Below are 56,152 nucleotides of genomic sequence, written 5' to 3' on the forward strand. Positions count from 1 at the left end.
CCAACCTCGGCGGTTCCGGCGGATACAGCCGGGTGATGTACGAGGCGCTGAAGAACACCGACTGCGAACAGATTCTGTTCATGGACGACGACATCCGCATCGAGCCCGACTCGATCCTGCGGGCGCTCGCCTTCAACCGCTTCTCGAAGGTCCCGACGCTCGTTGGCGGTCAGATGCTCAACCTGCAGGAGCCGGCGCACCTGCACGTCATGGGCGAGATGGTGGACCGGTCGAAGTTCATGTGGTCGGCCGCCCCCAACGCCGAATACGACCACAACTTCGCCAAGCACGCGCTCGACGACACCGAATCCGACCGCAGCAAGCTGCTGCACCGCCGGATCGACGTGGACTTCAACGGCTGGTGGATGTGCATGATCCCGCGCCAGGTGGCCGAGGAGCTCGGGCAACCGCTGCCGCTGTTCATCAAGTGGGACGACACCGAATACGGTATCCGCGCCCGCGAGCACGGCTACCGCACCGTCACGCTGCCGGGTGCGGCGATCTGGCATATGGCGTGGAGCGACAAGGACGACGCCATCGACTGGCAGGCGTACTTCCACCTTCGCAACCGCCTTGTGGTCGCCGCGCTGCACTGGGACGGCGATATCAAGGGTCTGTTGGCTAGTCATCTGAGGGCGACATTGAAACATCTTCTGTGCCTTGAGTATTCGACCGTCGCCATCCAGAACAAGGCGATGGATGATTTTCTAGCCGGGCCTGAGCACATCTTCTCAATCCTCGAGTCCGCGCTACCGGACGTGCGGGCCATGCGCCAGGAATTTCCGGACGCGGTGGTGCTGCCCAGCGCTACCACGCTCCCGACCCCGTCGGACAGGCGGTGGCGCCGCAAGGTCAAGATCCCCACCAGCTTGCTTGCGATCTCCTACCGCCTGGCCCGCGGCGTCAACCACCAGCTCAAAGCGCATGATCCTGAGCATCACGTGCGCCCACAAATCAACGTGGCCACCCAGGACGCCCGCTGGTTCTCGCTGTGTCAGGTCGATGGGGTCACGGTCACCACCGCAGACGGCCGCGGCGTCGTCTATCGCCAGCGGGACCGCGAGAGAATGTTCGAACTGCTGCGAGAATCGGTGAAGCGCCAGGTGCTACTGGCCCGCAAGTTCAACCGGTTGCGCAAGGTGTACCGCGCCGCGCTAACCGAGATCACCAGCGTGGCAAGGTGGGAAATGTTGTTTGACAAGGTGGACGACGGGCTACTAGTAGAGCCTTGAATGGCGTGCGCGCATACACGGCAATGCGAGTGCCCCGAGGGCGGGCGGCGGCGTGTTATAGCAGCGCACCGCAGGGTCTCGTTCAAGCAAAAGCTGATGTACGTAGGGAGCTAGTGACGGACTGCCCTCAGAGGCTCGGCCGCGAAGAATTTCGTCGCACCCGAACAACGACGTTGGCTCCGGGGTTTTCGTGAGTGAGTTCGGTGATCACCGCTGAGAGCGTTCTGATCTTGCTTTGCAGGTGGGCGTTTTCGGTCGCCAGTTCTTGGTTGTGATCGCGGGGGCTTCGACCCCGGATGGTGGACACGGGATTTGTGGTTGTGCGGCTTCGCGCAGCGTAGCGGGGGCGCGGGCCCTTTCGTAGGCGGCGGGGCTGAGATAACGGCAGTAGGAGTGTCGTCGTTTCGTGTTGTAGCGGACCAGCCACCGGAACACTTCGCGGCGACACGTGGCGGCGTCATCCCAGCAGCTGTGGTCCTGGTGACTGGAGGACATCGTGTTTGAGGGCGGCGTTGAACGATTCGGCAAGCGCATTGTCCGCACTCGTTCCCACCGCCCCTAATCGACTGGGTGATGCCAAGATCACGGCACAGTGTGGCGAAACACGTTGAGGCGCATCGACTTCCGTGATCCGAATGACAAAATGGAGCCGATCGCACCACCCCGCAGACTGTCAGGGCCTTCAACGCCTCGGTGACCAGTTCAGTGCGCATGGGATCGGCGGTGGCCCACCGCGCCACCCGGCGCGAACAGCAATCGATCACCGTCGCCAAGTACGAGTTCCCGCCGGTGGCCAGCGGCAAATAGGTGATGCCCCCTCGGCGTACTTGGTGTTTGGCGCTGCGGCAGTGAAGTCACGGACCAACAGGTCGGGCACCTTCTGATTCGCCGGGTCGACCACGGTGGTCCTCACCCGCCGCCGCCGGCGGTAGCCCGCGATCCCCGCGGTGCGCATCACCCGGGCCACCCGCTTGTGGTTGACCCGCTGCACGTCGGGAACGCCGTCGTGAGCTCAGCGGTGATCCGCGGAGCACCGTAGGTGGTTCGGTGGCGTGAACCGCCCGAATGCGCTGCGCCAGTGCCTCATCGGACGCAGTTCGTCCTGTGCGGGTTGCGGCGGCGTTGCCCCCCCAGCCGTAGAACGACGGCCCTCCCTCACCGGTCAGCGCCAGTAGGTCCTCGCGGGCCTGGCTGGTCTGCCGGTCGAGCAACTGCTCGTCGACTGCGTCGAGCAGCTACGAACCGCTCGGTGGCGCCGGCACAACCGGCGCCACTTCCTCGGCCAGCGTGTCGAGATCCACCAGTCGCTCGGGCATCACGTCAGTCATGGGTGCCCAGTCTCCTTGATTGGAGTTACGCCCTTATGTTTACGGGGCCCCTTGCAAGATCAGGCTGCTGGCATAGCCTCCGGGCGTGGGCTTCGACGTCGTAATCTTGCACGCCGGGGTGAAACAGGTTGTCCAGCTGCCCAGAGTCCGCAAGTTGGCCGTTGACCCGGGATTGGTGTTGAACCCTTGCGGTGTGATCGTGTCGAAGTTGTTGGTAGCGGATCAACGCGTCGGGGATGTCTGCAATGGCGACGTCTCGGATCAGGGTGGCCAACGCCATACCGTCCTCGATGGCTTGGTTGGCACCTTGCCCCATGTGGGGCAGCATCGCGTGCGCCGCATCACCGAGGAGTGCGAGGCGGCCGTGGGTCCAGCGTGGCAGTGGGTCCCGATCATAGAGTCCCAGCCGGGATGTTGTGTCGACCTGCGAGATCAAACGACTCACCCACGGATCCCAGCCGGCGAACTCGGCCGCTAACATCGCAGGGTCACCCGGTGCCGACCGTGATAGTCGTAGCTGTTCATCGGCGGGCATAAACCCCACATAGGTGAGCCACTCGCCCGAGTGCAGTGGGAGCACCATGAAGTGCTTGCCCTGCCCGCCCCAGTTCGCCAGTGCGTGGGGCCACGGCCAGCCGGATACGCGGGCGGTGGGCAGCACCCCTCGGTAGACCATCACGCCAGAGAAGACCGGCGGCTGCGGCGCCACAACGTGGCTCCGCAGCGTGGAGTGAATACCGTCGGCTGCGATGACAACATCGGCGGCGACAGTGACGCCGTTGTCGAAGGCAACCAGCGCCGAGGAATCATCTTGGCTGAAACTGACGCACCGATGCCCGGTGTGTAAAGTCCCGGTGGGCAGGGCGGCGGCTAACGTTGAGATTAGATCCGGTCGGTACACGCCCCACACGGGGAAGAAAACGTCATCGCCGACAGCCTGACGCGCCAGAACGGACCCATCGGTGCGCATCCAGCGGAATTCGGTGCCCACAAACGCATTGCGTCGCACCTGCTCGCCGACGCCGAGCCGCTCCAAAACTCGCATGCTGTTGAGGAACAACCCGACCCCTGCGCCCACCTCACCCAGTTCAGGGGCCTGCTCGTAGACGCTGACCTCGAACCGGGGGGACTGCAAAGCCAACGCCGCTGCGAGACCGCCGATCCCACCCCCAACGATCACCACACGCACTGGTCCCGACGGAGTCTTCTTCCTACTTAGCGTGCCAGCCATAGCCCACTCCTTTCTCTCGCCTTGAGACCTTCAGATCGCGAATGGTCCCGCATGCTGGTCAACGACGCCGCAAGAGCTCTGGGGTCAGACCCAATCTGTGATGGTCGCCTCTGCGCGGAACCGCAGCGCCGGGTCGGCGTAGCGGACCTCCGCCAGGCCTGCCAGGGTGTCCACCGCAGCGCGCAGGGCCGGATAGGAGGTGGCCAGAGCGCGCACCTCGGCATCGGAAGCGGGTAGCTCGGCGACCCGCAACAGCGCGCGAACGTCGTCCTGGGTGGAGGGTCTTTCGGGCATACCGATGACCTCCGGTTTCAGCTGAGCCGCTGGGTCAGTGTCGATTTGACGGGGGTGCAGTGGAGTAGGGGTGCGCCGATGCCAGTCGGTGCGGGACTGCAGGGCGCGGCCGGCCCGCAGCAGGGTGGCCTCGTCGAACGGGCGGCCGGCCAGCTGTACCGACAGCGGCAACCCGGCAGCGGTGAAGCCCATGGGCAGGGCCAGCACCGGGTTGCCCACGCTGTTCCAGTAGCCGGTATGGGTGTGGGTGAACAGTGCGGCGAAAATGTCCTGCTCGTTGTCGGCGTAGTCGGTCAGGGCCGGAGCGCCGATGGAGATGGTCGGGCAGACGAGCACGTCGACCTCTGTGAACAGCTGGCGTAGCGCGTCCTGGGAGACCCGGCGCATCCGCTGGGCCTGCACATAGTCGGCGCCCGTCAGCAACGCGCCCCGAGCTAGCAGCGCGCGGGTGCCGAGGGAGTAATCAGTCCAGCGGCTGCCGGTGTCGGCGCGGTGGTAGGCCAGCGCTTCGCAGATCATGGTGACTACAGCGGCGGTGATCGTCTCGATGCGGTACGGGAGGGTGGCGGGGCGCGGGTGAGCGCCGGCGGCGGCCAGCGCGTCCACAACGGCGTCGAAGGCGCCGCTTAGCGCCGCGTCAGCGTCATCCGGGAAATGCCCCTCGCGCACTACGCCGACCCGAAGCCCGGCGAGCTTGACCGGTCCATCCATGCCCTCGGCGCGGAAGGGAGCTTCCACGCAATCGGGGTCCGACGGGTGTGGACCGGCGATCACCTCCAGCACCGCCGCGCAGTCGGCTGCCGAGCGGGCCAGCGGGCCGATGCGGTCCAGGCTGTAACCCCGCAGAACACAGCCGGATTTGGGCACCCGGCCGAAGGTTGGCATTAGGCCGCTTACTCCGCAGAACGCGGCCGGGATGCGGATGCTGCCGGCGGTGTCGGTGCCCAGTCCGGCCAGGAACAGCCCGGCCGCCACTCCGGCCCCGGTTCCCGAGCTAGAACCGCCTGGAGTGGTCGTCGGATCCCACGGGTTGCGGGGGATCGAGAAGCTGTTCGAGCCGTCTGGCAGACCGCAGGCGGACTCCGTGGTCGAGGTCTTGCCGGTGATGACGGCGCCGGCGGCCTTCAGGCGGGTCACGACTGGGGCGTCCCGGCCGGTGCCCCAGGCGCGGTCGAGCACCAGGCTCTGCTCGGCGATGGGTGCCTCGGCCGTGGCCAGGTGGTCCTTAACGCCGAAAGGGATGCCGTGCAGCGGGCCGCGGTCGCGTCCGGCGGTCAGCTCGGCGTCGGCGGTGTCGGCTGCGGCCAGCGCGTCCTCGTCTAGTCGGTGCACGTAGACGCCCAGGTGTGGGTCGGCCCGATCTGCGGCGGCCAGTGCGGCCTCGGTGAGGGCGCGGCTGGTGGTTGTCCCGGCGCGCAGAGCGGCGGCGGCCTCGGTCAGGGTGAGCGGCTGGTCGGTGGTCATGTCGGGTGCCTCTCCGCGCTGGCGGGCTAGGTAGTGGACTGAGCGGTGACGCGGGTGACGAAGCGGTACCGGTCGGTGCGCATCCAGATGACGGCCAAATGCGGCCACGTCGCCCTCCAGCAGACAGTCATCTCAAACTCTGCGACAGACCTAGTAGAGCCGGATCCGGAGCGCGGTTAGTGTGCGGAACAGGACGCTGGCTGGGTAGTCGAGCTCTTGGTCGGGCAACGTCGCGTCCGGGAACCTGTCGACCATCTCCTCGAGCACGACCCGGCCCTCCAGCCGGGCGAGGGGTGCACCCAGGCAGATGTGCTCCCCAAACCCGAACGTCAGGTGGGCGCGCGCGTTGGACCGCTCTGGCTGGAACGACTCTGCCTCGTCAAACGTCGCTTCGTCGTGGTTGGCCGAGCCCAGCGATAGCAGGATCTTCGCGCCAGCCGGGAGAGACACCCCACCCACCTCTACGTCGACCTTGGCCCGCCGTCGCCAGTTGATCACCGGCGCCTCCACGCGGAGCGCCTCCTCGACTGTGTTCGGAATGAGGCCGGGCTGTTCGTGCAACCGTCGCCACAATCCGGGGACCAGGAGCACACGATGAACCAGGTGAGTCAGGTGCGAGCTTGTCGTCTCGTCTCCGGCGAAGAGGATCGAGTACATAACCTGAACGAGCTCACGCTCGGTCAAGGGTTCATCGGTCTCCTGCCCTGCCCGGATAAGGTCGCTAGGGAAGTCTTCCCTCGGGTCCGCGATCCGGTCGGCGATGAGATCGCGGCACAGCGTGTAGAACCGGGCCAATCCCTGCCCGGCCACCCGGGACGCGGCCTCCTCCGGTCGTCCGGTCATCAGATAGACACGATCTGCGGAGCCTTTCTTGACCACGTCCAGGTAGTCATCGGGCAGCCCGAAGAGGCGGAATAGAACCAGGGCTGGCAACGGTTGCGCCAGCGCCGACACGAAGTCCACCTCGACTTGGTCAGCGATGCGGTCGATTTGTCGTCTCGCCAATTCGCGCACAGGCTGTTCCATTAGCTTGATGCGGCGCGGGTTGAACGCTTTGTTGACCTGCCTACGCGCTCTGGCGTGACCGGGCGGGTCGTTGTCGGCGAGCACGCGGACTGGCTGGAAGCCGACCTTGGATAACTCCTCCATAACTACGGGTCCAAAAGGTTCCAGCGGGGTGGTCACGAGATCGCTCGAGAAGTTAACGGTGTCGCGGATGACTTGCTTGACGTCGTCATAACGGGTCAGGATCCAGTAATCAAGTTCTTCGCTGTAGAAGGCGCGTGCTTCCGCCCGGGCAGCCTCGAAGACCGGGTAGGGGTCTGCCAGGTAGTCCGGGCTGAAAGGGTTGAGCCGGGCCGTCATCGAGATCGAACCTTGTCCGGATGCCGGACATGCGAATTTATCGGGCGGCTGGCTCATGCGTGCCTACCTTGGTGGTAAAAGCTAGAGCTACGTAGCATTTTCGACCTCCACATCGGTGCCGAGAACAAGGACTTGCGATCACGCCGGTCGCTACTCATCCTGCTGAAATCCGCAGAACCATAAGGATTTCCGCGAAGCGAACATGTTGCGGCTTTTCTAGGTGTGCGCCACGTCCGATTCGTCCGCTACTTTATGGCCAGATCCGCGCATTCGGCCAATACCGATCATGACTGGGTCATGTCGCTCCGGGATAAGCGGAGATAAGGAGCCCGGTGGTGCTGTGCTGGCGTGCCGGGTCGCCGACGAGGACCACCGCTGGTGCCGACGCTGCGCGGCAAGGCATCCCGCGCGATAGCATCACCCGGCGATTGGCCTGTAAGCCGTTCGGGTGGCGGCCCACCACGCTGGTGATCACGGTGCGCCGCTACCGCTGCGCCGGCTGTCGCCATGTGTGGCGGCAAGACACCAGTAAGGCCGCCAAGCCGCGAGCGGCGTTGTCGCGGCGTGCTCTGCAGTGAGCTATGAAAGCTATTGTCTGACAGCATTCTATCCGTAGCGAAGGTCGCCGAAGCGTTGACGGTGTCGAAGAGCACCGCGAACATTGCGGTACTGGCCGCCGGGTGCTCATCAACGATGCGGCCCGCTTCGGGCGGCGTGGCGGTCATCGGTGTCGACAAACACGTCTGGCGGCATACCCGTCGCGGCGACAAGTGCGTCACCGTCATCATCCGACCTCACCCCCGTACGCGGCAAGACCGGTCCCGCCCGGCTCCTCGACATGATCGAAGGTCGCTCGAAAAGGGTGTTCGCCGACTGGCTTGCCCAGCGACCCAAGGACTGGCGTGACCGAGTGGAAGTCGTCGCTATGGGGGTCTCCGGGTTCAAGACTGCCACCGCCGAGAAACTGCCGGAAGCGGACTCAGTGCTGGAACCCGTTTCATGTGGTGTGCTTGGCTGGCAACGCTTTTGACGAATGCCGCCGCCGGATGCAGGCCGCCACCTGCGGGCACCGTGGCCGCAGGACAGATCCGCCCTATTGGGCGCGGCGCACCCTGCACACCGGTGCCGATCTGCTCACCGACACCCAGAAAGCTCGACTCGCCGCCCGCTTCGCCGTCGACACCCATGTTGAGGTCGAGGCGACCTGGCAGATGTATCAACGCACCGTGGCCGCCTACCGCGAACCCGACCGCCGGCAAGGCCGTACAGTGATGGCGTCGTTGATCACCACGCTGAGTGTCGCTGTCCCCCAAGCTATTGACCGAAGTGATCACCCTCGGGGCGGACCCTGACCGCACGTGCCGACGTCGTGCTGGCCTACTTCGGCTACCCCGGCACCTCCAACGGCCCAACCGAAGCCATCGACGGCCGTCTTGAGCGCCTCCGCGGCTCCGCCCTCGGATCCGCAACCTCACCAACTACATCGCCCGATCCCTGCTGGAAACCGGCGGATTCAGACCCCAACTACGCCGCCAATGATGAAGAGCCAGATCAGGAAACTCATGTTGGACACTCACAACTTTCGATCATCCGCCACGGTGGCGGAGACCGGAAGTTTCGACAGGGTCGCGCGGGCGCCGAGCGTGGCCCACCCAGCGGCGTCACCGTAGGCAACAAAAGCGCAATGCCACCGCCCCGAGTGCAGCGCAGCAACAGTGGTCAGGCGCTCGGTTGCTCCACGCGTGAGTCAGGGTCTGCAGCGGCTGGTCGAGGATCTGGTCTCGGTGTCGGAAGTGCTGGAGCCTGCGCGTGCGGGTCGACTTCACCACGCGACAGAGGTGAAGACTCATCGTGTAGTCGCGTGACCCAGTGGCCGCGCCACTGGGAATCGGCAGTCCGCTCCTGTTGCCGACATCGTTCTACGTAGTCCAGGGCCGTTCGCACGAAACGATGGCAGTGCGGGTGGGCGCCCGACTTCGGCCAGACAAGGAGAACGTGAACAGGATCGGCATCCAGCGGCAGGAAGCGGACATCTGGATGGCGTGACCCAGTCGCGGCAGGGGCGCTGGCGAACCCGATTCCCCTACCCAGGGCGATCTCGCTGAACCACTCCCTGACGTTCCGAACGCTGATGATCCGGCTGGTCGGGTTGCGCGCGCGCCACAACGCCAGATTTCGGTTTACGAACCCGACCTCCGGGCGCACGGTAGCCACGAGACTCTCACCGTGAAGATCCTCCAGACGAACGCTCTGCTGGCGTGCAAGGACATGTCCGGCAGGGAGTGCAATCACGCGCTCCTCAAGCCAGACCATCCGACTGTTGTAGACCGCTGGGTCTGGCTCACACCTGAGCACGGCGATGTCAGTGGAACCGTCGTCGAGACCAGCCATATGTGAGTCGGAACAGAGCACCCGGACCACGCAGTCCGGATGCCGATCCTCGAACTCACCGATCACACGAGTGGCGTGCGGATCGCAACCGAGCCAGGCGAAGCCGAGCCGCAGAACCGAGCGCCCACGCCGAGGTGGTTCCAGCGCCGAGTCGAAGGCAGCCAAGGCTCGCAGCGCCAACGGCAGCAGGTCCGCGCCGTGCACGGTCAGCCGCACGGGCTGCTGAGATCGGTCGAGGAGTGTCACCCCGAGGCGGCGTTCCAGCTGCGCTACCAACCGGCTCACAGCCGGCTGGGTCACGTTCAGCTCCCTCGCAGCCTTCCCGAAGCTCCCCGTCGCCGCGACCGTAGCGAACGACCTGAAATGTCTGACCTCTACCACGCGGCCTCCGAGCAGCGACGATATCCCGGCGGTATGACTCGTTCATGATCGTCATTACCGAGTCGGGAACGGATCCGTTTAGGCTATTACGATATAACAAGCCTGGCCAGGGTCAATTTCCAACGGTCATGTAAAAGAATATCGATGCCGAGGTAGTAACAGATCCGCCACGGGTTCCGAGCCAATGATGCGCCCTTTGCTAGATCTCGCGGAGGGCAGGTATGCCCTCAGGCCTAGAAAAAAATGGACTTGCGAATCCACCACCCGCATAACTTGGTGCATTGGTTCGATGAGGTCGCGCTCAAAAAAAGGATTTGGCATTAGAACGACCGACGAAAGATTGAGGTGTCCAATGAGTGGTGTGTCTGAACTCGCTTATATTGGAGCCGGCGCAACAGACCTTGGTGCGTGGCGGTCCTATGGCACCGAAGTCCTCGGTCATGAGGTCACGTCCGACAGCGACGACCACGCCGTCTACCTACGGTGCGATGATCGACACCACCGCCTCCTCGCGGTACCCAGCAAGGTCGACGACGTCGAGTTCGTCGGTTGGCAAGCACGCAGCCCCGAGGCACTCGACGTCCTCAGCTCGGCCGTCAGCAACGCCGGAGTCGAAATCCACGAGGCAACGTCCGCCGAGCTCGCCCTGCGCCGCGTTCTCGGCATGAGCTGGTTCATCTGCCCCCACAGCGGGGTGCGCATGGAACTCGCCTATGGGCATCAAGTCATCGGCCCCACCTTCCGGCCTTCCAGAGAGCTCGAGGGCTTCAACACCGGCAATGGCGGACTCGGCCATGCGGTCTTGTACGCCAAAGACGTCCAGTTGGCCGCCCGTTTCTACTCCGAAATCCTTGGCTTCGGCGTGAGCGACTTCGCCACGATCCCAGGTGTCGGGCCGATCGGCGCGTTCTTGCACTGCAACGAGCGCCACCACTCACTCGCCTTTTTTGGCTTCGATAGTCCTCCTAGAAAAATTCACCACGTAATGTTCGAAACCAAGGGCATCGATGACGTCGGGTTCACCTACGACATCTGCCTCGACCGGTCGATCACCACGACGTCACTGGGGCGGCACGGCAACGACTGGTCGTTCTCGTTCTACTTCCGCAACCCATCGCAGTGGCACATCGAGTACAGCTGGTCCCCTCGGGTTGTCAATCCGGAAACGTGGATTACCGAGCAGTACACTTTCGGGAACCCCGGGCGCGCGTGGGGCCACGCCGGCCTACGCGAGATGCACTAAGCGACGGCGTGGCCGCCGTCCAACGCGTGCCCGCCACCAGCTTGTTGTGCCAGCGCCGAGACCGCGTCGCCGGCGGCCGCAACATCGGCGTCACCTCGCCCGAAAGTTGATCGAGCTCGTCTTCTAACGGGCTACGTGATCCCACATCCACAGGTTGAACCGGCTCACGCCCGCCCACGGCACACTCCCCGTGAGCATCACGATCGTGGTCAGCTCGAGGCGTGTGTGGTCATGACCCCAGCCCCGAGCCAACCGCTCGGAGGCCTGTCCACCTCAGCCGAGGATCTCGGCGCTGGCGCGCGCAGTCCGACCGCGCCGATCGCCGAGCTCACCGATCGATTGGTCCGACGTGGGTAATCTCGGTCAGCCGGTGAAGTTGGTCTAGGGCGGGCGAGCAGGGGAAGAGCAGCAGCTCGTCACAGCCGGCCTCGGCGAACTCTGCAATCGCGTCGCGCACGGCGTCTTCTGAGGTGAGCGCCCCGGCCGCGATGGTGGCCGCATAGTCGCCCATGAAGGCGTAGTAGTCACCCAGGCAGGTTTCGGCTAGCAGGCGCGCGTCCGGCCCCAGCGCGAAGTGGGCAACCGCAGCCAGCCTGGGCGCGCCTTCGCGGTCCGTTTCCAACCAGGCTCGGCGAGCCCGTTCGGCACCTGCACTGAACATTTGCACCCCACCACCGCCGGCGAGCCAACCGGCGCCGTACGCGGCCGCCCGGCGGAACGCGGCGGCGGATGTCCCGCCGATCATCAGCGGTGGCCCGCCGGGCCGCACCGGCCCGGGGCCGATGTGCCCCGCGAACCCTCGAGGCTCTCCGGCCCACACCGCTTTGAATTCCGCCAACTGTCCGTCGAAAACCGCTCCCCGGTCCTCGAAGCTGGTACCAGTCGCGGTGAAGTCTTCGGTTCGGGCGCCGCCGGCTAGCCCTACCGTGAGCCGCCCGTCGGCGAAACTGTCCACCGTCGCCAGCTGCTTAGCCAGCAGTGTGCCATTGCCCCGGAACGGAGCAATGATGACCGTGGTGATCAGCCGAATATGGCTGGTCACCGCCGCGGCCGCGGCCATCGTCGGAATGGTCTCGTGGCTGCCGTACACCAGTCGGTCTATCGTGCCGACGCTGGCGAAGCCAGCCTCCTCCGCCCGACGTGCCCAGTTGAGCACGTCACTTCCAGTCGCAGTCGGAATTGTCGCGGGTAGTCCCACACCAAGATCCATCTCGTGATCTCACCCCTGACTATTTCAAGCATCGAACGAACGTGAATTGTCTAATTCTAACCACGATGTCAGCTCGACAATTCATGACGATTACGCAGGGGTTATGTCGGCGCGGTATATCCTCTGTTGAAAGGTGTCTCACGGTTGAAATGCTGCACTCCAGAGCCTTCGCCACGCGGTCTGCTTCCGGATAAAGACAGTTGGTTATTTCAACTCGAATTAGTACGCTATTTCCTATGACGGCCAATGCGGAGAGTGAACAGTTAGCTTGTGCTCTGACGCTCGCTGAAGCCCGTGGCCGCGCGGCTGCCCTCGGTGAGTACGTTCAGGCGCGCGCTGCGCTAGGCGAGGAGCTGCGCCGGCTGCCCGATGAGACGATCGCGCAGTTCGTAACCAGTGACTTGATGCGGATGAACCAGGCGCGGCGATGGGGCGGCTCCGAGCTCGGTGCCGAAGCGGTGATCGAATTGGTCAGCGCGGTCGCCGAGGGCGACGGCGCGTCGGGTTGGGTCTTTGGACTGTTCGCGAGCCATTTTTGGCTTGGGTCGCTGTTCAGCCTGCCCGCTCAGCAGGACATGTGGGGCGAGGACCCGTCGGCGTTGATGTCCTCGTCGTTTGTCGCGGACCAGAGCGCTTGTGAACAGGTCGCCGATGGGTACCGGGTGTCCGGGCGTTGGCCTTTTTCAAGCGGGAGCGACTACGGTGCGTGGGCGATGGTCGGCATTACCGTTGGTCCGCCCGACGGCGGCTCGCCGATCTCGCGGTGGTGCCTTATCCCCAGGTCGGACTACCGGGTGGAGGACACTTGGCGGACCTGCGCGTTGCGCGGCACTGGCAGTAACACCATTGTGATCAAGGGCGCCTTCGTGCCTGAATACCGCACGGTCGATCCAAATACGTTGATGAGCGGGGTTGCTCCGGGCGCGCAGGCCAATCCGTCGGCGCTTTTCCGCCTGCCATTGGCTATGGCATTCTCGAGTTATCTCGCGGCTGTCGCGGCAGGCGTTGCGGCTCGTGCCGTTAACGAGTTCGTCGAGCATGCACAGCGGAAGGTCGACCAGTATGTCGGGCGGCTGGCGTTGACCGACTTGACGATCAACCACATTGGCCAGGTGTCGTCCTATGCCGAAGCAGGGCAGGGATTGATGTGCCACCGAGCGCGTGAGGTGGACGCGATACTCACCGAGGGACGAGCGCCAACAAAGGCGGAATGGCTAGCGTGCAATCGGGACTACGCGGCCGGTGTTCGGCTATGCGTGGATGCGGTGGACCTCTCGATGCGGGTCAGCGGCGCGGGCGGGCTCTTCACCCATCACTCGGTGCAGCAGTGTTGGCGGGATGTACATGGCGTCGCCGCGCACCGCGCGTTCAATCCGGATAACAATCACGGCAGCTGGGGTCGGCATCTACTCGGCCTTCCACAGCCGCCTGGCATGGCGTAGCGGCCCTGCTAAGTATGTTGCGTTGTTGACGCCACAAGTACCCGTCACTTGCAGGCGGTGATGTCTCAGCTGCCTTCTCGGCCGGTCCAGATGCCGACGTATTGGACCCAACCTCCTGATAAGGTGGGGGCGTAATGCCGCCTGCCGCATTGTCCGTGGCGAGGCGGGCGTCATGAGCCCGATGGGCGCGGCCGCCGGTGTCAGAGTCGGGGGATCGTAGTGGCCTCCGTGGTAGCGGCCGATCTCGACGGTCAGTTATTCCAGACGAAGAGGAAAATGATGAGCGGGTTTCCTTGGTTGTCGGTCTTTGTCTCGAAGGCGATGTTGATGGTGTGACTGGTGTTCGTGCCAGCCCACTGAAGGGGTATGGTCGCTCTCTCGTTTGGAATGCCGTAGAAGATCTTGGCTATGCCTGTGGCGCGTCCTCCTGAGTCCGGATCGTCAAACTCGAACTCTGCCAGTCCTCCCAGGTCGTAGTTGCCGGCGTGGGCCGGCATGGGTATGTCGATGGTGCACGTCTCTTTGTTCGGCGTTTGGATCCCGCTGGAGATCTTGGTTCCTTCCCCGATCAGATCCCATGAGATCTTGGTGATGACTTGGCGATTGCCGTAGCGCCACCCGAGTGCGCATTCGGTGGTGATGCTCAACTTTGCGGTCGGGGTCACCGGTGCGGGTGGTTCCTGCAGGCCAGTATTCGGCGCGCATGTGGTGAGCCCGGGTGTGGGCCACGTACCGGTGATGCGCTGGGGTGCGTCCGGCCATCACGCAAGCGCCCCTTCGCCATTCACGTGCTGCCGCACGAACCGCTGGCCGGTGATTCGTCGCCGGGCAAGGCCCTGTTGGTCATCATCGATCCAGAGCAGGCGCCTCAGCCTCCGAAAGTGCTGATTCGGAGGCTCTTTGGGCTCACTGAGGCCGAGGCTGACGTGGCGTTGCGAGTGATGCATGGCGACGGTCTTTCGCCCATCGCGGCGGAGCTGGGGCTCTCGCGTGCCACCGTGAACACGCATCTGCAACGCATCTATGACAAGACCGCGACGCACCGGCAAGCAGAGTTGGTGCGTCTCCTAATGACGGTTGCGCGGTAGAATATTCAGCCAGACGGGCTCGAACCGACCTGCGTGTCCGCTCGCGCCGGTGGGCGAACCTTTTTTTGGCCGGCGGCGCTCATCACCTTCGCGGGCCACCAGTCCGTACCACACCGCGGTGCCGGGATGGAGCGCATCACGCGGCCCGGGATGGTGTTTGGGGGACTGCCTTCAAGCGGTCGCGCTTAGCTCAGTGCGCGGCGTCGAATGCTTCGATGATGTCGTCGCGGATCCGGCCACGGTTTGACACCTTATGACCTTGCTGGCGTGCCCACCCGCGGATGGCTTCCAGTTGCTCCTTCGGCCGTCGGCCGGCCGCGGCACCGGAGAGCACCGTGCGTGTCGAGCCCTTTCGCGCGGTGGTTCGGAGCTTGGTCGCGGCCTCGACGAACGGTTTGAACGCCTTATCCAGCTTTGTGGCATTTGAGGCTGACAGATCGATTCGGTAGGTCACCCCGCGCACCCCGAATTCGATGCTCTCGCCGGCACCCTCGGGAAGTTCTTGGCCGTCCAAATCATCGACCAAAATACGCACAATGCGTTCAGCCACAGCAGATCCCCGCAAACCGACATTGGAAACGTAAACCGTATCAGAGGGCGGTGCGGGACAGTTGCACGTCCGCCAAAGTCGGCAGGCGGCGCGCACCCGATCGGGGTACTGCTCGTCGAGGACCATGTAGGCCCCCGGCCTGCACGCGAGCCTTATTTGGCGCGGCGGGCCAGTCTTTCCGGATCGTCGATGAGCACGGTCTTTCCGTGCACCCGGATCCAGCCGCGCACGCTGAAGTCATTGAGGGTTTTGCTGACCGTCTCCCGTGCGGATCCCACCAGCTGCGCCAACTCCAGCTGCGTGAGGTCGTGGTCGACCCGCAACGCATCCCCGTCGCGGACCCCGAACCGTTGGGCAAATGCCAGGAGCTGTTTGGCGATCCGGCCGGGTACGTCGGTGAAGATCATGTCGGTGACGCTGTCGTTGGTGCGTCGCAGCCGCCGAGCGAGGACCCTCAGGAGCTGCTCGGCGATCTCCGGATGCTGGCGGATCCAGGCCCGCAGCGCGGTTCTGTCCATGGTCACGGCGTGCACCTCGGTAAGCGTGGTGACCGTGGAGGTTCGCGGGCCGGGATCGAACAGGGATAGTTCGCCGACCATGTCCGCTGGCCCCATCACAGCGAGAAGATTCTCGCGGCCGTCGGAGAGGCACCGCCCAATCTTTACCTTGCCCTGGAGGATGATGTAGAGCAGGTCACCCGGGTCGCCTTCGCGGAAGATCTTGTGTCCACGGGGGAAGGTTAGTGGTTCTAGCTGGCCGGCCAGGACGTCGATGGCCGCTGGAGAAACGCCCTGGAAAATGCCGGCCCGCGCCAAGACTTCCTTCACCGAGTTTGATCCCTTCGCGCGGATGAAAGGCAGGCGACCCGCGGCGAGGCCTGCGCGACCCGTTACTAACCTACCTGAAAGTAAGTTACTGCCCGGTAATATAGCTGGTCGGGGCCTCGCTGTCGCTTACGGTTGCTCGTGTCGGAGTGTCGCAGATGTGGGAGGGGATCGCATGGACAAAGGAGGGCCCTGGCGGGTCGGTTATGTCGAAGACCACGAAAGCACAGCCCTGGGGCTGCGCGTCATCGTCGAGCAAGCCCCCGATCTGATCTGGGCCGGAACAGCCCCGACCGTGGACCAGCTGCTGGCCATATCCCGCGAATTCGACGTCGTCGTGCTTGATCTGTCCTTACCGGACAACTCCGCACCGGAGGACAACGTGGCACGCCTGAGCGCGTTGGGCATCCCCACTCTGGTTTATACCGCAGGTGAGAGGGTTGATTTGTTGCGTTCAGCCGCCCGGGCCGGGGTGTTGGGCACGATCAAGAAGAAGGCTCCGATGGCAGCGGTGCAGGAGGCGATCCGCAAGGTTGCGCAGGGTCAAGAGGTCGTCGATGCCCGGTGGGCCGCTGCCCTCGACGGGGACCGGGACCTGCGGCTCGCCAAGCTAAGCCCGCAGGAGCGGGAGGTGTTGACCATGATCGGGTCTGGAATGAATGATCAGATGATCAGCACCCGCCTGAACATCGGTACCGAGAGCGTGAAATCCGTTGTGGGGCGGATCCGGCGGAAGTATGCCGAGCTCGGCCGCAACGCCGAGAATCGTGCGCTGCTCGGCCGGCGTGCGGTCGAGGACGGACACGTTCCTCCCGACTACGGTCCACGCTCGGGTCAGTGATCACTTCGGCGCAAAGCCTGGCCCCGCCGGTCCCTCGGCGCGACAGCCGGGAGATTCGGTGCTCCCTGGCGAAGTTCATCGGATGGGGATACGTCGCGTTCTTCGTGATCGTGGTGACCGAGATCCCCGATCAGTTGTCGACGGTCCCGATGTGGTGGACACCGATAGCTCTGGCAGGGGTGTTCGTTCCCGGCTGGCTCATGTTGGCGGGCAGCTATGTTGATCGCGCAGTACGACTCACGACAGTGGTGCTGCCCTATTGCTGCGCGCTGGGCTATCTCCTGGTCGCCGGTAGCTGGTTTCTCGTGTGGACCGAGCAGCACACCACCAGCAGTACCGGCACGTGGCTGGTGACCTTCCCTGGTCTGGCCGCGTTGACTCTGGTTGTCGCTCCGTGGCGGTGGCTGGCGGTGCCGTACCTCGTTCTGGCGTTGTGTGCGGTGCAAGTGGCCAATTCCTGGGCGCGTTCGCAGCAGTATGGGCAGCTGCTCGTGACTGATATTGCCTGGGGTATCGCGTTTAGCGCTCTGTTCGTTCTGGCGGGGCTGATGGCCGTACGGACGGGGGACGAGCTGGACGCGACCTACGCCAGTACGTTGCGTTTGACTGCGGATGCCGTCGCTCAACGAGAGCGGGAGGCTCAACGCAAGCTTTATGGTCACATGATTCACGACAGCATTTTGGCGGTGATGGGCGAGGCGCCTCGGGCCAACGAAGATCCTTCTGTCGGAAGGGATGCGCGAGAAGCGTTGCGCGACTGGGCAGGACAGGAGGAGGCCGGCTCATCCAAACAACCTATCGGTCTTGACGAGGTGGTGGATAGAATCCGCAAGTCCGTCATACGGGCGTTCCCTGCGGTCGATATCGCCGTTGAGGTCGACCCGGATGCCGAGCAGCTTTCGGTGGTGCCGATGCGCGTGGGGGCGGCCCTCGCGGATGCGGCGGGCGAGGCGGTGCGCAATGCGCGTCGTCACGGCGGACCTGGGGTGTCGGTGGCTGTCACCGTGCGCTTGGACAGCTCACCGCTGCGGGTCACCGTCGTCGACGACGGTCCGGGATTTGACCCTTCGACGACCGTCACGGGCAGGCTTGGACTGCAGCACAGCATCATCGAGCGGATGTCGGATGTCGGTGGCCACGCGCGCATCGACTCGACTCCCGGTGTGGGTACCCGTATCGAATTGCTGTGGCCACGATGACCACCCCTGACGACGATCTGACCGCGCCCACCCTGCTGTGGTTGCACACCCGACGTGCACGAGTTGTGGCCGCCGTGTTCATTGCGGCGACCCTGGCGTCGCTGCCCAACTACGGTCAGCCAAACGCGAACCTGCCCTGGCTCATACTCGCCGTCACGGTCGTCGCCGCCGGCATCGGTCTACTGCTGGCTGCTCGCAACGACCCCATGCCGGCTGGCAGCGCGTGGGTGGCCGCGGCCTGTGTTCCCGTCGGGGCGTTGATCACCGCTCTGGCATTGCCGGGGCATGTCTCCAACCCGAACCAAACCAATGCGCTCGGGGCAGGGGTCGCGCTGTGTGCGTTCCTCTGCGTGCGCGGCCGTGTCGGGGCTGCATGGGCCGCCCAGGGTGCCAACGTCGCGATCATGTCGGCCTGGGGGCAGTGGACCGATCAAGGTGCGTGGGCGGGTTTCCTGGTGCAATTGCCCAACCTGGCGGTGCTGGCGATGGCGACCATGTTCGCCCGGATCATGCGTCCGGCCGCCCGCGACGTGCGCACCTTGCGCCAGCAAGAGGCGCGCGAGCACGCTGACATCGTCGCCAGCCGCGAACGGGATGCCGAGCGCGCCCGCCAGCGGGACAAACTGCAACGCCAGGCGTGGCCGTCGATCTCCCTGATCGCCTCCGGGGTGACCCTGACGCCTTCGCAGATCAGTGACATCGTGCTGCTGGAACAAGAGATACGCGACTCGATTAGCTCACCGTTTTTCGACGCCCCGCAGTTGCAGGACGCCACCCGGGCTGCGCGTGCCCGCGGTGTCGATGTCGTGCTGCTTGACGATCACGGGCTCGACGATGACGCCGAACTCGCTGAGTTGTTCGCCGGACTCGCCACCGGGTGGTTGGCTGAGGCGGCCGACGGCGTGATCACCGTGCGCGTGTTTCCGCCCGGGCGCGCCGAGCGGGCCAGTATCGTCGCCATCGCTGACGGAACGGGCGAAGGTCGCGAACTGAGCATGTCCGCCGATGGCGTTACCACAACGTACGGCTAGTGTCATGTCCCCCTTTTGGGGGACCCTAAAAGTAGGTCGCGGGCTCCAATGAAACTGCCGTTCAATCGGTTTCATGAAAACACTCACAAAATCAGCGTTGTCGTTGGCTGTCGGTGTCACATTGACCGGCATCGGGGTGGCTGCCTCCCCGCTGGCCAACGCTACTGACTACGGCGTCAGCATCGCGGCCTACTGTGCCGCCAACGTCCCGAGCGGAACTGCTGCACCGAGTCAGGCCACCAACATCAACAATCGGTGGGACGGCTGGCGCTGCGGGACCCGCACTGGCCTGGTCGGTGTCGATGTCGCCACGGCCTGCCGTCAACAGGTCAACCCCAACGCGATCGCCGTGACGGTCAACCAGACCGCCAGCGGCTGGCGCTGCCGGGTGTAAACCCGCTGCGACCGCGCCCGCCGCTCTGGATCGCTGCCGCCTCATGAGGGGGAAGGCGGCACGCACCCAGCGCGGCGGGCGCTTTGCACCGCCCGTGTCGACGATGCTGTCCAACCGGGCCTAATCCTCACAGTGTCATCCCCGAAAGGGCCCCTCATGATTTCCTCGTTGTCCTCCAAGATCGCTAAATGTGTTGCCGTCGTCGTGATTACGTCGGCGTTGCTCTCCGTGGCGTTTCGCTGGGTGACTCCCCCCATGACGGCGTTCATGCTCGCCGACCGCGGGTCACCGCAGTACCAGTTCGTGTCCAACGACCACATCAGTCGCCGCTTCCTGGCCGCGGTGCTCGTCCACGAAGACATCAACCTGGGCCCGCGCACCGGACCCTTCGACCTGGCGGCGTTCATCGGCCGGGCCCGCGCACACCTGGACGGACAGGAAGATCCCGGAGGCTCGACCATCCCGCAGCAGTTGGTCAAGAACATCTTCCTGTGGCGTGGCGGCGGAGCGTTCCGTAAAGCCATCGAAGCCGCCTTGGCGACGGAATTCGCCTTCAGCATTTCCGACGCCCGACTCCTGGAGCTCTACGTCAACTACGCGCAGTTCGGCGCCGGGCTCTACGGTGTCTGCGCCGCCAGCTGGTACTACTTCGATCAACCGCCGGCGATGCTCGACGACGACCAAGCCGCGCAGCTCGTCGGACTGCTTCCGCTGCCGGATCTCGTCCAACGCCAGGCCGGCGGCGGCATCTATCTCGGCCCGGAGGCCAACCCCAAAGCGGTCGACCTGATCAACGGCTCCAAGAATGTCTGGCTCCCAACCGAACTGGCCAACAACGGCGGATGGCAAGCCGTAGTCGCCACCGTCGGCATCACCGATACCGCAGCGGATCACGCCGGCGACATCGACGACGACTCATGCTCATCGATGCCCGAAGACGTCTCGCAGCGTCTACAGCAGGAAGACCCGACGTACATCCCGCCCGACCCCGGCGCCGCCGCGGTGGCCGAGAGCAGGAGCTGTCAACGTCGTACCCGCCGTCGCGGGAGGTCGGGCATGCCCCGTCTCCAAACGACGATGACGGGCAGCCAAGCTCGCGACCCGGACCGGATCAAGTTTCTGAGCGCGTCTCGCGGACGAGGCCCTGAACACTTGCGTCGCGCAGCGCTTGCAGGAGATCGAGCTGGGCGTCGATATCGGGGGTGGGGCCGGCAGTGGTGAGGTAGGTGGGTGATACGCCGAAACCCGTTGCTATAGCGGCCAGTTCCGTGTTGGTTGCCGCCGCGTCGTTATCTCCCGAGCGCAGGGCCTCGAGTCTCGCTGCGCTGAGGGGCACACCACTTTTTGCGGTGATCGCCGCTGCTGCGGCGGCGGTAGACATGGGCGGGGCATCTCGCTTGTGCATCACCTCGAACAGCCGATCAATCTTTCCAGCCAGTTCGGTGGCGCCTGTGCCCGGACACTTACCCGAGGCTTCCCAGCGGCATATTCGTCGGCCGTGAGCGTCGTACTCGTTGATCAGCGCCGCAGTCCGGCCGCATGCGGGGCAACGCCGAGCTTCAGCGGTTCGCTTCCCGATTGCATGGTTCTCGGCCACGCTGGTCGCGTTGGCGAATCGTCTGCGCCTCATACCTGGCTGGCCGCCTTTAGGCGACGCGGTTGCGCCGCTTGGCGAGCTCATCGTGAGCGTGCGGTTGACTTTGCTCGGTGACGGCTTCTGACGGGACGTGGCGGAGGTCCTCCCGCAGGCCGGGAAGCGAGGCCCCGACTGCTATGCCAAAGACGCCCTGGCCGCCGGCGAGTAGGTCGACGACGTCGTCGGCGCTGCTGCATTCGTAGATGCCGACGCCGTCGGACACGAGGGTCAGCCCGGACAGGTCGGTGATTCCGCGGTTGCGCAGCGCTTCGACAGCGGTACGAATGTTGGTCAGGGATATTCCTGCATCCAGGAGACGCTTCACGACCCGTAGAACGAGCAGGTCGCGGAAGCTGTACAGGCGAACGCTTCCAGATCCGGCAGCGGTGGCGATGGACGGTCGGACCAGGTCAGTACGTGCCCAGTAGTCCAGTTGCCGGTAGGTGATGCCGACGACCGTGCACGCCGCCGGTCCTCGCCATCCCCGAGTGTCGTCGGCAGCAGCAGATGCGGCGTCGAACACTTCTGCGTCGACGTCCTCGAAGCTCAGTTGGTCTGTCATTGGTCGCCCCTCCCACCTTCATCATAGATGGGAGTCCCGCGGCCTGGCGGCGTCGCGGACGCCCCGTTCTTGATCGACAAGAGTGCTTTGCGTCCTTCAGGTGGGGTTGTGGAAGCTACTGGCGGTAGACCCTGCTGTAGGTGACTTCCATTGGGCCGCTTATGGTTCGGCGGACGATCGTGACGCTCACATTGGGGATCTCAGCTGTGTTGATCGCGGTGTTGATGAACTGTTTCGCGTGGGCAACGCAGATGGATTCGCCGGGCACGGGATAGCAGATGTCGATGGCGTCGGAGGGAGTGAATCGGCCACCGAGAGGGTCGGTTCCCTTGGTCCACGCACTGCGTCCAGCCCACCAGCGGTCGAGTGCTTGTTCGTGTGCTGCAGCCTGGGCGATGTCGACCCCGTAGACGTCGATGTCGTGGTATTCGTTGTCTGCGAGTTCCCGGAATATCGTGGGGCCCTGTCCATCCCAGATGAGCGTGCCTTCGATGACGACGTTCTCTTTGCGGCTGACACATTGTCGGCGGATCCGGTCGGCCAGACCCACTGACTCGTCGTGCACCAGCGCAGACAGTTCACGGGGTGCGACCCGGTGTCCGTCGGCCAGGGGCGCCCCACTCAGGAGGTGGTCGTAGATTCCGTCGGTGAGCGCCTGCTCGATGAGGTGGTCCTTGATCACGTCGGCGTCGATGAACCGGTAGTCGCCGATCCCCGTTATCTGCTTTTTCAACATGGTCGTCTTGCCGGCGCCGGGTGGGCCCGCCGAAACGATGGCGCTGCGCCCGTCGCGAGGCGGGTCCTGCAGGCTCAGGTACCAGTCGATGGTGCGGTTGTGGAATCGGGCTCGGGCTGTGTCCGTGATCGGGTACCGGTGATGGGTTGACTCGTCTGAGTCTCGATGCAGAACCGCCCCCGGGGCTGACAGGGTGGTGAATTGGTGGGCGACGTCGGCGCGTTGGTCAGGGGAGTTCGGCATTGAGTTGGCGATCAGCCAATTGCTGGAACTCGTCATCGCTGAGTTGGCCGCGGTAGTAGGCGGTCTCGATGGCGTCCCAGTCGCCGGTGATGTACGCGTCGGTCGCAACGTCATTGATGCGAGCGACGTGACCGAATGTGTAACGCCACTTGAGCAGTTTGTCCATCATCTGCTCGGCCGTGATGAGCCCGGCGGTTCGCTTGTCGATGAACTCGGCCGGTTTTTCGTCGAGCTGTGTGGGGTCGTCGGAGATGCGGCGCAGGATCCGTTGGATGGTGGCCTGCGATTGAGTGCCGACGAGATCGCTGATCTGGCGTTGGGTGAGGCCTTGGACGGTCGCGGCGTCGTAGATTTCGCGTTCGAGCTCGCGTTCATCGAGCCGCTGACGTGCAGCTTTCGCTGCTAATCGCTGCTGGGCCAGAGTTTGGTGGGCTTCCGTCGTCATGTCCATACCTCCTGATTCATTATGAATCACGAGGTATGGGTAGTCAAAGGTCGGCCCGGAGCCGGCACTGATGAGTGCCCGCGAAGCAGTGAAACGGGTCGTACGGCGCGGTGGTGACGTTCTTGAGCAGTGGCACGTCAGGCTCCCACCGCCAGCTCAGCCACCGCGCCACGCAGATCCCGGTGACCGATGCCGCGCCTGCGGCCTTGAGCGCCGCTGCTGCGGACTGTAGCGACGTGCCCGAGGTCCAGGTGTCGTCGACCAGAAGCACGCGCTTGCCCTCGACCGCTGGCCGCACAACGGGTGGCACTGTGAAGCGGTCGACGTGGGCGACGCGCGGAGCATGTACGGGTCCGCAGGCGATGGACACCCGCTGGATCCGCGGCGGTGTGCCCTCGGCGGTGTCTTGGGCAGCGATGCGGGCGATGTTCAGTGCGACACCGGTGACGGGGTGAAGGCCAGTCCGTTTGGACGGCACGTAGGTGACGACGTCCCAATTGCGTCCCTGCTCGGCCGCGCGAATGCACCCGTCGTGGATCCACGTCGCGGTGAAGGTGAGCATGTGGACGTCCTCGACGCTCTGTTGCGGAGCGTGAGCCGCTTTGTACTGCCGCATCGTGTGGGCGCTCTGCGACCACGCGTCGGGGTGCCAACCGTCGGCGTAGGTAAGGAAGAACGTGTGGTCGCACGTCGCGCCTAGGAGGTTCGCCTGGGTCGCGGCGCAGGTTGTGCACATCCCAGTGCCGGGCGCCGGGCCGTGGCAGATCGGGCAGATACCTGGGCCGCCGGCGGCGAGGTTATGGAAGTAGGCGACGCGGCTGAGAGCGACGGTGATGTCGTGGCGAAGGACCTCGTCGGACTCGCTACCGGTCACCAGGCTGTGCTCGACTGCGTGACCGCGAGGCGGTTCCGAACGGATTGGTCCGCGGCGGCGATGTGCTCCAGCTGCTCGATCGCCTCGCCGGCGCTGTCGACCACGAACACGTCGGGCCGGTCGGCAAGGGCTCGACCCCAGGTGGTGCCTTCGGCGACGCCGCGGTGCAACAGGAGGCGGCGGCCGTGGGCGACGGCCTCAAGTGCTTGGTGCTTGGTACCCGACTGCTCAGTGGCTTGTGCGATGACGGTCGCCTGCGCGTAGGCGCTCATGGTCTTGTTCCGCGCGGGGAAGGCCCATCGAGCCCCACGGAAACCGGGCAGAAACTGAGTCAGGAGCAGGCCGCGCTCAGCGATCGTGGCCTGCAGCGCGGCGTTCGGAGAGGGATAGGCGTGATCCAAGCCGGTGCCGATGACGCCGACGACCCGGCCGCTGAGCTCGATCGCTGCGGTCATCGCCGCCGTGTCGATGCCTTCGGCGAGGCCGGACACCACCGTGACCTCGTGGTCGACCAGGCCGCGTGCGACGTCGGCGGCGAAGGTCAGGGCAGCCGGGGTGGCCTTGCGTGAACCGACGATCGCGACCCCGTAATCGTCGGCTTTGAGACTGCCGTGAGTCATCAGCAGCGCTGGTGGCCTGCGGGCGGCGCGGACCCGGTCCGGGTACTGCTCGTCGAGAACTGTGTAGACGCCCCAGCCGCGGTCGTGCCAGTGTTCGACGTCGCGGGTGGCGGCGTCGCGATCCGGTTCGGTTCCGGGCATGGCGATCAACGCCGTGCCGACATGTGTGTCCCACACGGCGTCCGCGGAACCGGTATCGAGAAGTGTTTCGCCGAGGTCGGCGAGCCTCAAGGTGCCTGGCAGGTCGCGCATCAGGGCGACGACGGTGGCGACAGTCAAATAGCTCATTTTTCGCGTTCACCTCCGGTTCTTGGCGATCACTGCGCGGGTGTAGTCGCAGGGTATCGCGGGGCGCCGTCATGACTCCGAATGCACCGAAGCGGCGCCGCTAAGATTCCGTGCCCACGATGGGGCACGTTCGTCCGTTGAAAGGTGCGGGTACTCCGTTCAAGCTTTATGTCGGCGCTGCCGCGGGTTGGGACCAAAGAGGGCGGGCAGATGATATTCGGGGTTACCGGCGGTGAAACGGAGGCTGCCATCACAGGGGCGGAAGACAGCAAGCCCGAGAAGATACGGGACGCCGCGTTGGCCGAATTTGCCACACGTGGGGTGGAAGCCACCTCACTTCGGGGGGTGGCCATGAGGGCCGGCGTGTCGGTCGGCTTGATCCAGCACCACTTTGGTACCAAAGCGCGGCTGGTCGACGCCGTTAACCGGCACGTGACTGAACGGCTGCGCGATGTGCTGGCCTCCGGTCCCGAACCGGTGACGGTCGATGACTTCGGCGAGCAAGTGATGGAACTCTTCACCCGATACCCCGTTGTGGCGGATTATCTGGCTCACTCGTTGTTGGACGACACCCCCTTCGGCGCAACGATTTTCGACACTTTGATCGAAATGGGAAAGGTGCGCTGGCAGCGGCGCGTTGAGGCGGGTCAAACCGGTGAAGACTTGGATGTTCCGTGGGCGGCGATGAATCCGGTCGTGCTCGTCATTGGCTCCTTGTTGTTGCGCCCACACATCGAGCGCCAACTGTCCGCCCCGTTGCTCGCCAGCGATCAATTGGCACGGTGGGCGACCGCGGTCAACGTCCTAATGAGCCGGGGGTATCTGCGCGCACAGGACTCGGACGCGAGCCGGCCCAACGGTGGCGGGTTCGAAGGCGCCAAGGCCGCCGATGGGGTGCCTGTGGTGCTGGCCGGACTGCGTAACCCTCGCACCTCGCTTACCGTCCAAACACCTCCTGCGCCGCGAGCACAGACTCGGTAGGAGCGCGTCTCGGGAGTCCGATAGGTCGACGGTGTGGTCCCTCAATTCGGGGATGTGCGCCGGAGCTGAAACCAAGACGCCCGGCCGTGGCCTGGAAATTCTCGCTGAACGCCCCGTCTGAGGCTCTGATATGGGCCGGTTCACCCGTAGAATGCGGTGAGAACTGTCCGAAATGGCAGGTAGGGGAGGGCGATGGGACGCAGGCCTACAACACCGGTGAAGCCGAATCCCTCGCATGCGACGCTCGGGAGCTGCTCATGACCGAAGGCAACGTCAAGCTGAACCCGGCCGATGCGGCTGGGGTGTTCGGGGGCACGGCCGAGAAGCTCGGTGGCATTAACGGGGCGCCGCTGCCCGCCGACGGCGGGGTCCGTTCGGGCTTCTCGACCGCGACCGGCACCATGTCCACCGACTTCGGTCAGAACGTCAGCAAAGGGGCTGCGCAATCCAGCACCGGTGCTCAGGCGTCGTCCGCGATGGGTGACACCGATGAGGCCAGCGGCAACAGGGTGCGTGGCGGGCCTGACGCTCAGGATCCGCTCAAGGGCGGCGGCCGAGGCGGAGCAGGCGATGCTCTGCGCGGCGCTGGCGCACCCAGGTTGACCGCGGCCGATCTTGCCAAGGCGGCGGCGTCTCCCTATCAGTCGTCTATGCCGATGAACCAGACCGCGGCGAGCATCCTGCCGAGCCTGACTCAGGCCGCCCAATCCATTCCCAGTGCCCTGTCCTCACCGCTGCAAGGGCTGCAAGGGCTTTCAGGTATGACGGCGCCGTTCCAGCAGATGCTCAGCGCGCCGGGCGGCAACCAGGTTCTGGACAACATGTTGGCCAAGGCCAACGCCTCGAACGGTTTCGATGGCGGCCCAGCGAGTTTGGCGTTGGGCAGTGCTACTGGCGCTGACGGCGCGAAGCTCAACTCGATCGCCAAGAACGTTCTGGGCATTCCCTACGCCTGGGGTGGCGGTTCGATGACCGGTCCCTCGCAAGGCATCTCAGATGGTGGTGGACCCGCCGACCGGGCCGGTGACTTCCGAAAAGTCGGTTTTGACTGCTCAGGTCTGTCCCGTTACGTGACCGGGCAGATGTACGGTGTCGAGATTCCTCGTACTTCCCAGGCGCAGTACGCAGCTGGCATCCCGGTCAGCGGAAGTCAGGTGCTCCCAGGCGATCTCGCCTTCCCGCGGTCATCCTTCAGTGGCGGAGGCCCGGGTCACGTGCAGGTCTATCTGGGCGGAGGACAAGTGCTTGAAGCGCCGTCCAGCGGCCAGACGGTCAAGGTGAGCGCGTTGTCCGCCGGCGCCGAATTCAGGCGTTTTCATATGGCGGCTTGATCGAGGTCTGTGGTAGCTGCGCGGGGTAGGACGCGTCGGTCGACGGGGCCTCAGGTGGCTGTGGTCGGCGCCAACTTGTCCATTGGTCGCGACTGGTTAGAACGTCCGCATCGGCACAGGTGAACGGGGGTGTGGCTTGTCCTCGAGACGAGCAGGGTTGACCATTCACGGCCGCAGTTCGGACACAGCCACCAGATTCTGTGCTGGCTCGCCGGCCGAATTCGGTTCGGCGTTATCGCACCATTCTTCGTAGGGTGCCATTCAGCGGTCAGCTCAGGGTGGGTGGCCGCCAGCGTCCGATCGGGTGGGATCCGCACTTGGCTGGCCCAGGTGGACTCTTGCGTCGCCCAAGGAAACGTCGACGCCATGTAGTCGGGCGCGCGTGCGACCTGGAAGCCAAGGTCGACGAGCTTGGCGAGTACCGCCTTTGCTCGATCGAGTTCTGACGAATTCAGCTTTACCTCAACATCGTTCGGTCCAATCGGCGGAAGGTTCTCCCGCACGCGTATGACTGTCCAGCCTTGCTCGACAAGCTCACTCGTCTTGCGTGAGTCGCGGGCGACGTTGGCGGCATGCCTGTGAAAGCGATACCCATCGAAGTCGATTGCCACACGCCAGGTTTCGCAGACGATGTCACAACTGAGCGGACGGCCGTTCCTGAATCTGCCCAATATGACCGGTGTTTCAGCCGCAGGGATGCCCGCTGCAATGAGCTCGTGGCGCAGCCTGATCTCCTCGACGCTAGTTCCCCATAGCCCGCAATCAGTGCAACCAGGTGTACGGCGACGCGTCCGGTTAAGTGGCGACTCCTGCCACCGGTGACCCGCCTCATCGCACCACCAGTAAAGGTCACGCGTGGTAGGGCGAATCGAATCTGGCGTCGCAGCACCGTTTCTGGAGTCGTCCCACTCCTTCACTAGGTACGGGTGGAGCGCGGCCAATGATCGTCCCGGCATCGGTACTCGTAGTCGTGCACCGTTCTGTGCATTCGCGCAGGGCGGGCATCCGCGTCTTCCGCTGGTTCTCTTCTGCACTCGCGCTTGCCACTCATGGCCGCATCCGCGGCATTGCCACCAGGCTAAGTGGTCGGAACCATAGGTGACTTCGTTCGGTGCGAGGTCCCCGTTGCGTGTTGGGTGCCATTCCGCGGAGACTTCGGGGTAGGCGTCTGAAAGTGCTGTGCCATCCGTGATGGGTTGTCGGCGCCCGCCGCGGTGCGCTGGGCGGCACTCGGGACAGCCGCCGTCGTCGGAGCCGGCGCGAGTCCTGACGCGGCGTTCCCATTCATGCTGGCACTTCTGACATTTCCACCAGGCAGCGCGGTCGCTACCAGGGCGCAGATATGTTGGCGTTAGAGCGCCGTTGCGCGTTGGATGCCATTCGCGCACCAGGTGTGGATGGGTGTCTGCCAACGAGCGCTGCGGTAACGGTGTCGCCCTGTGCCCAAGCTTCTTTCGGCCGCACGTTGGACAACCCTTGCCGAAGGTTCGTCGCGCAGGCGGTGCTTCCCATTCAAAGTTGCAGTCCGGACAGATCCACCAAATCAGTTCGGCGGAACACGGTTTAATCTGCCAGGGAGTCAGTGTTCCGTTGCGCGTGGGATGCCATGACGAGATCAGGTGCGGTGATCGGTCTGCAAATGACTGGCCAGCCTTGGGGATTCGGGCTTTCGCGGCATTTCTCTTGAAGACGCACGGCGGGCATCCACTGCCGCGTACACGCGCTCGTGGTGCGGTTTTCCATTCGTGATTGCATTTTGCGCACTGCCACCAGACCGGCTCGTTGCTGCCGGCCGATGTGTTGTGCGGGGTGAGTTCCCCGTTGCGTTCGCCGTTCCACTCGGGGACAAGGTGGGGTGAGCGTTCGGCCAATGATTGGGCTGGCAGCGGTCGTGTGTGCAGAGGTTCGACGTCTGCTGCAGTCATGGCAATTAGGATGCCAGCGGGTGGTGACACGCTGGCGTGTGCGGCTCGGGAGGGTGGACAGTGGTTCTGGGGGCCATTGTGGCGCGGCCTTCGAGGAGAACTGTCAGTCCGGTCGTGCTCTCGGCTGGTCGCGAATCGCTGCAGGGGGTGAGGGCTCGCAGCCATCAGCTGGCGGTGATGGTCAGTGTGGCGACGTGCTGCGACGAACTGCGGCTGTCCGCGGAACTCCACACCTCGTATACGCCGTCGCTGGTGGCCCTGATCTGATCGTCCGGTTGAGCCCTGTGGATGTGCTGCACCGCGGCGGTGTGCGCGTCATCTGCGGATGCGTGGCCGAACGACTCCCATAGCGGAACGGAGTCGGCGGCAAGGTCGGTGATGGTGGCGGTGAACGTCATCGTGCGGCCCTCCGAGTGCCTTCCCGGCGGTTACTGGGATTCGTCGGGTTGGGCGAGAACGAGGTACACCCCGTCGCGCTCGTTGAGGAGTTCGGCGCCGTGGGCCGCGATGGCGTGGTGCATGCCGTCGGGGCCGTGTTGACGGAGTTGGCGGACTTGGTCGCGGATGTCGCGTCCGGCGGTGCTGGGGTCGATGCCGGCGAAGAAGATGGAGGTGGCTGCTCGGCGCCTGTGTGTCGATTGAAGCTGCATTTGCAAGCGAAGTGTGTCGTTGGCCAGCAGTACGACATGAACGTCACGGGTTGAATCGTCATCCAGTAGATCCCGGATGAATCCCTGGATCGTGAAGGTATCGGGCACCTTTGCTGCGGTGACGAGTTCCTGGACGTTGATGATGAGGCAGACCGCGCGCGGCGAGGCTTCGGATGCCCGTGAGAGGGCTGCGGCAACGGATTTGACGGCGGCGCTGCCGGCGCTCTTGAGGTCTTCGTAGGTTTGGCTGGTGACGGTGGGGGTCGTAAGTGGGGGGCGGGTGCCCAGATAGTGGAAGTACACGTCGTCCGGATCGGTGGCTGCGGCGATAGCGATCATGGTCTGGACGAAGTCCCTAGCCTGCACAGGATCAGAGATGACCGCGGTATAGCCGCCATTGATCAGGGGGAGCGCAAAAACGGTGTGTCGGAAATTGGCGACGTCGTCGACGAGGCCCAGGGGTATCGAAGGGCCGCCGCTGTGAGCTGATGTCGTCCACATCTCGACGATCGACGGGATGGATCCGGGTTGCGGCATCGCAGGCCATTGCTCGGCCGCCGGCACCGTGGGAGCCGCGGGCGTCAGAGGTGGTGTCGCGGCTGGGGTGACGACAGGGGTGAGCCCCTGATCGATGTCGCGTAGGACCGCTTGTCGTGGCTTGAGGTGGGCCGCGGCGTCGCTACCGATCACGTCGCGTGACTGATACACCGTTGGTAGGTGCAGGGCGAGACGCTGAGAGATCGCGGCCAATTGCATCGCCTGAGTTGACAGCATCGCATTGCTGAACAGCCACACGTTGACGCCGAGATCGTGACCCCTGCGGACGATTTGGGAGACAACCGGACCTAGGGGGCCGCCGAGATAGGTATCGGCAGTGTCGAGAGAGACGGTCAAGGTCTGTAGTGGCGCCGACTGGGTGTCGAGTTGCCGGTACTGCTCAACGGTGTTCACCGTGTGATCACGCAGCAATGCTGCGCGCCTTTGCAGCTCGCCTGAGATCTGCGCGGCGAGGCGCTGCTCCTCGGCCATGCTCATGTCGACGGACACAGCCAGGATTGCCGGCGGCGTGGCCCCTGGTGGGGCGCTCGGGAGGAGGAAGGTGGGGTTGTCGGATGCGATCACGAATTGCTGGGGCTCGGTCAGCGCTCCTGCTTGGCTCACGAGGACGCCCATGAGTTCGGTTGCGCCGCGGCCGACGACGAGGAGGTCTTCGTGGGGGTTGATGTGGGCGGGCTCGCCGCCGACGGTGATGCCGATCGGCATCACCGGTTTCACCTCGGCTGAGGTGTCGTCTGCGCCCTGGTCGTCGTTGATGTCGGGGATGTCGTCGAAGCCGAGGTGGGAGGTTGTGTCGAGGGCGTCGAGCCGGTTCAGATCGTGGACGCCGATGAGTGCGGCGACGATCTTCTGGTCCTTCATGATCATGATGCGGCGGCCTTCGGCGGCGCGGTTCGTGTATCGGCCGGTGTTGCGGTTGAAGTCCGTCGCGGAGACGAGATCGTTCGTGTCGATCAACATGAGGGCACTCTAACAGCGCAGACGCGAGTGCGCATGATTCTATGCAGAGTATGCCGCATCGAAAGCGGTCGGCTGTGCGCGTCCCTCGCCCATCGCTCGCCGGATACCGGAGGTTCGCCGCGTGCTGAAAGCGCCGCCGACAGACAAGCCTTTCGGTCGTGGCTGCGACGCAGGCAGCGAGAGAGCGCTCGAGGGGGGCACCGACCACGGGCACGGCCAGCGCATCACCAACATCATTGCGTTGCGATATAGCTCGACCAGAACTCCCCGCCATGTCGAATTTGCCAACGAACCTGCTCGTCGACTGGTTCGACAAAACGCGGCCAGTTCAGCGACGTCCGTGCGAAGCTCAACTTGTCCGAGTCCGAAAAGGCCAAATCTGGAGCTGGTAACACCCGTCGATGACTTCGTGGGATCCGTTGCCCCATAAGGACCTCGGTACGGCGCGCCGCCCAACCGAAGAGCCCTATCTATCCGGCACAAAAGAGACTGGTCAGTGCAATCGCGGCTCGCGAATTAAACACTTCGACGACACGCGCAGTTCGACACCTCATCTACCGGGCCTGGTTATCATCCCACCATGGGGGAAACGCTGATTACGGGTGCACCGCCCCGGCCTGAGCACTCGCGGCCGTCTTGCTACTACAAGCCGGCAGGTCGGGGGCTAGTAGTTGCCGCCGGCGTAGCGGCCGTCATCATCGCCACGGCGAACATCACCGTCGGCATCCTTTCACGCAACCCCGGCACCGGCGTGCCCAGCGCGGCAGCCCCGGCCGCTGCTGCACCCCAGCCAGTCGCCCCTGCCGCAACCGCAACGTGCGAATCATGGCCGTCCATTAAGGCCGCGCTCAATGCCATTCCTCAGCTCCCATCAGGGTGGGACTGGACAACGCCGAACATCGATATGTACATCGAGAACCGTACCGAAGCGATCGTCCGGGTAGTGGATCTTTTCACGCCGGCGATCTCGGCTGAGCGAGTCAACACCGTCACCGCGATGACGGCCAGGCGGTATGTGGACGAGCGTCTGACTGAGATCACCAAGCTTCGTAGCCACATCTACAAAGAGGCCGACGTCGCGGCTGCAACGGTGGATTCCGCGCGCCTCGATAAGCGCTGCGGTGTGGGCTAAGTGGAGTTCTGGACCTGTTGTTCGCGTCGTGGTGTTCGATCCTGCACACCCATCCGTAAACTTTGCCGCATGAATCGTGAGCACTCTCCATGAAGGGCGCAAGCGCCGCGGGCCGGGGTGTCGTCGCCACTGTGGTCGCAGGCTTGCTGTCTGCGTGTGGGGGTCAGGCAGCGCCCGCCACCACCCCTTCGGTCGCGCTAAGTGCGGATGAAACAGCGAGCAGGTTCACGTCCTGGCTCGCGGATAACACCTACCCGTACGTGTCGGTGGTGAGCGTTTACTGCTCCAAGACCGGGCAGAGCTCCGAGGAGTCGCTCCCGTACGCCGCGGCCTGCATGCTGACCGCTGAGCTTGCCCCGAACACGACATTCCCGCAAGGGAATCCGTTAGGTCTCACTGGGCCCTCGCCCGACCCGACGTACTTGCACGACATGAAATGTGAGCTCAAGTTCTCGGACTCGCTGGAGATTGAGTCTGTGCTGTGTCCCACGGTAATTGGATGGATCTTCAGCAGCCGCAAGCGCTCCACCGCAAGTTAGACCACAGCGGTTCGAATCGTTGAGCGCCGGACGCGGCCAGTTTCGCCACGCCGGCGTGGTCGACGCCGCGCTCACGCCTACAGGGGCTTTGCGGTTCGCTGACGGGACTCCCGCGCGATGGCTGTTGGGCCGTGTCGGGTTGGGCGAGGACGAGGTGAACACCGCCGGATTCGTTGAGTGGTTGGCTTCCTTCGGTGGCGAGAACGTGGTGCTGGTGGTCTTTGGTGGAGGAGAGGTTTCGCACCTGTTCGCGTATGCCGCGTGCGAGCATGGAGTGGTCGGTGCGGTCGTAGTAGATGCAGGTGGCTATGTCAACTTGAAGTGGCCCCGGGATGACGGCTCGGGGTGGCTCCAGGGTGCGACCGGATACGTGATGAGTTCGGGCAATTGCACGATGGTGGCTATGAAGATGGCGGTTGGAAAAGGGGTGACAGGCTGTTACGGCCCGCCTTGGAGCTGACGGCTCGCCGTGGCGGGATCACGTTCCAGTGGAGTAGATGAAGAAGCGGCCATGACCGGGGGTAATGATGGCGGTAACTGCTGTGATCTCGTTCGTTATTCGTTTGTCTCGGGGGCGGAACGAGACAGACTGCGCACTGGTCATCGCGCAGGTAAATCCGTAGCTGGCCCACAGTTTTTGGTCATCGGGATCGCATTCGGGCACTGGCGCCGCGGGTGGCGCCCCGTCGATTTGGGGCATGACGGGCGCTTTTCCGCGGATCGGATAGTCGAAGGCACCTCGATAGGAGGCGTGACCAACGGGGTAGGCCACGCTGGTCATGCCGACTAACGAATAGTCGGCGGGGATCCTGATGCCGAGATCGGTCATCGCCTGGCGTGCTTGGGAATCGGTAAGTGTCGAGTTCCAGGGTGGTGGATTGTCGTCGCATCCTACGACGATGACCAGCAGTGCCGCCGTCGCCAGAATCCGTCCTGCTCGGGCCATCGCAGACAGTGGTGTGCCTCTCATTGCCCAGGAAGGAAGGTTTGGATGCTACTGACGCCGTAGGTGTTGAAGGCACGCGCGTAGCCGATGTCACGAAGAGTGCTGAGTTCGTCGATGACGGTCATTTTCCCAGCTTCCATCGGGTTACTGGTGAGGGCGCCGATGTTGGTGATGGTTCCGCTGTTGTGGTCGAAATCAGTGAAATCATAGACGTAGAAGCGTTGCTGGATCACAGCCTGCGGGGTGCCCGCGTTCTGAACTTGTGTCACGATCTGCGCCGAGTAACGGCCCGTTGCGTAGATGTTGGTGGGAGTGCTCCCGGCGACCTCGGTCCACCCTCCAGCGTTGCCGAATACCTCGGTGTAGGTCGGTTGGCCTGAGGTGGCCGCCGCGGTAAGGGCGCTGGTCCTCGCCTGTTGGAGCAGGTCGGGCAATGATGCGACCTTGTCGGCACCGTATCCACCGTTGTAGGGGTCAGCCCCGAGGGCGTCAGTTTCTGCTGTGGACAGCTGAAAGTCGCGTGCCAACGACGAATCCCCACTACCACTCTCGTTCGCCAGGTAATGACCGATGAGGTTGGCGGCGGTATCCCAACCGCGGGCTTGTAGATACCCGACCGCCGTGGCGCCGTCGGCGCGGCCTGCCGTTCCCGACAGCACGCGTTCGACGGTCGACATATCCGATTGGCCGAACAACGGATCGTCGGGATGCGCCGGTGGCGCCATCGGCGGCGTGGGGCTGTTGATGGCCGAATCATCGACCTTGATCCCGTCGGGGTCGGCGGTGATCGGGTAGACCGCATCCGGTCGTGGGGTGATGGTTTGGGTGAGGGTGGTGCCTTGGGCGGTGAATTGGGTGGGTTGGGCGGCGCCGGTGGCATCGCGTGCCCAGGGGGCCGAGAAGCCGTCACCGGTAGCTGTACCCGACGCGTCGAGGATGGAGACGGTTTGGTCGGGGTTGACCTGCAGACTGCCGCCGTCAGGGACGACCTGGGAGGCGTCGAAGTTGTACCGGGTGGGCGAGGACGGGTCGGTGAGGGTGACCAGGGTTTGGTCGCCGTCGGTTTGGCCGATGTGGGTGACGCTGAACCCGCCCCGCACCCCCTGAGTGGGATCGGTCGCCGTCGACGGGGTCGACGACGAGCGGGAGCCGTTGCGCCGAGACGCCGCTCCGGCGCCGGCGGCAGCCAACCCGATGACCAGTGCGGTGGCGGGCCCGGTCGGATCATTGGGTGCTGCCGGGGTGACCGTGGTGGTGGTCTGCTCACCGGGGGCGTATTCGCCCTGAGCGGGGATGACCACGGTCGGGGTCTGCTGCTGCGCAGCCGGCGGCGAGGTCTGTGCCGGTGTGGTGTCCTGCGGGGGTGTGGCCGGCTGGCCGGTGTTCTGCTGCCCCTGGGTCGGCGGCGCTTCCTGCACCTGGCTCGGTGCCTGCGCCGGCGGCTGCGGTTCGGCTTGGCTGGAGACCCGGGTGTTCACACTGCGATTCGCGCCGTCAGCGGACCAACGGTTGTTGGCATTGGTCCGCTCACTGAAACTCGACCCGGAGTGCTGCGCACCCGAATCGCTGCTGGAGCTGCGGGCCGACGAACCTTGCCGGTTGTTGTTCGATTTCTTGTTGTCGGTCTTCTTCTTTTTCTTGTTGTCCCCAGGTTTGGAGTGATTCCCGCCCGCAGACCCCGGTTTCGGTGTCGCGGAGGCCTGCGCCATCACCGCGGGATCAGCGCTGGTCAGCGGGATGACCAGACCCGCGACGGGGACCAGCAGCGCGGTCATCCCGGCTGCTACACCCAGGCGTACCCATCGGCCGCGATCGCCGATCGATCGCACCGGTACCGCACGGTGCCGTCCACCAGCGGTGGCACGCAGCGGACTGGTCACCGCATCTCCTGCGGGGACCTGCACCGGTGTGGCCAGCACTGATGGCCACACCGGCGAGCTGGTTGAGCAAAGACCCGTTCGGCTGCCGCGAGCCGCTGCGTTTGATCCGCGGCTACGTCGGATCCCCGTTGAATTTCCCATCATGACTACCCCCTGCGGTTTTCTGCTTCCCCCGTCCGCCAGTGGTGATGGCGGGTCTTTCAAGGTGTAGTCGGGAAAACGGGCACCAAACCGAACGCCACCCGGCGGTGACCTCGCACACAGCCTTACCGGCGTGGGCACGCGCTACGCTCCGACCACAGCAACATGTCCTGACCGAAGACGCATCAGCGGCGTGGCGCTCGAACACATCAAAGGCTATGAACATCTACCGGTCGGGGGATCATGCACACCTTCAACGAACGCGCACAGTTCGGGTTCAAAGACTTGGCAGCGCTGGTGGCCGGGCTGGTGATGCTCGCGGGCGGGTTCGCCGCGATCACAGCCCTGCCCGACTGGGTTACCCAATGGGGCACAGTGCCGGTGTATCTGACCTACTTCCTGTACATGTCGATCGCCGGGCGGCTGTTCTGGAAAGGCGCCGACGCCGGCTGGGAAGCGGTGAAAGGTGCTGCGGCACCACGTGAGGCTGCGTCAACCTCGCGGATGTGAGTGGTGTTCTCGTTCAGCCGGCAGCGGTGTTCTTGGTGCGGGCGTGGGCCAGCCGGTAGGAGGCGGTGCCGGTTTCGATGATGGTGCCCCCGAAAGTGAGCCGGTCCACGATCGCCGCATACAACCGGGGATCGGCGAACGTCTTTGTCCACACGAGCTGACAGGCCTTCTGGACGCGGTCGGTCACGGCCGCCGCCGCCATCTGGCGAGGAGCGAGCTGCCGGGACCCTGATGGCTGCCCCACGGTGGGGATCACGGGAGCTCCGCAGCTTGGATCAGACGGACGCTATTGATCGCGGTAAGTCGAGATAGAGAGGTTGGACACGGCTTGGGTGCCGCAGTGATTCGGTGGCGAGTGTTAACTTCGCCGAACCCCGTCATGGAGCAAACGGGCCGACCTCGGAAGAGAAGCAGGTGCACAGTGCCAGACCGTTCGATCCGCCCACATCAGCTCGGTAAGAAGACCTTTGAGAACCTGGTCGACGCGTTGAGACAGGTGCTCGAGGCGCACCCGGATCTAGAATTGAGCCTGCGGGTAATCCTCGACAATGCGGCTAACGACGACGGTGTAGTCCACTTGACCGACCAGGTGGACGCGGAGTTGGTGGCGATGCTGGCCGACCCTCGGTTCGAGCGGACGGCCCGCGACATCGGCCGGTCGTTACGCGATGACCCCGCCGCGCGCGGAGAACAGCCCCCAGGGCGCGGGGGGCCCTTACTGTTGAACGCGTTAATCCGGATGGACGGAGCAACTGCAGAATTTCGGTGAACGGGTCCGCGACGGAGAACTGCATCGTTCGCAGCCGCTCGCCGCCGAACGCGGACACCTGCGGCGAACAGGGATCCAGGAGTTGTTTGAAGGGAGCAAACGGCTGTGGCGATAAACCTTGAGGTCCCCCGAGATGTCGCAATCCGGATGCTGGTCTCTGTAGCGCAAGCGCCCACCGGCATCGAGCACGCCCGTTTGAGCAAGGTCAGCGATAGTGAGCTGGCCCGGGCAGCAGACTGGCCCGCTCAGCCGGTATTCGCGACGAGCTGGAGCAGCTGCTGAGGATGCCCGTCGGCGCCGCATGTGAAGACCTGCTCGAACATGAGTTGTCCGCCGGCGATGCGGGCCGGTGTCATCCTCCTGTGCGGATGTCAGCGACCGGCCGAAAGTATCGGTTGTGAGATGGCCGAGTCGGGGTGCGGCGCCCGCGATGCGCGTGGGTCAAAGGGAGTGAACGAGGTCGGCGCGTAGGCATTGCGTTGACAGCGGGTGTGAATAGGGCGATGCAGGTGGTGTCTTTCGCTGCGGGTGCCGGCAGAGCGCTAATCTGGGTGTATGCCGCGTGCGTGCGGCTGGCTCCCGCAGTCGATGGACCGCCCACACCGGTTTTTTGCGAGTCGGGACAACGCCCTGCGGGCGGCGCGCAGCTTTCCTGTTGGTGTGCGCGGCAGTGGAGTGGTGTGGGGGGTTCCGCGTTGTCCGCGTAACTAGCTGGGAGGGCGGTTGACGATGCCGACACCGAATGCGCGTAAGCAGGCTGCACGCGAGTACCAACGGAGGCACGGTGTGTCCTACACCGCGGCGTTGCGGGCGGTTGGTCGCGAGGCGCCCGAGGTTGTGGTTGTGCAACGGGACGATTGTCGTGAAGTTGATGAGGCCTTTCTTGACGCGCTCGGAGTGGGGGCCGTCGATACATTTGATCCGGCCGACGGATGGGGGCGTAATGCCCGTGATGCTGCGCTTCGTGTACCGGTCGGGATGCTGGCTGATGGGTCAGAAGAGGTTGTCTCAGTTGAATTCTCGGCTGCAAGTGCCGTGTGGTTTGTTGCGGGAGTAGCGGGCACCGGTAAGAGTGTCGCGCTGGAGGCTTTGGCGTTGGCCATGTGTGCCCTCTACCCGCCCGGCAGGGTTAGGCTGGCGTTCCTCGACCTCAAAGGTGCGACTTTTGAGCAGTGTGCGGAGCTTCCGCACGTCGTGTGCTCGCTACAACGGCAATTGGGTGACCCGCCGTTTTTGAACGCAACAGATTTTTGTTCCGCGGTGGGCGCCGAGGTCGACCGCCGCGCGGCTCTGCGGCTTGAAAAGCTCAGGGCAGAAGCTGACTTCGTGGTGTTGATCGATGCGTTCGACGAGCTCGTCTTGTTCAATCCAGAGGTCATCGCGCTTTATGCCCGTCTCGTCACAGAGGGTCCTGCGCTTGGCGTGCGTGTTGTCGTCGCAAGCATGCGGCACGAGGTCTATCGGGATGAGCTGATACCTCTGCGCCACGATGCAGCGGTGGTCTTCCGTTCTTTTCCGGCGGCGAGCGCCGCGCTACTCGGCGGTGTGGAGGCGACGACGCTGCCCCTCAGGGCGCAGGCCTACCTGAGGGACGCGGTGAGTGGGTTGACCGGCCCGGTGCGGATGTTCTACGCGGCGCCTGTTGCTTCGATCTTGAGTCAGCGCATCCGCGGAAGATGAGTGGCTGCGGGCCAACTGCATTATCTGTAGGTCGATATGGGGTGTATCCGACTGTGTCCCACGACGCTGGTCTTGCTCAGAGGAATCGTGGGGAACAGAGTTATCTGGAGGAGTGCGCCCGACGTTGACCGCCGAGATAAGTCGCGATTTGCTGGCGTACAGGAGTCGCATCGCGTGCGACGATCGGGGCGTGAAGCTGACCTCCTATGTACTCCTGTGGTCTCGCCCGGGCATGGATGAAGCCATGAGCGCGTATGAAGATTCAGTGCTGGCGCTGGTGACCGAGCATGGGGGGACTGTGTTGCAGCGTGCCCGCAGCGATGGTCAAGAGGACCGTCCTCTAGAGATTCAGTTGTATGAGTGGCCATCCGAGGCTGCAAGGGATGCCTACATGTCGGATCCCCGGAGGACAGCCCTTTCTGCGGAACGTGATCGCGTGATCGCGCGGACCGAAATAATCCCGGTGCAAATCGTCTGAGTCCCTGCGAATACGGCCGGCGTGCCGGTCCGGGCCGGCTCTAGAGATGACCTCCTGAACGGCTCGTTTAGCTTTACCCGGCGAATTTCGCACGCAAAACCTACACCCACTTCGCACCTGCGGCCGAAACCGGCGACGGCGCTGGATAGCGGAGCTCCGCGGTGTGATCGTTGGACACATGTTCCCGACGTCGAATGCTGTGGCCGCACGTGCCCTCAAGTGGATTGACAAGGGCGACTTACAGATAAGCCGGTAAAAAGGTCGTTACCTTGGCGGGGGTCAAGTGCTCGAGGAGCCGTCCAGCGGCCAGACGAGCACGCCAGCGGCCGAACGAAAGTGCGTTTGAGTTAAATCGTGAGATAGCCGAGTCGCTGCGCGGCGGCGGCGATGCGGGTCGCCACCCCCGGGTGAGCGAGGGGAAGCGAAAGCGTTGGGCGCGTAGGCATTGCGGTGATTGCAGGGGTGAACAGGGCGATGCAGGGTTGGCCGGCGAACCGGCTGTTGTAGCGCAGGCCGTCGAGGTCGGGGAAGGCCTCGGTGATGCGTCTGGCCCAGCGTTGGGTAATGGAGTGCGGCCCGGTGGAGAGGGCGAAGGTGCCGCCGGCTCGGGTGGGCCAGGCACCGGTGCTGTCGGCGGCGAGGTCGAGCAGCGCAAGGGCGCGGGTGAACCGCACTGCGGTGAGGTAGGGGTCGCCGCGGAACCGGTCAATGGTGCGGTCGGCCTGAAAGGCTTCGGCCAGCGCGGACAACGGCTCCGAAGCGGCGTACCAGACGCCGATCCCGTCATGGTGGCGAGCCGGTGGGGGGTGGGGGTCGAACCGCAGGTGCGGTCCGTGCTCGCGGAAGGCGTTCCAGCCCAGCACGAAGGTGCCGGTGGTGCGGTGGACCCTCCACCAGGTCTCGTCGGTGGCAACGGTGCGCAGTTCCTCGTCGCGGACGCCGATGGCGCGAAGCTCGTCGGTCGGTGGCGGCCCGGGTAGGCGAGCAGTCATGTTGCGTACCAGTCGACGGCGTCGGCCGCGGCGACAGCCTGGTCGACATCGCCGCCAGCGCGCAGCCATTCGATCGGGGTCATAGGGCGGCCGTGGACGAGGTCGGGCTGCGGGGTGCGCAGGAAGCCTGCTACCGCCACGGGGTGCAGATCATCGGGGAGGGCTTTGAGGACTCGGTCGAGGCCGCGGACCTGGCGGGTGGGGCCGCCATCGTCTGCGGTTTCGAACTGCAGAACGGGGAACAGCCAAGTCTGCCCGTCGGGGATGGCCCACAGCTCACCGGCGAGGCGCTTCTGTCGTACGCGGGAGGCGCTGATGCCCAGTCCCTGGGCGACGTCATCGGCGGTGAATGCGGTGACCGCGAGGTGGGCGGTGTGTCCGGCGATCTCGGTGCCGGCGACGATGAAGGCGTCGCGGTCCTCGGGGAAGTCGGCGTCGTCGAGCAGGCGGGCCTCTGCTTCGCTGAGGGATGCTGCCCATGGGCGCGATGCCGGCAGGTATTTCAGGGCGGCGACGAAGTCGTCGGGGCTGATCTCGAAACGGTCGCGCAAGAGTTGTTCGAGTTCGTTTGAGACGGACATCGGGCCCTCCTTTAACGGGTATTAACACCATTCTATCAACGTTAGGGGGTCGATGTCGAGGCTGGTCCGCCCGAACTTCCGACGTCGACAGAGAGGCCAATAAGGTTGCGACGTGGCTGTATAAAGCATGTATCTGTGCCGGAAGGGAGCGCCACGTGCGACTAGAGGTCCCGCGTGACATCGCGATCCGGATGCTGGCTGCGGTGGCGCAGTCGCCAACAGAGCGCGAGCAGGCGCGCCTGAGTCAGCTCAGCGACGGTGAGCTCGCCGTCGAGATGGCGGAGCCGGGTACAGCGCGTTCGCTGGCGACCCTATCCCGAGAGCTTGTCTCCTCATGTCTAGACGAGTCGGGCCCGAGGTCCAGTTAAGGCGCGCGGAACGCCGAAGTCAGCCCAAGGTGCGGTGGCAGAAGTCGGGGTCGAATCCGGATTTGCGGATGTCGTCGTCGAAGTCGCCGCGGCGGAAGCGGTCGAGGTTGGCGCGGAACGCGTCCATGAGATCGCCGAATCGCATTGCGTGCATGGCGGATTCCACGCGTTGCAGGGTCCAGCCGGGGGTGGTCATGATGTTGGCGAGGTCGTAGAAGTCGCGGCCGCGGGCGGCGTCGGCGATGGCGGCGCCCTTGCCGGCGACGACGTCGTCGAAGATCAGTCGTAGACCACCACCGGGGCGTTGCTCGGGGTCTTGTGAGCGGCCGTAGTAGACGAGCTGCACGATGACTGGGTGACCGGTTCCGGCGTCGACGCGGATCTGCTTGTCCATGTCTTGGTCTGCGACGAGCGCTGCGTTCCAATGGTTTTCGTGGCAGACCTGTAGGACGCGTGCGCAGGCCGCGGTGAACGCGTCGACGTCCCAGCGGTCGTTGAAGGCGTCGATGTCATCGGTTTCGCGGGACACGACGTCGTAGTCGATGAGTGCTGACCCGCCGGCGAGGGCGAAGCCGAATTCGGCGATCGCGGCCAGAATGGTGTCTTGGATGCGGATTCGGTCGTTCACGGTGGTGGCCTCGTCTCGTAGGTTGGGGTGCAGGGTTTCCCAGGCGCGGCGTACGCGGGTCGGCAGCGATAAGTGGTGCCACGCGGCGGTGAGGGTGTCGCGATTGATCCACTGCGTGAAGTCGTGGGTGCTGCTGGCGGTGGTGAGGGCCGAGGAGTAGAACAGCTCGCGGTCAGCGGGGTTGGCGAAGTCGAGGGTGCCGGGCTGCCAGTACAGGTGCACGGGTGGGTCGTGGTGGCCGCTGGTGGGGCCGGTGAGCATGTTCAGGTCGGCGGGAACGTAGACGTCGGGCTGGTAGCGCGGTGTCCATGAGGGTCGCAACCGGTAGATGCCGTCGAGGTGTGGCGGGTCGACGGGTTCGGGTGTCGCGGTCAGGACGGTCCGGAAGGGTTGTGCGTGGATGGCGGCGATCTCTGCGGGTGGCGATGGGGAGTGCCAGACTGCGCGCGCACAGGTCGCGGTGTCGACGGGCAGGCCGAGTCGACGTTGGGCCGATGCTGCGGCTACGTGTACGGCCTCCTCGTCGAGAGCGTCACCGACGATGAGGACCTCGACGGCAGTGGGGAAGGTCCCGTTGTATCCGGCATCGCGCTGCGCCCAGGAGCCATAGATGATGACCGCGGCCGCGCGGAGGCCTGCGAACTCCTCGGCGATGATCTGGGCGGGGCCGAAAGTGACGGTAAGCAGTGCCGTCAGTGGGGCCGCGGCGGGGTGCTCACGGTTGGCGCGTAGAAGTCGCGCTCGGCCGCAGCGGCGGCTGGTCAGCAGCCCTGCCTGTTCGAGGCGTTCGGCTTCTCGGTGCAACGTGGTCAGGGGGATATCGAGGGCTCGAGCGAGTTCGGTCATGGGGATCTCTGCGTCGGTGAGGAACAGGCGGTTGAGTAGGCCAGCCTGATGCGAAGAACGGAATATCGGCAACAACGCCGGCGCAACACTTCGCATAGATGGAATATACCGGGCCTTCGGAGGCAAATCCGTGCTCCAGGCCCGTCGAGGGATCCGGAATAATGGCAACGATGCGGCCCGGCCACCACCACCTCTCGTCTGCGGCGGATAGTGGCGGACCGACCGCTGAACCACCCGCGGTCCAGTGGGACGCTGCCTTGGCCGCGCGCTTTCCCAACGAGAGCCATGAGGAATGCCGCGTCACGATCAGCAACGATCGCACGACGATCACCTGCAGCGACATGCACTGCACCCGGTGCGGTCGCCGGGCTCACGCCGTCGGACACCGAGACTGTTGACGGCCGAAGTAGACCGGCCATGTTTGCTACCGTGGCCGCAGGAGCCGTGACAGAGAGTTGTGGGGGTCTGGTGACTTCGTCTGAGCGCATCGCAATGCAGCCCGAGGCCGTTGCCGCCGCGGCCGGCCACCTGCACGGGTGCCACGAAGAGATGACCCGCCGCCACGAAGGCGCGCAGACTGTCGCTGCGGCCGCCAACCCTGGCCTGATCGGCGATTCCGCCGCAGCCTTTGCCCTCAAGACCACCGGCTGGTCGGATTTCAGCTCGCAAGTGTCATCGCTGATCGCCGCGCACGCCGAGGTCCTGCATCAAGCCGCGCGTGCTGTGCCTGCGACGGACCGTGGATCGGCCAGGCGGATCGACCGCGCATCGGCGCCCCGCCTCCAGCTATAGACCGCGGGTCTCTCCGCTGCCAGGGTGGTGAGCCTCGTAGTGGAACAGGCGTCGGTGCACCGTCGGCATCGACGAGGCCCGATCATGAGCACTCCGGTAGCTGAGGTTGGCGCATAGGTCCGTAGCGTTGGGGCGGCGTTGCCGAAGAATGGCGGCCTTGGCCCGCGGACTGTAGCGAGTGGCCCGCGCCGTCGACGTCGGAAACGCCTCCGCTCCCCGACTATTCCGGCATCCTGCTCGGCACTGAAACAACCGCTCACCCGCGGGCAGGCGAGCCTTGCTGGCATGTGACCGCACCTTTCTCGGCAGCGCTTAGGCGCCGCGGTGGTTGGGGATGTTTGCTGAAAAAGAAGCGCCCAGCTGACCAGTTGTTATCCTCATCGCCGGGCGGGTCTTCGCGGCCCGGGAGCCCGTTGCGATGCAGGGCATGACGGCAGCGCCGAGGGGGTGCGGTTAACCGGTGGGGATCACCTTGGAGGATGTGCAGCGGTGGGAGCCGTCGTCCATCCGGGACGTTTTCCGCGCGGCGACCGAGCACGGCGCGGCAGCCCAGGAGGCTGCCGACACGCTGACCGCTGTGATGAAGGCCGTTCCCTGGGACAGCGCGGCTGCTGACGCGGCCCGCGCCGGGGCGGGGAAGGTCGCGCTCGACCTGCGTACGCATGCGCGGGAGTGCGAGCTGGTCGCCCGAGCCGCGGCCGCGGCAGAGGAACAGGTTGCGGCTGTCAAGCGGGAATGGGAGGACATCACCCTCTACGCGGCCGAGAAGCACCTCGATATCGATTTGGCCACCGGTGCTGTCACTTTCGAGCTGGCCGGATTGACGCAGGACCAGCTCAAGGAACGTCAGGCCGCCCAACGCGAGGCGCGCGACCGAATTCATCGGATGATGCTCAAAGCCGTTGCCGCCGACCAGGAATTGGCGACCGCGATCAAGGTGGCTTCGGGTCAGGAGTCGGTCACCGATGCCGAGCGGGACTTGGCTGCTCGCGGAGTGCCGTCCGCGGAATCTGTGGTGCGAGCCGCCACCGGTGCCGACCCGTCTGGTGACGCACCGCGCTCCCTGACCGACATGCTCCTGCCGGCCGGCGGGCCAACTGGGGGGCCGGACCAGCCTGCGGATCTGCAAGACCTCCTCCTCGGCCCGGGCGCGCCGGACCCCAAGGCCAAGCCTGGCGATCAACCGGCCAACCTCTCCGGTGCGCTCGACCAGGTCGCAGGGGCCCACGTACCTGAAGCGTCGGCGGGCAAGCCTGGCGATCAACCGGCCAACCTCTCCGGTGCGCTCGACCAGTTGGCCGGCGCTCCGGTTCCCGACCACGCGACGCCGATGGTGATGCCGGCGAAGGACGTTGAGGCGTTCAAGGCCGCGGCGCGGCCGATTCTGGCCAGTCAGGGCGTACCAGCCGACCAGATCGAGTCGCGGCTGTCGCAGATGGTCGCGCACGCAGAGGCGCAGGGCATCAACCCGTTCTATCGCCCGCCGGAGCCGGGCCGGATGCCGGCACCCGGGTTCGGCGAGGGATTCGGTGACGCGTGGCGCAACTCCGAGCAGAGCATCAAGAACCTCTTGGGCCAAGGCGGGCCCGGGGCGCCGGGTGTACTGGACTCCTGGAAGGAGGTGGCCCAGGGCCTCCAACAGACGATGACCAACCCGGTGGGTACCGCGGTCGACCAGGTCCAGCATGCGCTCGACTCGCCCAGCGCGGCGTACTTCGCTGGGGAGAAGACGTTCGACCTCTCTGCCGCTGCAGCGACCGCACCGTTCGGTGGCGAAGGCGCTGCCATCCGCGCCGGCTTACCCGCCGAACTGGTCACCGAAGGCGGGGCGCCCCTGGCTGTCATGCGCGGCTGGGACCCGCTGGGCGGCATGCCCGCACAGGAATTCCAGAACCTCTTCGGAACTCCAGGGGCCCGCAACTGGCCCGACAACGACGGCTTCCCACCCGGCTACGTTCCCCAACCCGCCCAACTACCCGAAGGCACGATCATCGACAGATTCGGCTCCGAGTACGGGCAGTACCTATCGCCGGATGGCACCCCCTACAGCGACCGAGCGATCACCCCGGAGACCGTCGGTGGTCAGTACAACCGCTACATGGTCACCGGGGCACCTATGCCCCCAGGGTGGCGCATCGTCGAAGGGCCGGTGCAACCGTGGTTCGGACAGACACCTTCCCCCGGATCGATTCAATACATGGTCGTAGGTCCCGAAGGGACGAGGATCTCGGTGAACGACCTACTCGAGAAGGGAATCATCGAACGTGCCGGACCACCCCTTGGACGCTAGATCAGCCGAACTGCAAACCGAGATCGACCGCTGCGCAGCGCGGCTGGGAATCACACCCATACCCGTCGGGATGCGAACCAACGATGGCCTCAACGTCTTCGTTGACGACAGCGGTACCTACCACTTCGCGTTCTACGAGCGCGGTCAGCTTGGCTTCGACCAGACAGGCACGCTCGAAGATGCCCTGTACTGGTACTGCCAGAGCGGTGTCACCGACAAGGCGTCCTACATCGCCGACCGCAAGGAGCGCTTCCGTTACGAGTACGACGTCCTCAGCGGCTTGAGTCCGGAGTGGGCGAAACGGCGGGTGAGGGAATTGGCCGCCAAGTTCCGCCAATGGGAGCCGGGCGTGGCGCGACCAGACGACCTGAACCTGCTTCCCGATATCGGCGAACCCCTCTGATCGCCGGCCGCGCCGCCGGATGATCGCGTTGCCAGCACCGGAGGTGGGCAGTCGGGGGAGGCGGCTCGGGGCGTGTGGTTGTCCTTCACGGTGCGTCCGGCGCGTCCGGCGCGGTCGCCGGCGGTACGGCAACCGTCGCCGGGTCGACGGCGTCTCTGAGGCCCTTCCAGCTCGTGTGGCGCAGCCATCGTCCGTGGACGTACTCCCGGTAAGCGACCTCCCCGACCAGTCTGGCCTGAACCCACACGGCGCCCGGCACCGCGGGTGCAGAGACAACCGGCGGATCCGTGCTGCGAATCGGATCGAGCAGCTCGAACAGGTGACGTCGCATCGACGCGCTGAACCCGGTGCCGACCTGGCCGACCGCGACCAGATCCCCGTGATCGTTATGACCGGCCAGGAGCAGAGAACCCACGCTGCGGGCGCCACCCGGGCCGCTCCCATGCCAGAAGGCAACGATGAGCAGCTGCGCAGTCGATCGCACGGGATGCTTGGTCCACAACGTCGTGCGCCCCGAAACGTAAGGTGAATCAACACGTTTCACGACGACGCCCTCCATGCCGTGCTGGCTCGCTATGTCCAGCATGTCTGCCGGCGACACCTGCACGAACGATTGCGGGACGGTCAGCACGGGTGAGGTGAGGCCGTCGGTCAGCTCGGTGAGGATGGCGCGTCGCTCGGAATAGGGCAGGCCGGTCAAGGGCCGGCTATCGAGAGAAACGACGTCGAAGGCGAACACACGAACGGGCACTTCACGCAGCAGGGTCGGGGTGGGCCTCCGATGCTGCGGCCATCGGCGCTGTAGCCGGGTGAACGACGGCCGGCCCTGCGCATCGACGGCAACGATCTCCCCGTCGAGGATGACGCGGCGCCCGCCCAACGCGTCGCCGATGGCCGCCAACTCGGGGAACGTCCGCGACACGTCGGCGCCGTTGCGCGACACGATCCACGTCCCGGCGGCGTCGACCACTACAGCCGTGCGCTGGCCGTCATATTTCCATTCCACAGCCACGCCGGCGCTGCTGGAAGGCACCGGCCGCAAGGTGGCCAACATGGGTTCCGGCGACCCGTGGCGCGCCCCGGCGGCATGAACGGCCACGCCATGACGGTACGCCCGCTGCGCACCCTCGGCGACGAATAGTGCCGTCCGAAACGCGTCGGTCCAGTGGCCATGGGAAAGACGGCCATCGGCTGCCCGCCGCCTCCTCACTGCGAATTGTGCCCTTCGAAACGCGTCGGTCCGTGTGGCGCGTGCCGCCAATTGATAGGTAAGCGTCATGGGAAACATCGTTTTCGACCCCGACGCGTTGCGTCGCGGTGCAGGCACATTGATGACTCTGGCGGCGCAGCTGCGCTCCGACCCTGGGGCGAGGGACGCCGTCGTCGCCGACGTGGTGGCGCAGCTGCGTGAGCTGGCCGCCGATCGGGTCAGCGCGACGCAGGTGGCCCTGGGCAACGCCGCAGACACGTTCGAAGCGAACGCCGCGGTAACACCCGAGTCGATCGAGGACTTCGCGCGGCGTCTGCAGGCTGTGGCCGCCAACCAGGACGCCGCCATCGCCTCGGCCAACGCACGATTCACCTTCTGACGGCACCACCCACCTCGCCACGTCCGACCACCCCGACTGGAGCGACACATGTCAGAGCACGACTACCCGATCGAGGTGCAGCTGCAGTCGGCCCACCACCCGCAGACCTTGTCGGTGACCGGCCGCAAAGACGACTGGCCGCAGCTGCTGAATCAGGCCCAGGAACTTGCCCGCAGCACGTGGCGACCCGACTTGACCGTCGTCGACAACGGCTACCCACTCGCGGCGCTATGCCGACCCGGCGACGAACCGGACGCACACCTGCTCGACGGGCGACAGTACGCGTACTGCACCGCGTGGCGTGCCGACGCGAACTAATCCGCTGAGACAGCACCATCAACCGGGAGGTGTACCCCATGTCAAATCTTGAAATACACGCCAGTACAACGGGCTACGACGACGCAGAGGCGATCGCGGCGATGCTGGACCTAGCCGCCACCGCAGTCCGACAAGCCGGCGGAGACGCCGTCGACCTCACCGACCAAACGACCACGGTCAACCATGGCTCCGATCCCCAACAGGTCTACTGGTCGATGCACTTCGGCGCCTGACCATCCCTCCGCTACCAACGCTTCCTCGACGCGATAGAGATATGAGCGCCTCCAGTAACGACCCCGGACACGAGATCATCGATCTCGATCGTGCCGACGTGGCTGTTGAAGCGGATTCGCCACGCGCACGGTGCAGCTGCGGAGTACGGCGTACGGTGTTGCGCCACAACGCGGTATCGCCGTGCCCGGGCCGAGCGATGGCCAGGCTCAAAGAGGCACACCCTGAGGAGTACGCGCGCTACCTGCGCGAAGCGAAAGCCGAAGCATTGGCCGAGTTTGAAATCAAGTGGCGGCGGCACCTCGCCGGTGACCACAGCCAACGATAGGAGTGCCGGCATGCCAGACCCACAGTCCCGCGTGTGGTGGATGTCCGTGGCTCTTACCACGCAAGCCGTACGCGATCGCGTCAAGACTCAGACCAGACGCGATGGATGGCTACGGTTGCAGGCAGGGGATCAGCTGGCGCTGTGCCCCAAGTACCGGGGTGTCCGCCGCGCCGACCGCGAGCTGATCGTCATCGTCGACGTCGTCGGTGTGCGTCGAGAACCGCTCGAAGCAATCTCGCCAGCAGACGTGGTCGCCGAAGGGTTCCCCGGACTGACGCCGGCCGAGTTCGTCGACTTCTTCTGCAGCACCCACCGCGGGGTCGAGCCCAGCACCGAGATCACCCGGATCGAATGGTCCTACCCGAGAGTATGCCGCGGCTGCGGATGCACCGAGTATGCGGCCTGCGCCGGACTCACAGGACCGTGCAGTTGGGCCCGCACGTATGACGACAACACGGGCCAGTGCAGCGAGTGCGCTCTCTGGGCAGTCGACCAAGCCTCCCAGAACCTCGCCAACGGCCTGTGGCGCCTCGTCGACCAATCGGCACCGGTAAAGGCGGTCGTAAGTGAAAAGGGCTGAGCCGCAAAATATGTCGACTGGTGACCTGGTGGCCGAGCACGACCGGCTCGTACGCGACATCGGTACCTACCTCGACGATGCCAAGCATGACCGCCTGGAAGCCGTCGCCGGTGTGATCGCCGAGCGAGCGCACGCCGGTGATCCTGCGGCCGTGGACTACGGTCTATACCTCTGAGACCGCGCGCATTTTGCAATGCCTGGCCGGGCCAGTGTCGCTCGTTGCGGCAGGCCGAGGCCCGCCAGACGCGGCAGACGCGCCTGGCCGTCCGGGCAGCTGCCGCGATGCGGTTGGTAGTCCCCGGTAGTGGGCGAGAAATGCGGGCCGGTTGGGCGTCGGCTACCGAGTTGAGCCGACCCGGACAGTTACCGTTCGCTACATAGGACAGATCCACCAAGAACTGACAGATCGGACCAATCAGTGGACTTCACAACGGAAGCGAAGCGGGAGCTGTGCCGTCTGGTGTTCAAGTCGCCTGAGACACGGGTCGCCGAACTCGCTGCGCTCTTGAGGTTCGTCGACGGAGTCCGCCTGTCGGGATCGCGGGTGACCCTATCCGCCCACGTCGACCTCGATCTGACCGCGCTCCGCGTGCAGCGCAGTCTGTCGGAGCTCTATGGCTACCGCGCTACGGTGCACCATCACCTGGCACCGGGCGCAGCTTCGGGGTACGTGGTGCGTGTCGATCGCGACGTCTCGAAGATGGCCGCTCACACGGGGCTGCTCACCCCGGAGGGTGAATTGGTCAGCGGACTGCCCGCCCACTTGCTCGGCGGGAACGTGGCAGGCGTGGAATCGCTTTGGCGTGGTGCGTTTCTCGGATCCGGTGAACTGATCTCCAACCGGCGCAGCAGTGGGGGCGTGCGGGTGCCCTGTCCGGGTATCGAATCCGCGGTAGCCCTGGTCGGCGCCGCCCGCAGGTTGGGCGTGCGGGCCAAGACACACGACAGTCGCACGGAGGGGATCAGCGTCGTCGTTCGCGAGGATGAGGACATCGCCGCGCTGCTGGCATCGTTTGGGGCCTCCGCGACGCTGGCGGCATGGGAGGATCGTCGGTCGCGCAGGGCACAGTACGTCGCGTCAGGGTCGGGCCGGCAGTTCGGAAGCGCGAACCGTCTTCGCTCAGAGGCGGCAGCGGCGGCGACTGCGGCTGAGGTCGAACACGCATTGGCGGTGCTCGGCGATGACGCGCCAGCTCAGTTGGCGCAGGCTGGGCGGCTGCGCATCGAACATCGCCTCGTCTCCCTCGAACAGCTCGCGCAACTGGCCGACCCGCCCACTACCAAGGATGCGATCGCAGGCAGGATTCGTCGCCTGATCCGGCTCGCCGAGAGGCGCTCGACGAGCGAGTCGGCCTAGCAGCCGTCAGCGCGGTCTTGCGGAGCGTGCCCGCGGGTGTGAGAGAGTCATACAGAAGACACGAAAGGCAGGTGAACCATGGGTGATGGCGCGCGAAACGACCAGGTCCACGCCTTCGAGTTCGTGGGTTCGCCGCAGCGGTTGCCCGAGCAAATCAGCCAACTATCCAGTCAGCCGCTACAGGAGTTGAAGGGCGCGTTCGAAGGGGATCCCTGGTCGCCTCTTCAGTCACTGCCCGAGGCGTACGGCTGATTCGAGCGAGCACAGTGGCTGTGACCGTGCGAAGTCTCCTCGCCGCGGCCGACGTGCGCTGGGAAGGGTCGGTGCCCTGGGGTGCGCCCGTGCCAATCAACGGGCCGGGCGTCTATCTCATCTCGGCCAACGAGGATCCAGACGACCTGCGCAGTGAACCCGGGCAAAAGGTTCGCGTGTCGCCGGACGCGGTCGGCGAGTTGCTCACGATTTGCCCACGGCTGCGGCTCGACGGCGTCCGCCCCGCCGCGCCCGCGCTCATGCGGCGCTTGGAGGCGATGCGCCCGGCAGGCGAACCGGTCCTGTACATCGGCCTGGCCGGTTCGTCGCTATCTAAGCGCGTCGGCCAGTACTACCGAACGCCGCTTGGTGCAGCCAAGCCTCACGCTGGCGGCTGGCCGCTGAAATGCTTGGGCGGGCTCGATCAGCTCTGGGTGCACTTCGCGCTGTGCGGCGCGGTGAAGACCGGCGAGCGGACCATGCTGCGCCTGTTCTGCGCGCAGGTCGATGAGCGAGCCGCCAGCCTCATGGCCGACCCCACAGCGCCGTTGCCCTTCGCGAACCTGGAGTACTTCACCCGGGAGGGGAGACGGGTGCGCAAGCGGCACGGCATCGCTGGCGCATCAACGCGAGGTCGGTGATCGGGCAACGTGTCGCCCTGGGGTGGCATCATCGGCCAATGAGACGCCAGTGACGGTGTAAGAGGGGAAAGTGGCGATTCCAAGCGAGGCACGACCTGGGGTGATCCGCTCTGGGCTGATTGCGGCCGGGGTAGCCGATGATCATGTCGAGCTTTTCGCCGCTCTCACCGACGACATCATCACCGTGGAGTCCGGATGGCACCCCGACGCCCACGCACACGCTGGGGACTCTTCCTTCCGCGGCCCCGCGGAGCTCTTCGGAGAAGACGACTCGCGCGTCATGCCCGATGGTCTCAACTACAAGACACCGCGCGGGCTGGCCCAGCTCACATTGTGGATGTTCGAGAAATACCGCGCCGCCGGGACCGCCGACGATATCTACGATCCGGTGGCGTCGATCGCAGCGCTGTGGCGCTTCATCGCCGACCGCTTCAATGTCAACTTGAGGACTGGCTCCGGCCTTGCCGAGTTCTGGGAGAAATGGCTTGACCACCGACCTGACTGGTGGTGGCTGACCGACATCGCTCCGTTCAACAGCTCGCCGCGGATAGCTGGCTACTGATCGTCGAGGGCTCTCGTCCTCGCTGCCCCTCGAGGCTGACCCAGCGCCACACGGCACGCTGCGACCCCGGGGCTTTTTGGAGCGGAGGATGACCGGATTCTTGGGCGCAAGCCTCGGACTTTAGTCCGGGGTGAGCCCATCCCTGGTTGTCAGCGGGCGTAGCCCGGTGTTCAGAGTGGCCGGGCTTGGCCGTCGATGTACTGCTTGATGATCCAGCAGCCGGTGCGCCTCCGCAGGAGACGGCGAAGTAGGACGGGGACCAGAGGTGTCCGCGCATGTGGGCACGGACGCAGATGCCGGTGTACTCGCGGCGCACCGCGTGAGCGGTTCGGCCTTTGAGGCGTTGCACCAGGGTGGAGATCGCCAGGGTGGGTGGGTAGGCGACGAGCAGGTGGACGTGGTCGGTTTCGCCGTTGAACTCGATCAGTTCGGTGTCGAGTTCGACGCACATGCCGTGAATGGTGTTTTCGGTGAAGGTGAGCATGGCGTCGGTGAACACCGGTCGCCGGTACTTCGTGACGAACACCAGGTGGGCGTGCAGCAAGGAAACGCTGTGTCGGGCGCGTCGATAGGTCGTTGTTGTCACAGGTCGCCTTTACAGTCGTGGGTATGCAGATGCGTTATCGGTATCGCATCGAACCGACACCGGCCCAGCAGTTGATGCTGGCGCGGGTGTTCGGGTGCACTCGGGTGGTGTTCAACGACGCTCTGCGGGTCCGGGATGAGGCGTACCGGGCCGGGGTGAAGCTGTCCGACAGTGAGATTCAGCGTCGCGTGATCACCGCGGCCAAGACCACCGAGGCGCGTGGTTGGCTGACCGAGGTGCCCAGTGTGGCGTTGGTACAGTCGGTCAACGATTCCCGCCGGGCGTGGCGCAACTTCTTCGACTCGGTCACCGGAACACGTCGTGGCCGCAGGGTGGGTCGACCGCGGTTCAAGTCACGTAAGGACCATCGGCAGTCGTTTCGGTTAACCCGCAACGGGTTCAGCCTCAAAGCAAACGGCCGACTATTCCTGGCCAAGGTCGGCGAGGTGAAGGTGCGCTGGTCCCGCGAACTGCCGTCAGCGCCGTCCTCGGTGACGATCATTCGAGAGCCCGACGGGCATTTTTACGCCAGCTTCGTCGTCGAGGTGCCGGCAGTGCCGCTGCCGGCGACCGACCAGGAAGCCGGGATCGACGTCGGGATCGCCCGGCTGGCGACGGTCGCCACCACAGATGGCCACCGAGTCGATATGGCGAATCCGAAGCACTTGGGCCGCAAGCTGCGCAAGCTGCGGCGGTTGGAGAGGGAAAAGTCCCGCCGACAGAAAGGATCGGCCAACAGAGGCAAGACCAGGCGCAAGGTCGCGATCGCGCACAACGAAGTGGCGCGGGCGCGGCGGGACTATCACCACAAAGCGGCTTTGGCGTTGGTGCGCGAGAACCAAGTGCTCCACGTCGAAGACCTCAACATCGCCGGAATGGTGCGCAATCGTCGGCTCGCACGCGTCATCAGCGATGCCGGGTGGGGCCAGTTCGTGAAGATCATCACCGAGAAAGCCGACCACCACGGGCGCACCGTGCACAGGGTGTCGCGGTGGTTGGCGTCCAGTAAGACCTGCGCCGCGTGCGGGCACAGGCTCGACGAGTTGTCGTTGCAGATCCGCACGTGGACATGCCCGTCGTGCGAGGCCGTTCACGACCGAGACCACAATGCCGCCAACGTCATTCTCGCTGCCGGGCGGGCAGAGAGACTAAACGACTGTGGAGCCCGTGTAAGACCGCAACCCGTTGCGGCAGTGGGTGTTGAAACAGGAAGCACCCCAACAGCGGCGTAAGCCGCCACGGGAATCCCCGGACTTCAGTCCGGGGAGCACGTCAAGCCGCTGGCCTGTGATCGGCGGCGCTTCTGCCCAGACGGGTTCCTGCCTGTGCACCTGGCTCCATCCTGGCTAGGACGGTGGCGCGGTCTGCCTCTGCCGTCCGAAGAAACTGGTCCGCGACACGCCGAGCTCCGTAGACCGAGCCGGTAGGGCCCGGATTATGGGAGGTGCGCGCCTGCGTAGTGAAGGGTCTTCGTGCCGTTGTGCTGGTCTTGCAGATCATGCGGGAGGGGAACAAAGGAAGGGAGTTGTGCGGATGCGCCAATTGGTCGTTGAAATGGATCGCATCACCGCGGGGTGCATCGTCTCTATCCCTGAGTTTGGACTGAGAGCGACTGGGAATGTTGGGGATTCGCGGTGATCGCGCCGTGAGTATCTGGACTGTTTACGCTCTCGGAACTTCACGGGTGCTGTGTACTGTCACCGCGGACAGCTACGACATTGCGGTTGACCGGTATCGGGCCACCGACCCGGATGGCCCTCATTTCTACCTGGTGCTGTCAGAGTTCGCTGTCGGTGACAGCGTCAAGCCAATGGGGCCGCTTACCGGCCGGCAGGATCCGGGTGTCATTGCGGTGGTCGGCAGTGTCGGGGGTTTCGGGACCTTCGCTGAGCGGTGGTACCAGCTCGAAGACGGTCGCACCTACACACACGCGCAGCTGGAACTCAATCAGAGCCGTGACTCAGATACCACGATCCGAACCTACGACGATGCGTAAGTTCGCGCGTGCGGTCTGGATAGGCACGCCGAGATGTCCTACTGCGCTGGGAGAATTGAGAGCATGACGGATGTACAGGCGGAGTGGTCTGCTGAGGATAGTGCTGCGGCGTCGCGCGAAGGCTGGGACCTATTTGAGTGTTCTGGTTCGGATCATGGGGACATGCAGTTGCAGCGGTTTGACTGTCCCGATGAAGTTGAGAGTGCGCCGATCCCGTACCCGTTCGACAGTGATGCTGACGTGTGGCGTCACGTGAAGGCCCGCGCGGGCGATGGTTCTGCTCTCCACCGGAAGGCTCTCGATTTCCTGAGTGTGCGGAATCCAGCTGAGTTGGGCCGCATCAATCGAACGTAGTCCGGCTTAGGTGGATCGGAGAGACAGACCATGCACCCGGCGCGAGAACTTCGAGTCCTACTACTCGCTCTGTTAGTAACGCACGTCGTCGCTGTAGTAGGCCGTCCTGGCTGGCGGGATTTCTTTGGGATGGCGTCTGTCTCCTGACGATGAGTGGGAGTACGCCAGCCATGGTGAATCAAAGGGGCGCAGAGGATATAGAGAGGGCATTGATGGACCAACTCGATCGGTTCGACCTTGTTCCTCCCGCGGCCTCCGCGGGCCTGCCCTCTACCAGTCGTCGATGCCGATGAGTCGGCGTAAACGCTTCCATGGCGTTCCCCACATCGCCACCGTTTTCGAGATTGAAGGCGACGACCAGGTGGACGAGTTTAAGGCCGTGTGTGCCGCTTACGGGCTCACCCCCAAGGAGCTGGTTCACAAGCTCGTCACCGAGAATATCGGGGAACTGCGGGACGCCCCGCTACGTCGCGACTGGATTAGCCACGGCATCGAGGTTCTCCGCGATGCCAGACGTCGTCGCGAACTCACGTCCATCGAACGGTCATGGAGCGAGGGTTCGGGTTGCTCCACCGACATCCGTGACAACACATCTGACCGTTGACTTCGTCTGCGATCCCGCGCGCTGGGTGCGTGTGATCTATCTGTAGCTTCCTGTCTGCTCGGCCGAGAAAGTCCTTCGCGACACGCCAGCTTGCTTCGTCCCGGTCGGTCAGTCACGGACGATGAGACCCGCTGGCCCGCTACGTAGCGGGTGAACTATGCGAAAGGGTATGGCGATGGCAAAACGAATTGGCGCGGAGTGGGATTGGGCTGCTTTGCGTTCCTGGGAGGTCTTGGTGCCGACGATCTTGATCGTGGCGTGCCTGACGGCCGACGCGCTCAGCGCGCCGACTGTCTCGTCGGTCCTCTTCGCTGTGGCCGCGGTGGGGTATGTGTACAGCGGTGCGCAGCGCTTCGTCTCGGCCAAGACCATCCGTCTCCTCCTTGCCGCGTTCCTGGTTATCGGTGCGGCGGTGTTCGCCGCCAGCGGTGGTAGTTGGTCTGCTGCTTCGACTGCCGTCGG

At 64.8% G+C, this 56,152-nt stretch carries 55 protein-coding genes and 4 pseudogenes (2 of these 59 cut by a window edge); 34 read left to right on the forward strand and 25 right to left on the reverse strand.

Going from position 1 to position 56,152, the window contains the following annotated elements; all coding sequences use genetic code 11:
* On the forward strand, positions 1-1,232 hold the 3' portion of the coding sequence (locus H7J86_RS32445; RefSeq protein WP_267296085.1) for a glycosyltransferase. The gene continues 667 nt to the left of window position 1, outside the view; 1,232 of the gene's 1,899 nt are visible here — the last part of the coding sequence; the start codon falls outside the window, past its left edge; the stop codon is at positions 1,230-1,232.
* Between the two features lie 321 nt (positions 1,233-1,553).
* Here H7J86_RS32445 and H7J86_RS32450 read toward each other — a convergent pair.
* The 4 genes and pseudogenes from H7J86_RS32450 to H7J86_RS32465 all read right to left on the reverse strand — a co-directional run.
* A pseudogene (locus H7J86_RS32450) lies at positions 1,554-2,377 on the reverse strand (IS3 family transposase); the annotation flags it as partial.
* Between the two features lie 208 nt (positions 2,378-2,585).
* Positions 2,586-3,791 carry an FAD-dependent monooxygenase gene (locus H7J86_RS32455; RefSeq protein WP_267296087.1) on the reverse strand — a complete coding sequence of 402 codons (1,206 nt, stop codon included), beginning with the start codon at positions 3,789-3,791 and terminating at the stop codon, positions 2,586-2,588.
* An 84-nt stretch (positions 3,792-3,875) separates the two neighbouring features.
* Positions 3,876-5,549, reverse strand: a complete 1,674-nt coding sequence (locus H7J86_RS32460; protein ID WP_267296089.1) for an amidase — start codon at positions 5,547-5,549, stop codon at positions 3,876-3,878.
* 150 nt (positions 5,550-5,699) lie between these two features.
* On the reverse strand, positions 5,700-6,971 hold the full coding sequence (locus H7J86_RS32465) for a cytochrome P450 (protein WP_267296091.1): 1,272 nt from the start codon (positions 6,969-6,971) through the stop codon (positions 5,700-5,702).
* A gap of 229 nt (positions 6,972-7,200) precedes the next feature.
* Between H7J86_RS32465 and H7J86_RS32470 the strand changes: the two are divergent.
* Positions 7,201-8,453: pseudogene (locus tag H7J86_RS32470) on the forward strand (ISL3 family transposase).
* Positions 8,454-8,633: 180 nt separating this feature from the next.
* On the opposite strand, the gene H7J86_RS32475 reads toward H7J86_RS32470, so the two are convergent.
* Entirely contained in the window at positions 8,634-9,686 is a 1,053-nt protein-coding gene (locus tag H7J86_RS32475) for a LysR family transcriptional regulator (RefSeq protein WP_267296093.1), read from the reverse strand.
* A gap of 352 nt (positions 9,687-10,038) precedes the next feature.
* Here H7J86_RS32475 and H7J86_RS32480 point away from each other — a divergent pair, with 352 nt between their 5' ends.
* Positions 10,039-10,929 (forward strand): VOC family protein, encoded by an 891-nt coding sequence (locus H7J86_RS32480; RefSeq protein ID WP_267296095.1) that lies wholly within the window; start codon positions 10,039-10,041, stop codon positions 10,927-10,929.
* Between the two features lie 328 nt (positions 10,930-11,257).
* On the opposite strand, the gene H7J86_RS32485 is transcribed toward H7J86_RS32480, so the two are convergent.
* Complete coding sequence (locus H7J86_RS32485; protein ID WP_267296097.1) at positions 11,258-12,139, reverse strand: LLM class flavin-dependent oxidoreductase; 882 nt, start codon at positions 12,137-12,139, stop codon at positions 11,258-11,260.
* Between the two features lie 236 nt (positions 12,140-12,375).
* Here H7J86_RS32485 and H7J86_RS32490 point away from each other — a divergent pair, with 236 nt between their 5' ends.
* Entirely contained in the window at positions 12,376-13,581 is a 1,206-nt protein-coding gene (locus H7J86_RS32490) for an acyl-CoA dehydrogenase family protein (protein WP_267296099.1), read from the forward strand.
* A gap of 251 nt (positions 13,582-13,832) precedes the next feature.
* Here H7J86_RS32490 and H7J86_RS32495 read toward each other — a convergent pair whose 3' ends face one another.
* Entirely contained in the window at positions 13,833-14,246 is a 414-nt protein-coding gene (locus H7J86_RS32495) for a hypothetical protein (RefSeq protein WP_267296101.1), read from the reverse strand.
* 123 nt (positions 14,247-14,369) lie between these two features.
* On the opposite strand from H7J86_RS32495, the gene H7J86_RS32500 reads away from it, so the two are divergent.
* Positions 14,370-14,669, forward strand: a complete 300-nt coding sequence (locus tag H7J86_RS32500) for a helix-turn-helix transcriptional regulator (protein WP_267296103.1) — start codon at positions 14,370-14,372, stop codon at positions 14,667-14,669.
* 190 nt (positions 14,670-14,859) lie between these two features.
* On the opposite strand, the gene H7J86_RS32505 is transcribed toward H7J86_RS32500, so the two are convergent.
* Together H7J86_RS32505 and H7J86_RS32510 are read right to left on the reverse strand one after the other, a co-directional pair.
* Entirely contained in the window at positions 14,860-15,219 is a 360-nt protein-coding gene (locus H7J86_RS32505; protein ID WP_267296105.1) for a histone-like nucleoid-structuring protein Lsr2, read from the reverse strand.
* 152 nt (positions 15,220-15,371) lie between these two features.
* The gene (locus H7J86_RS32510; protein WP_267296106.1) at positions 15,372-16,046 is read right to left on the reverse strand and encodes a Crp/Fnr family transcriptional regulator; all 675 of its coding nucleotides are present in this window, start codon (positions 16,044-16,046) and stop codon (positions 15,372-15,374) included.
* Positions 16,047-16,218: 172 nt separating this feature from the next.
* On the opposite strand from H7J86_RS32510, the gene H7J86_RS32515 reads away from it, so the two are divergent.
* From H7J86_RS32515 to H7J86_RS32535, 5 genes are all read left to right on the forward strand, one after another.
* Positions 16,219-16,884, forward strand: coding sequence for a response regulator transcription factor (locus H7J86_RS32515; protein ID WP_267296108.1), 666 nt, complete (start codon positions 16,219-16,221; stop codon positions 16,882-16,884).
* Positions 16,881-18,083 (forward strand): sensor histidine kinase, encoded by a 1,203-nt coding sequence (locus H7J86_RS32520; RefSeq protein ID WP_267296110.1) that lies wholly within the window; start codon positions 16,881-16,883, stop codon positions 18,081-18,083. The genes H7J86_RS32515 and H7J86_RS32520 overlap by 4 nt, the downstream gene beginning before the upstream one ends.
* Positions 18,080-19,114 carry a DUF8320 family protein gene (locus tag H7J86_RS32525; protein WP_276066012.1) on the forward strand — a complete coding sequence of 345 codons (1,035 nt, stop codon included), beginning with the start codon at positions 18,080-18,082 and terminating at the stop codon, positions 19,112-19,114. Before H7J86_RS32520 ends, H7J86_RS32525 begins: the two co-directional genes overlap by 4 nt.
* 73 nt (positions 19,115-19,187) lie before the next feature.
* The gene (locus tag H7J86_RS32530) at positions 19,188-19,508 is read left to right on the forward strand and encodes a hypothetical protein (protein ID WP_267296114.1); all 321 of its coding nucleotides are present in this window, start codon (positions 19,188-19,190) and stop codon (positions 19,506-19,508) included.
* A gap of 255 nt (positions 19,509-19,763) precedes the next feature.
* Positions 19,764-20,729, forward strand: coding sequence for a biosynthetic peptidoglycan transglycosylase (locus tag H7J86_RS32535; RefSeq protein WP_267296116.1), 966 nt, complete (start codon positions 19,764-19,766; stop codon positions 20,727-20,729).
* A gap of 425 nt (positions 20,730-21,154) precedes the next feature.
* Here H7J86_RS32535 and H7J86_RS32540 read toward each other — a convergent pair whose 3' ends face one another.
* The 5 genes from H7J86_RS32540 to H7J86_RS32560 form a co-directional block, all read right to left on the reverse strand.
* Positions 21,155-21,706, reverse strand: a complete 552-nt coding sequence (locus H7J86_RS32540) for a MerR family transcriptional regulator (RefSeq protein WP_267296118.1) — start codon at positions 21,704-21,706, stop codon at positions 21,155-21,157.
* A gap of 115 nt (positions 21,707-21,821) precedes the next feature.
* Positions 21,822-22,685 carry a zeta toxin family protein gene (locus H7J86_RS32545; RefSeq protein WP_267296120.1) on the reverse strand — a complete coding sequence of 288 codons (864 nt, stop codon included), beginning with the start codon at positions 22,683-22,685 and terminating at the stop codon, positions 21,822-21,824.
* Positions 22,669-23,130 carry a sigma-70 RNA polymerase sigma factor region 4 domain-containing protein gene (locus tag H7J86_RS32550; RefSeq protein ID WP_267296122.1) on the reverse strand — a complete coding sequence of 154 codons (462 nt, stop codon included), beginning with the start codon at positions 23,128-23,130 and terminating at the stop codon, positions 22,669-22,671. Before H7J86_RS32550 ends, H7J86_RS32545 begins: the two co-directional genes overlap by 17 nt.
* A gap of 43 nt (positions 23,131-23,173) precedes the next feature.
* Positions 23,174-24,004 (reverse strand): phosphoribosyltransferase, encoded by an 831-nt coding sequence (locus tag H7J86_RS33500; RefSeq protein WP_267296124.1) that lies wholly within the window; start codon positions 24,002-24,004, stop codon positions 23,174-23,176.
* Positions 24,001-24,912 (reverse strand): DNA-processing protein DprA, encoded by a 912-nt coding sequence (locus H7J86_RS32560; protein WP_267296126.1) that lies wholly within the window; start codon positions 24,910-24,912, stop codon positions 24,001-24,003. Before H7J86_RS32560 ends, H7J86_RS33500 begins: the two co-directional genes overlap by 4 nt.
* Before the next feature lie 168 nt (positions 24,913-25,080).
* Between H7J86_RS32560 and H7J86_RS32565 the strand changes: the two genes are divergently transcribed.
* On the forward strand, positions 25,081-25,893 hold the full coding sequence (locus H7J86_RS32565) for a TetR/AcrR family transcriptional regulator (RefSeq protein WP_267296128.1): 813 nt from the start codon (positions 25,081-25,083) through the stop codon (positions 25,891-25,893).
* 257 nt (positions 25,894-26,150) lie between these two features.
* The gene (locus H7J86_RS32570; RefSeq protein ID WP_267296130.1) at positions 26,151-27,224 is read left to right on the forward strand and encodes a C40 family peptidase; all 1,074 of its coding nucleotides are present in this window, start codon (positions 26,151-26,153) and stop codon (positions 27,222-27,224) included.
* Between the two features lie 50 nt (positions 27,225-27,274).
* Here the strand turns inward: H7J86_RS32570 and H7J86_RS33505 are convergent, their stop codons facing one another.
* Genes H7J86_RS33505 through H7J86_RS32585 form a run of 3 tightly spaced genes read right to left on the reverse strand, consistent with a single transcriptional unit; the run spans position 27,275 to position 31,317 of the window.
* Positions 27,275-29,314: a zinc-ribbon domain-containing protein gene (locus H7J86_RS33505; protein ID WP_308204890.1), complete on the reverse strand. Its 2,040-nt coding sequence runs from the start codon at positions 29,312-29,314 to the stop codon at positions 27,275-27,277.
* Positions 29,314-29,547: a hypothetical protein gene (locus H7J86_RS32580; RefSeq protein ID WP_267296132.1), complete on the reverse strand. Its 234-nt coding sequence runs from the start codon at positions 29,545-29,547 to the stop codon at positions 29,314-29,316. Before H7J86_RS32580 ends, H7J86_RS33505 begins: the two co-directional genes overlap by 1 nt.
* A gap of 30 nt (positions 29,548-29,577) precedes the next feature.
* Positions 29,578-31,317, reverse strand: coding sequence for a hypothetical protein (locus H7J86_RS32585; RefSeq protein WP_267296134.1), 1,740 nt, complete (start codon positions 31,315-31,317; stop codon positions 29,578-29,580).
* Positions 31,318-31,897: 580 nt separating this feature from the next.
* Between H7J86_RS32585 and H7J86_RS32590 the strand changes: the two genes are divergently transcribed.
* A complete protein-coding gene (locus H7J86_RS32590) occupies positions 31,898-32,449 on the forward strand; it encodes a hypothetical protein (protein WP_267296136.1) in 552 nt (183 codons plus the stop codon).
* A 693-nt stretch (positions 32,450-33,142) separates the two neighbouring features.
* Positions 33,143-33,448, forward strand: coding sequence for a hypothetical protein (locus H7J86_RS32595; protein ID WP_267296138.1), 306 nt, complete (start codon positions 33,143-33,145; stop codon positions 33,446-33,448).
* 18 nt (positions 33,449-33,466) lie between these two features.
* On the opposite strand, the gene H7J86_RS32600 is transcribed toward H7J86_RS32595, so the two are convergent.
* Together H7J86_RS32600 and H7J86_RS32605 are read right to left on the reverse strand one after the other, a co-directional pair.
* Positions 33,467-33,934: a hypothetical protein gene (locus H7J86_RS32600; RefSeq protein ID WP_267296140.1), complete on the reverse strand. Its 468-nt coding sequence runs from the start codon at positions 33,932-33,934 to the stop codon at positions 33,467-33,469.
* 20 nt (positions 33,935-33,954) lie between these two features.
* Positions 33,955-35,814: a hypothetical protein gene (locus H7J86_RS32605; protein ID WP_267296142.1), complete on the reverse strand. Its 1,860-nt coding sequence runs from the start codon at positions 35,812-35,814 to the stop codon at positions 33,955-33,957.
* A 384-nt stretch (positions 35,815-36,198) separates the two neighbouring features.
* On the opposite strand from H7J86_RS32605, the gene H7J86_RS32610 reads away from it, so the two are divergent.
* Complete coding sequence (locus H7J86_RS32610; protein WP_267296144.1) at positions 36,199-36,465, forward strand: hypothetical protein; 267 nt, start codon at positions 36,199-36,201, stop codon at positions 36,463-36,465.
* Between the two features lie 13 nt (positions 36,466-36,478).
* On the opposite strand, the pseudogene H7J86_RS32615 reads toward H7J86_RS32610, so the two are convergent.
* Positions 36,479-36,616, reverse strand: a pseudogene (locus H7J86_RS32615) (ATP-binding protein); the annotation flags it as partial.
* A gap of 270 nt (positions 36,617-36,886) precedes the next feature.
* Between H7J86_RS32615 and H7J86_RS32620 the strand changes: the two are divergent.
* The 3 genes from H7J86_RS32620 (at position 36,887) to H7J86_RS32630 (ending at position 39,392) form a co-directional block, all read left to right on the forward strand.
* On the forward strand, positions 36,887-37,234 hold the full coding sequence (locus tag H7J86_RS32620) for a hypothetical protein (protein WP_267296146.1): 348 nt from the start codon (positions 36,887-36,889) through the stop codon (positions 37,232-37,234).
* A 786-nt stretch (positions 37,235-38,020) separates the two neighbouring features.
* Positions 38,021-38,914: an FtsK/SpoIIIE domain-containing protein gene (locus H7J86_RS32625; protein WP_267296148.1), complete on the forward strand. Its 894-nt coding sequence runs from the start codon at positions 38,021-38,023 to the stop codon at positions 38,912-38,914.
* 190 nt (positions 38,915-39,104) lie between these two features.
* Positions 39,105-39,392, forward strand: coding sequence for a DUF1330 domain-containing protein (locus H7J86_RS32630; RefSeq protein WP_267296150.1), 288 nt, complete (start codon positions 39,105-39,107; stop codon positions 39,390-39,392).
* A 347-nt stretch (positions 39,393-39,739) separates the two neighbouring features.
* Here H7J86_RS32630 and H7J86_RS32635 read toward each other — a convergent pair whose 3' ends face one another.
* The 3 genes from H7J86_RS32635 to H7J86_RS32645 form a co-directional block, all read right to left on the reverse strand.
* Positions 39,740-40,384: an RES family NAD+ phosphorylase gene (locus tag H7J86_RS32635; RefSeq protein ID WP_267296152.1), complete on the reverse strand. Its 645-nt coding sequence runs from the start codon at positions 40,382-40,384 to the stop codon at positions 39,740-39,742.
* On the reverse strand, positions 40,381-40,965 hold the full coding sequence (locus H7J86_RS32640; protein WP_267296154.1) for a helix-turn-helix domain-containing protein: 585 nt from the start codon (positions 40,963-40,965) through the stop codon (positions 40,381-40,383). The genes H7J86_RS32635 and H7J86_RS32640 overlap by 4 nt, the downstream gene beginning before the upstream one ends.
* A 387-nt stretch (positions 40,966-41,352) precedes the next feature.
* Positions 41,353-42,807 carry a hypothetical protein gene (locus H7J86_RS32645; protein ID WP_267296156.1) on the reverse strand — a complete coding sequence of 485 codons (1,455 nt, stop codon included), beginning with the start codon at positions 42,805-42,807 and terminating at the stop codon, positions 41,353-41,355.
* A 417-nt stretch (positions 42,808-43,224) separates the two neighbouring features.
* On the opposite strand from H7J86_RS32645, the gene H7J86_RS32650 reads away from it, so the two are divergent.
* From H7J86_RS32650 to H7J86_RS32660, 3 genes are all read left to right on the forward strand, one after another.
* Entirely contained in the window at positions 43,225-43,599 is a 375-nt protein-coding gene (locus H7J86_RS32650) for a hypothetical protein (RefSeq protein ID WP_267296158.1), read from the forward strand.
* 460 nt (positions 43,600-44,059) lie between these two features.
* Positions 44,060-45,889 carry a TNT domain-containing protein gene (locus tag H7J86_RS32655; protein ID WP_267296160.1) on the forward strand — a complete coding sequence of 610 codons (1,830 nt, stop codon included), beginning with the start codon at positions 44,060-44,062 and terminating at the stop codon, positions 45,887-45,889.
* A gap of 58 nt (positions 45,890-45,947) precedes the next feature.
* On the forward strand, positions 45,948-46,292 hold the full coding sequence (locus H7J86_RS32660) for an Imm63 family immunity protein (protein ID WP_308204892.1): 345 nt from the start codon (positions 45,948-45,950) through the stop codon (positions 46,290-46,292).
* Between the two features lie 85 nt (positions 46,293-46,377).
* Here the strand turns inward: H7J86_RS32660 and H7J86_RS32665 are convergent, their stop codons facing one another.
* Positions 46,378-47,571, reverse strand: a complete 1,194-nt coding sequence (locus tag H7J86_RS32665; protein ID WP_308204891.1) for an ATP-dependent DNA ligase — start codon at positions 47,569-47,571, stop codon at positions 46,378-46,380.
* Here H7J86_RS32665 and H7J86_RS32670 point away from each other — a divergent pair.
* The 8 genes from H7J86_RS32670 (at position 47,570) to H7J86_RS32705 (ending at position 52,150) form a co-directional block, all read left to right on the forward strand.
* Positions 47,570-47,881, forward strand: coding sequence for a PE family protein (locus H7J86_RS32670; RefSeq protein ID WP_267296164.1), 312 nt, complete (start codon positions 47,570-47,572; stop codon positions 47,879-47,881). The genes H7J86_RS32665 and H7J86_RS32670 overlap by 2 nt on opposite strands.
* Positions 47,882-47,929: 48 nt before the next feature.
* Positions 47,930-48,199, forward strand: a complete 270-nt coding sequence (locus tag H7J86_RS32675) for a hypothetical protein (RefSeq protein ID WP_267296166.1) — start codon at positions 47,930-47,932, stop codon at positions 48,197-48,199.
* A gap of 38 nt (positions 48,200-48,237) precedes the next feature.
* Positions 48,238-48,432: a hypothetical protein gene (locus tag H7J86_RS32680; RefSeq protein ID WP_267296168.1), complete on the forward strand. Its 195-nt coding sequence runs from the start codon at positions 48,238-48,240 to the stop codon at positions 48,430-48,432.
* 366 nt (positions 48,433-48,798) lie between these two features.
* Positions 48,799-49,338, forward strand: a complete 540-nt coding sequence (locus tag H7J86_RS32685; protein WP_267296170.1) for an ASCH domain-containing protein — start codon at positions 48,799-48,801, stop codon at positions 49,336-49,338.
* Between the two features lie 10 nt (positions 49,339-49,348).
* Positions 49,349-49,513: a hypothetical protein gene (locus tag H7J86_RS32690; RefSeq protein WP_267296172.1), complete on the forward strand. Its 165-nt coding sequence runs from the start codon at positions 49,349-49,351 to the stop codon at positions 49,511-49,513.
* 243 nt (positions 49,514-49,756) lie between these two features.
* The gene (gene whiA, locus H7J86_RS32695; protein WP_267296174.1) at positions 49,757-50,695 is read left to right on the forward strand and encodes a DNA-binding protein WhiA; all 939 of its coding nucleotides are present in this window, start codon (positions 49,757-49,759) and stop codon (positions 50,693-50,695) included.
* A gap of 266 nt (positions 50,696-50,961) precedes the next feature.
* Positions 50,962-51,588, forward strand: coding sequence for a hypothetical protein (locus H7J86_RS32700; protein ID WP_267296176.1), 627 nt, complete (start codon positions 50,962-50,964; stop codon positions 51,586-51,588).
* A gap of 70 nt (positions 51,589-51,658) precedes the next feature.
* Positions 51,659-52,150: a lysozyme family protein gene (locus H7J86_RS32705; protein ID WP_267296178.1), complete on the forward strand. Its 492-nt coding sequence runs from the start codon at positions 51,659-51,661 to the stop codon at positions 52,148-52,150.
* 170 nt (positions 52,151-52,320) lie between these two features.
* Here H7J86_RS32705 and tnpA read toward each other — a convergent pair.
* Positions 52,321-52,736: pseudogene (tnpA, locus tag H7J86_RS32710) on the reverse strand (IS200/IS605 family transposase).
* Between the two features lie 23 nt (positions 52,737-52,759).
* On the opposite strand from tnpA, the gene H7J86_RS32715 reads away from it, so the two are divergent.
* The 5 genes from H7J86_RS32715 to H7J86_RS32735 all read left to right on the forward strand — a co-directional run.
* Entirely contained in the window at positions 52,760-53,968 is a 1,209-nt protein-coding gene (locus H7J86_RS32715) for an RNA-guided endonuclease InsQ/TnpB family protein (RefSeq protein ID WP_267296180.1), read from the forward strand.
* Between the two features lie 413 nt (positions 53,969-54,381).
* Positions 54,382-54,732, forward strand: a complete 351-nt coding sequence (locus H7J86_RS32720; RefSeq protein ID WP_267296182.1) for a hypothetical protein — start codon at positions 54,382-54,384, stop codon at positions 54,730-54,732.
* Between the two features lie 63 nt (positions 54,733-54,795).
* The gene (locus H7J86_RS32725; protein ID WP_267296184.1) at positions 54,796-55,086 is read left to right on the forward strand and encodes a hypothetical protein; all 291 of its coding nucleotides are present in this window, start codon (positions 54,796-54,798) and stop codon (positions 55,084-55,086) included.
* A gap of 283 nt (positions 55,087-55,369) precedes the next feature.
* Positions 55,370-55,690, forward strand: coding sequence for a hypothetical protein (locus H7J86_RS32730; protein ID WP_267296186.1), 321 nt, complete (start codon positions 55,370-55,372; stop codon positions 55,688-55,690).
* 175 nt (positions 55,691-55,865) lie between these two features.
* Positions 55,866-56,152, forward strand: the 5' portion of a protein-coding gene (locus H7J86_RS32735) for a hypothetical protein (protein WP_267296188.1). The gene runs 76 nt beyond the window's last position; 287 of the gene's 363 nt are visible here — the first part of the coding sequence; its start codon is at positions 55,866-55,868; the stop codon falls past the right edge of the window.

The organism is Mycobacterium hackensackense (assembly GCF_025822555.1).
In the GTDB taxonomy this organism is placed as follows: domain Bacteria; phylum Actinomycetota; class Actinomycetes; order Mycobacteriales; family Mycobacteriaceae; genus Mycobacterium; species Mycobacterium fluoranthenivorans.

Coding starts and splice junctions, on each gene's coding strand:
- H7J86_RS32685 (WP_267296170.1), top strand. CDS start 48,799: ATGTCCGTGGCTCTTACCACGCAAGCCGTACGCGATCGCGTCAAGACT.
- H7J86_RS32460 (WP_267296089.1), bottom strand. CDS start 5,549: ATGACCACCGACCAGCCGCTCACCCTGACCGAGGCCGCCGCCGCTCTG.
- H7J86_RS32455 (WP_267296087.1), bottom strand. CDS start 3,791: ATGGCTGGCACGCTAAGTAGGAAGAAGACTCCGTCGGGACCAGTGCGT.
- H7J86_RS32535 (WP_267296116.1), top strand. CDS start 19,764: ATGACGGCGTTCATGCTCGCCGACCGCGGGTCACCGCAGTACCAGTTC.
- H7J86_RS32480 (WP_267296095.1), top strand. CDS start 10,039: ATGAGTGGTGTGTCTGAACTCGCTTATATTGGAGCCGGCGCAACAGAC.
- H7J86_RS32690 (WP_267296172.1), top strand. CDS start 49,349: ATGTCGACTGGTGACCTGGTGGCCGAGCACGACCGGCTCGTACGCGAC.
- H7J86_RS32610 (WP_267296144.1), top strand. CDS start 36,199: ATGCACACCTTCAACGAACGCGCACAGTTCGGGTTCAAAGACTTGGCA.
- H7J86_RS32725 (WP_267296184.1), top strand. CDS start 54,796: ATGACGGATGTACAGGCGGAGTGGTCTGCTGAGGATAGTGCTGCGGCG.
- H7J86_RS32650 (WP_267296158.1), top strand. CDS start 43,225: ATGTTTGCTACCGTGGCCGCAGGAGCCGTGACAGAGAGTTGTGGGGGT.
- H7J86_RS32545 (WP_267296120.1), bottom strand. CDS start 22,685: ATGCCGAACTCCCCTGACCAACGCGCCGACGTCGCCCACCAATTCACC.
- H7J86_RS32490 (WP_267296099.1), top strand. CDS start 12,376: ATGACGGCCAATGCGGAGAGTGAACAGTTAGCTTGTGCTCTGACGCTC.
- H7J86_RS32715 (WP_267296180.1), top strand. CDS start 52,760: ATGCAGATGCGTTATCGGTATCGCATCGAACCGACACCGGCCCAGCAG.
- H7J86_RS32635 (WP_267296152.1), bottom strand. CDS start 40,384: ATGACTGCTCGCCTACCCGGGCCGCCACCGACCGACGAGCTTCGCGCC.
- H7J86_RS32465 (WP_267296091.1), bottom strand. CDS start 6,971: ATGAGCCAGCCGCCCGATAAATTCGCATGTCCGGCATCCGGACAAGGT.
- H7J86_RS32570 (WP_267296130.1), top strand. CDS start 26,151: ATGACCGAAGGCAACGTCAAGCTGAACCCGGCCGATGCGGCTGGGGTG.
- H7J86_RS32525 (WP_276066012.1), top strand. CDS start 18,080: ATGACCACCCCTGACGACGATCTGACCGCGCCCACCCTGCTGTGGTTG.
- H7J86_RS32640 (WP_267296154.1), bottom strand. CDS start 40,965: ATGTCCGTCTCAAACGAACTCGAACAACTCTTGCGCGACCGTTTCGAG.
- H7J86_RS32560 (WP_267296126.1), bottom strand. CDS start 24,912: ATGAGCTATTTGACTGTCGCCACCGTCGTCGCCCTGATGCGCGACCTG.
- H7J86_RS32665 (WP_308204891.1), bottom strand. CDS start 47,571: ATGACGCTTACCTATCAATTGGCGGCACGCGCCACACGGACCGACGCG.
- H7J86_RS32590 (WP_267296136.1), top strand. CDS start 31,898: ATGGGGGAAACGCTGATTACGGGTGCACCGCCCCGGCCTGAGCACTCG.
- H7J86_RS32550 (WP_267296122.1), bottom strand. CDS start 23,130: ATGACGACGGAAGCCCACCAAACTCTGGCCCAGCAGCGATTAGCAGCG.
- H7J86_RS32670 (WP_267296164.1), top strand. CDS start 47,570: ATGGGAAACATCGTTTTCGACCCCGACGCGTTGCGTCGCGGTGCAGGC.
- H7J86_RS32515 (WP_267296108.1), top strand. CDS start 16,219: ATGGACAAAGGAGGGCCCTGGCGGGTCGGTTATGTCGAAGACCACGAA.
- H7J86_RS32540 (WP_267296118.1), bottom strand. CDS start 21,706: ATGACAGACCAACTGAGCTTCGAGGACGTCGACGCAGAAGTGTTCGAC.
- H7J86_RS32565 (WP_267296128.1), top strand. CDS start 25,081: ATGTCGGCGCTGCCGCGGGTTGGGACCAAAGAGGGCGGGCAGATGATA.
- H7J86_RS32645 (WP_267296156.1), bottom strand. CDS start 42,807: ATGACCGAACTCGCTCGAGCCCTCGATATCCCCCTGACCACGTTGCAC.
- H7J86_RS33505 (WP_308204890.1), bottom strand. CDS start 29,314: ATGGCTGCGAGCCCTCACCCCCTGCAGCGATTCGCGACCAGCCGAGAG.
- H7J86_RS32675 (WP_267296166.1), top strand. CDS start 47,930: ATGTCAGAGCACGACTACCCGATCGAGGTGCAGCTGCAGTCGGCCCAC.
- H7J86_RS32600 (WP_267296140.1), bottom strand. CDS start 33,934: ATGGCCCGAGCAGGACGGATTCTGGCGACGGCGGCACTGCTGGTCATC.
- H7J86_RS32585 (WP_267296134.1), bottom strand. CDS start 31,317: ATGTTGATCGACACGAACGATCTCGTCTCCGCGACGGACTTCAACCGC.
- H7J86_RS32530 (WP_267296114.1), top strand. CDS start 19,188: ATGAAAACACTCACAAAATCAGCGTTGTCGTTGGCTGTCGGTGTCACA.
- H7J86_RS32485 (WP_267296097.1), bottom strand. CDS start 12,139: ATGGATCTTGGTGTGGGACTACCCGCGACAATTCCGACTGCGACTGGA.
- H7J86_RS32680 (WP_267296168.1), top strand. CDS start 48,238: ATGTCAAATCTTGAAATACACGCCAGTACAACGGGCTACGACGACGCA.
- H7J86_RS32580 (WP_267296132.1), bottom strand. CDS start 29,547: ATGACGTTCACCGCCACCATCACCGACCTTGCCGCCGACTCCGTTCCG.
- H7J86_RS32730 (WP_267296186.1), top strand. CDS start 55,370: ATGCCGATGAGTCGGCGTAAACGCTTCCATGGCGTTCCCCACATCGCC.